The organism is Komagataeibacter rhaeticus (assembly GCF_003207855.1).
GTDB classification, from domain to species: Bacteria; Pseudomonadota; Alphaproteobacteria; order Acetobacterales; family Acetobacteraceae; genus Komagataeibacter; species Komagataeibacter rhaeticus.
In genome coordinates, this window is sequence record NZ_NKTZ01000001.1 from 1 (window position 1) to 57136 (window position 57136).

A 57136-nucleotide genomic window follows, 5' to 3' on the forward strand; every position below is an offset into this window, starting at 1 on the left:
CGACGCCATCTGGTCCGGGGTTAACCCCGGACCAGATGGCCAACAGCAACGCCGTCAGAAGGGCGGCATAACAACAACCGGGTATAGCTTATCAAGCCCGCAAAACTGTCCGAACGGACGGGACCACCTCTATGCATGCAACCGACCCCACCTTTCTCGAAGCGCGGCTGGGACAAGCGGATTCGGAAGGCTGCATCCGCATTCCCGCCCGCGTGAACAGCTTCATTGACCGCCACGGCCTGCTTGACCGCCAGCTGGACCTGATGGCACAGCAGAATGATCCGCAGAAATCCCGTTCCATCCGCGCACTGCTGGGCGCCAGCCATACCCCGACCCCCCTGGAAGGGGACCGGGTGGTTGTGGTGGATTCATCCGATACCCATGCCCCGCTGTCCGACCCGGCGCTGGCCCAGAAAATACAGGACAGCTTTGCCCAGTTCCTTGCCGCCTCGCAGAACCCGCCAGCCCCAGCAGGCGGCGCGCCCCCGGCACAGGTTGCAGGCCAGCCCCTGTCGCCGCTGCCCGTAACCGCGCCCCCTGCCACGGCGCAACCCCAGCCCACAGTGCCCGTGCCGACACCGGCCCCGACGTCGGCACCGGCCGCTACCGTACCGGCGCCTTCCCCCGCGCCCTCCACGCCTGCACCCGTGCCTGCTCCTGCTCCTGCTCCTGCTCCTGCTCCTGCTCCTGCTCCTGCTCCTGCTCCTGCTGACTGGGGCGATTGATGCGACGGGGCAAATAAAAAAGGATTTTACGGCATCGTTTTCAGGTCATGCCTACAGGTTTGCAGGCATCACACATCTGACAGTAAATAAAAAACGGCAAAAGCTTCTGGGTGCCGCTTTTTTTCAAAAAAACGGCGTTCTTCGAAGCTTTTTGAAAAAAGCTTCACCAAAAACTTCATTATCTCTTCCGGCCTGACGCCATGAAGGCAAGTGTGGTTTTACCATAAAAAAAGGGGGCATGACTGCCCCCTTTCCTGACCCGTCAGCGTGACCGGAGCCGGTTATGACCAGCGCCAGTTACGGATCTCGGGCAGGTCCTGACCATACTGCGCCACGTATTCCCTGTGTTCGACCAGCTTGTTGCTGATCGCCTCATTGGCATAGGCCGCCTTTGCCGCAAGGCCCGGCACGCGACGGATCACGTTCTGCACCAGGTGGAAGCGGTCCAGGCTGTTGCGCACCGTCATGTCGAAGGGCGTGGTGGTAGACCCTTCCTCACGGTAGCCATGCACATGGAAGTTGCGGCAGTTGGTCCGCTTGTAGATCAGCTTGTGGATCAGCGCCGGATAGCCATGGAACGCAAAGATCACCGGTTTGTCGGTGGTGAACAGGCTGTCGAACACGAAGTCATCCAGCCCGTCGGGGTGCTGGGTCTTCGATTCAAGCGTCAGCAGGTCCACCACGTTGATCACGCGGATCTTCAGGTCCGGCAGGTGTTTGTTCAGCAGTTGCACCGCCGCCAGCGTTTCCATGGTCGGCACGTCACCCGCGCAGGCCATGACCACATCCGGCTCACCCCCCCTGTCATTGCTGGCCCATTCCCAGATGCCGATGCCCTTGGCGCAGTGCGCCATGGCTGCTTCCATGTCCAGCCACTGCGGCTCGGGCTGCTTGCCCGCCACGATCACGTTCACCCGGTCACGGCTTTCAAGGCATTTATGGGCCGTGCACAGCAGGGTATTGGCATCAGGCGGCAGGTACACCCGCACCGTCTTGGCCTTCTTGTTCAGCACATGGTCAATGAAGCCGGGGTCCTGATGGCTGAAGCCGTTATGGTCCTGCCGCCAGACATGCGATGTCAGCAGGTAGTTCAGCGATGCGATCGGCGCGCGCCACGGCACCTCATCCGCCTGCTTGATCCATTTGGCATGCTGGTTGACCATCGAATCCACAATGTGGATGAAGGCTTCATAGCAGGACAGGAAACCGTGGCGGCCCGTCAGCAGGTAGCCTTCCAGCCAGCCCTGGCAGGTATGTTCGCTCAGGATTTCCATCACATGGCCATCAACCGCCAGATGGTCATCATAATCAAAAGTTTCGGCGTTCCAGGCCCGGTTGGTGACATCCAGCACGGCATTCAGGCGGTTGGAATTGTTCTCGTCGGGTGCCAGCACACGGAAGTTGCGCGCGGGCAGGTTGAGCTTCATCACATCACGCAGCCACGATCCCAGCACGCGCGTGGCCTCACCCAGTTCATGCCCCGGCGAGGACACGCTCACCGCGTAGTCACGCACATCCGGCAGGCGCAGGTCACGGCGCAGCAGGCCGCCATTGGCGTGCGGGTTGGCACTCATCCGGCTGTTGCCCTTGGGCGCAAGCGCCGCGATTTCGGGCAGCAGGGTACCGTTTTCGTCAAACAGTTCTTCCGGCCTGTAGCTGTGCATCCATTCATCGAGCAGCTTGAGGTGCTCGGGCTTGGTCATGTCGGTAATGGGCACCTGATGGGCGCGCCAGTAGCCTTCCGTGCGCAGGCCATCCACCGTCTTGGGGCAGGTCCAGCCCTTGGGCGTGCGCATGATGATCATGGGCCAGGCCGGGCGTGTGGTCTCGTTCTTCTCACGCGCGGCTTTCTGGATTTCGGCAATGCGGGCAAAGGCCGTATCCATCGCCACGGCCATCTTCTGGTGCATGATGTCCGGGTCATGGCCTTCCACCACGATCGGGTCATACCCATACCCCCTGAACAGGCTCAGCAGTTCCTCGGGCGCGATGCGGGCCAGAACGGTGGGATTGGCGATCTTGTAGCCATTGAGGTGCAGGATCGGCAGGACCGCGCCATCGGTTCTGGGGTCAAGGAACTTGTTGCTGTGCCATGACGTGGCCATGGGACCGGTCTCGGCCTCGCCATCACCCACCACGCAGGCAACAACCAGATCAGGGTTGTCAAACGCCGCGCCATAGGCGTGGGAGAGCGAATAGCCCAGTTCCCCGCCTTCATTGATCGAACCCGGCGTGGTGGGGGCCGCGTGGCTGGGAATGCCACCGGGGAAGGAGAACTGCTTGACCAGACGGGCCAGCCCGTCCGCATCCTGCGATACTTCGGGGAAATACTCGCTGTACGTCCCTTCCAGATAGGTGCTGGCAACAATGCCCGGCGCCCCGTGGCCCGGCCCCGCCACAAACAGGATGCTGCGATCCTGTTCACGGATGATGCGGTTGAGGTGCAGGTAGAGGAAGTTCAGCCCCGGCGTGGTGCCCCAGTGGCCCAGCAGGCGCGGCTTGGTGTGTTCCAGCTTGAGCGGCTCACGCAGCAGCGGATTGGCCAGCAGGTAGATCTGGGCAATCGACAGGTAGTTTGCTGCATGCCACCATTTGTTGAATAGCGCGACATCCGCTGCGGACAGCGGTGTTGCGGATGCAGTTTCACTCATTTGCGTTCCTTCCGAGATAGTCCGTCCCTGCCCGGCCTGCACTCAGCCCAGACACATCAGCACATGCCGACGGATTGTCGTTTCCTCGTCGGTGGGGATGACCCGCACCTCCACGGCGCTGTGTGGCGTACTGATGATTTCCCGATGCGCGGCATTGGCCTGCGCGTCGATGCGAATGCCCGCCCATTCCAGCCGTGCGCACACGGCGGCGCGGATGGTGGCATCATGTTCGCCAATACCGGCGGTGAACACCAGCCCGTCCAGCCCCTGCAGCGCCGCCATCATGCCGCCCGCCTGCTGGGCAAAACGGTAGACAAACAGGTCCAGCGCCTGTGTCACCGCGGGGCTTGTGCCCGCGTGGGCGTGCAGGTCGCGCATGTCCGCCGACAGGCCCGAGACGCCCAGCAGGCCGGAGCGGTGATAGAGGATGTTCTCGATCTCCGCGACACCCAGCCCTTCCTCACGCAGCATGTACAGGATCACGCCGGGGTCCAGATGCCCGCAGCGCGTGCCCATGACCAGCCCGTCCAGCACCGAGAAGCCCATGGTGGTATCCACGCTGCGCCCGGCCTGCAGGGCGCACAGGCTGCCGCCGCTGCCAATATGGGCGACAATGGTGCGCCCCTGCGCCAGATGCGGCGCGCGCGCGCGCAGGCAGGTGGCGATATATTCATACGACAGGCCATGGAAGCCGTAACGCCGCACCCCGCGCGCCGCGTAATCGCCCGGCAGCGCCTGCGCCTGCGCAACGGCGGGCAGCGTGTGGTGAAAGCCGGTATCGAAGCACGCGACCTGCGGCAGGTCGGGATACTGGGCCAGCAGGGCCCGCACGGGGGCAAGGCTGCCCGGCTGGTGCAGGGGGGCAAAGGGGGTCAGGGCGGCAAGGCGGGCCAGCACGCCGGGCGTGATGCGCACGGGAGCGATGAAATCCGGCCCCCCATGCACCACCCTGTGCCCCACGGCCATGAGGTCGACATCCCCAAGCTGCTTTCCCACCCACGCCATAAGGGTGGCCATGGGGCCATGCTGGGCCTGTTCGGCTGGCGTGCCGGGCGGGACGGGGGCCCATGTCTCATCCACCAGTACGCCGCCCGTGGCATCATGGGCGACAAAATGCGGGTGGGAACCAATGCCCTCCAGTTCCCCCGACGCGATACGGCGGGAAGGGGAAGAAGCCGTATCCCCTTTTTCAATGGCGAACAGGGCGAACTTCAGACTGGACGAACCTGCGTTGAGTGCCAGCACTGCACGGGTCATGCCTGTGTCCCCCTGTCCGTTTTCCGAAACCGGCAGCATGTCACGCTGATCTGACATGCCTGACATTGATGCGAATCAATTGCCTGCATCATGGCCGCCGTCAAGGAAGCGCCATAACCGGCCCATCAGCGCATCCTATAATCAGACACGGCCGCGCAAGCCAACGCCAGAAGTATAAAAAAGTTTTTTAAATCATATCATTAGATAAAAACATGTCTCCGCGTTCCGCCCGCTCTCCCGGTGCGGGCACCGGCCTGAACGGGCATGCATACCACATGCGCGTATCATATGTTTCCGCCTGCACGCGGGCAGGCGACTCAGCCAAAGCGGCGCGCCAGCACCGCGCGCGCGGCACCGCGCGCCTCCCCCGCATCACGCCCGACACGGATAAGGGCGGGAATCTGGAGCGGGTTGCACAGGATGCTGCGCGCCAGCGCCCCCACAGCCAGGCTGCCATCGGGGCGCAGGGCAACCACGGCGGCCGGTGGCAGGGTCCGGTCCGCCGGATCACAGACCACACGCATCACCGCAAAGGGCACCCTGCGCGCGGCAGCCATTTCCGCCACCACGCCGCTTTCCATATCCAGCGCCACGCAACCCGTCTGCCGGAACAGTTCCGCCTTGCGCGTGGCCTCCGTCACGATCACATCGCTATGCAGCAGGTCGCCCCCCAGCACATCCGCGCGGCCAGCCCCAAGCCAGTCCAGCAGCGCGGGCGATGCGGCAAGCCGCTCGCCATTGACCACGACATGGGCGGGCATGACCACGGCACCGGGCGCAAGCGCAGGGTCCAGCCCCGCCGCCAGCCCGAAGGAAAGCAGCGCATCCACGCCCCCTTCCAGCAGGTCCAGCACCGCCTGCCGCGCACCGGACAGGGTGGCCCCGCTCAGGCCGAAACGCGCCTGCGGCAGGAAGGGACGGATAAGGGCGGCTTCCGCCTCCATTCCCACCACAATACCCAGGCGTGAAAAGGGAGAGACGGATACAGGATCAGGCATGACGGCCCCTTTCGCGGCTTTCATGAACCGTAGCGGGCATGACCACGCACGCCACACGGCATGTTGCGCTACCCGGCCCACGCCAGAAACGGAAGGCGCTGACAGCGGTCAGGACAACGCGGGAAGTATATTGCGGCGTCACCGCCCGCGCCGCTTCATTGCGGCCGGCCGGCGGTACCGCGGCGGCCATGCACCGCACGGGCCGCCGCCGCACCGGAACGGATCGCGCCCTCGATCGTGGCAGGCAGCCCCGTTGCCGTCCAGTCCCCCGCCAGCAGCAGGTTGGCGGCCATGGTACGCGTACCCGGCCGCAGGCGGTCCTGCGCGGGGGTTGCGGCAAAGGTGGCGCGTTTTTCACGCACGATGCGCAAGGGCGGCACGGCCACCGGCAGGGGGGCGGTCGCCGCCGGGTCGATCGCGGCGCGCACCTCGTTCCAGATCAGCGCCGCCAGCCCGTCCAGGTCCCGCGTGGCGTAACGGTTGGCGGCGCTGACCGTGACCGAGAGAATCCGCTCTTTCACGAATACCCATTCACTGATCCCCCCCACCACACCGATGAAGCGGGCCTGCGCCAGCCCGCCGGTCAGCACCGGGGTGTGCGGCAGCAGGAAATGCACGTTCAGGATCGACTCGAACGCGTCCGGCGCGCTGAAACCGGGCAGGTCGGCCGCCAGCAGGCTGGCCGCAACGGGTGGGGGCACCGCCATGATCACGGTATCCTGACCACCAAGGGCGATCCGTTCCTCCCCCAGCCGCAGGGCCGTGACCTGGCCCGCTTCCATGTCCACCGCGCTGACACGGCTGCCGGTGCGCACATCGGCCTTCAGCACCGACAGATGGGCCAGGGCGGGATCGACAAAACTTTCGGACAGGCCCACGGCGGGGAAGCGCGGCAGGCAGTTGCGCCCCCCCTTCGCAAGGCTTTCCCTTACCACCGCCCCCAGCAGGGCGGCGCTGCCGGTATCGGGCATGGTGTTGAGCACGGATATGGCAAAGGGTTCGAGCAGGCGGCGCGCCAGACTGCCCGGCTGCAGGCAGTCGGAGACCACCATGTCCGGTGTCGCCTCCATCAGGGCCAGCAGGCCACGCAGTTCGGCCAGCCGCATGCCCGGCACCCGCCTGCGCTTCGAGAGCACCCATAGCGGCACCCGCCCGCGCGAGAGGTCAAGCGTCCAGCGCATCCGGTCCGCCAGATCCACGAACGGGAAAACCGGCCGCTTCGGCCCCACCAGCGTATCCTGCGCCCCGATCAGGCCAAGGTAGCGGTACACCGCCGGATTACCCGACAGCAGAAGATGGTTGCCATTATCGATCCGGCAGCCCAACTGGCGGTCAAGGTAGGAACGGGCGCGGCCACCACAGGCCGGTCCCGCCTCGTACACCGTGACCCGCTCGCTACCACCCGCCAGTTCAACCGCCGCCGACAGGCCCGCCAGCCCGCCGCCTACAATATGGACATGCCCCGTCATGCCGCCTCAGCCCGCCAGCGCGCGCAGCGCGATCAGCAGCTTGCGCGGGCGTGAGAGCGAGACCCGACGCTCCGGCGTGCCCCAGCCCTGGCGTTCCTGCGCCGCGAGGATGGCGGCATAGGTCGCCCCCATCAGGCGCGCGGGCCGCATGGCCGTGTGGTCACACCGGGCCATGGCCGCCGCCGCCGCGCGGAAATGGTCGTGCGCCCGGCCGGCCAGGATGCGCCCCACCTGCCCAAGACGGGGCGCGCGCATCACGGCTTCGGGTTCGGGGGGGATGCCAAAGCGTTCCAGCAGGTCACGCGGCAGGTACAGGCGGCCCAGCCGGGCGTCCTCGGCCACGTCACGCAGGATGTTGGTGATCTGCAGCGCCCGGCCCAGATGGTAGGCCACCTGATCGGCGCTGGGCGATGCATCGCCAAACACCCGCACCGACAGCCGCCCCACGGCGGAGGCCACGCGGTCACAATACAGGTCGAACGTTGCCTCATCGGGGGCGACAACGGGACCGCTTGCATCCATTTCCATGCCGTCGATCACATCATTGAAGTCCTGCTGGCGCAGGTCGAAACGGCGGATGGTGGCCATCAGCACGCGGTCGATGCCATCATGGGCCTCGCCCGCGTACAGCCGGGCAATGCGCGCGCGCCACGCTTCCAGCCTGCGGGACCTGTCGGCCGGGTCCCCCAGTTCGTCATCGGCCACGTCATCCACCAGGCGGCAGAAGGCATAGACCGCGTACATGCCATACCGCCGGTCGGGCGGCAGGATACGCATCCCCTTGCCAAAGGACGTACCCGACCGGACCACGATCTGCTCGACCTCGGCCAGATCGGCGGAATCGCAGCCCAGTACCGGGGCCTCATCATGGCGCGCGCGCAAAAAACCCATTCCCGCGTATTCCGTTCACTTCAACAGTTACAGTTCAGCCCGTTTCTTAGCGGCAATCGCACGCCAGGACAAAATCCCGCCCGCTCAGACCAGCGTGCGCATGGCCCCCGCAACCGCCCCCACCACATCCGCGCGGGAAAGCCTGACGCGGCCGGCCACCGGGTCCTCCTCGCGCAGGCGCGCCGCCAGCCGCCTGGAAAGGCCCACGATCACCGCCGCCTCCATGCGCATGCGCCGGTCACGGATCATGCGCGGCAGCAGGGCCGCGTGGCGGTTGAGTTCATCCACCCGGTCCAGCAGGGCCGCGAACACCCGGCGCAGCCCGGGCACGGCATAAAGCCGGCGCAGGTCATCCACGGTAACGCCCTCGCGCTCCAGCCACGGGCGCGGCAGGTAGCAGCGGTCCAGGTTACGCAGGTCATCGGCGCAGTCCTGCAGGTGGTTGAGTACCTGCAGCGCCGTGCACAGCGCGTCCGACGCGCCAAACGTCTTCGGGTCCTCACCATGCAGTTCCAGCAGGAACCGCCCCACGGGGTTGGCGGAATAGCGGCAGTATTCCTCCAGTTCCTCCCATGAATCATAACGGTTCTTCACCGCATCCTGCCGGAAGGCCACGATCAGGTCGGTGGCCGTGCTGACGGGCACACCGGTCCGGGCCAGCATGCGGCCCACGCGCACCGCCGTCTGCGCATCGCGCCGGTCGGGCGCGCCACGCGTGCCCAGCACCACGTCCTCCATGGCATCAAGGCGGGCGATCTTCTGCTGCGCATCCAGCCGGTCGGTATCGACGATATCATCGATCACACGGGCAAAATCATAATAGGCATGGACATAGGGGCGCAGCCTGCGGCTGATCAGCAGGGAGCCTACCGGAAAGTTCTCGTCCCCCGCATCCTTGCCCGACGAGACATCCTCGCTCCCCCACACGGCCTGCTCATCTGTGTTCACCCTACGTCATCTCCCATGGTGCGGTTCATTGCGGTCGCGGTGCCTTCACCACGCATATGTGTCGAGATCGCGCCGTCGGGTTCGGTATAGGCACGGCTTTTCCAGACCACGCCCCGCCCCCGATGGTGGTCCACTGCCGAACCGATCGTGGCCAGCGTATAGAACCCCGCGATGACCGGCAGCAAGAGCGCCCACGCCGATGACTGCCCGAAGCGGCGCAGCGTGGGGGTGTAGGATGCCATGGACAGTACCCACGCCACCGCCCCCAGCATGCAGGGCAGGCCATGGGCCAGCAGGGCAAGCTGCATGGGCACGATCCACACCAGCACCATGCCGATTATGGTACCCGCCAGCAGCAGGGGGGAATAGCCCAGCTGCACATAGGCCGTGCGCGCGACCATGCGCCAGATATCGGCCGGGTGCGGATAGGGGCGGATGGAACGGGCCAGACAGCTGTGGCCCAGGTAGATGCGGCCCCCGCTGTGCTTGACATGGGCGGCCAGCGTGCAGTCATCGATCAGCGCGCCGCGCAGGCTCTCGATCCCGCCGATGCGCGCCAGGGCGCTCCAGCGCACAAGCACCGTGCCGCCGGCCGCCCCCGCCACCCGGCTGCGCGGGTTGTTCACGCTGGCGAAGGGGTAGAGCAGGGCAAAAAAGAACACGAAGGCCGGGACCAGCATGCGCTCGGCCTGGCTTGCGCAGTTCAGCTCCACCATCTCCGATACCTGGTCAAGATGGTCCGCCTGCGCCTTGGCCACCAGGGTGGAGACATGACGCGGGTCGTGGGTGATATCGGCATCGGTCAGCAGCACGAAACCGCCCGAATCCGGTGCCAGTTCGCGCGCGCGCGCAACGCCCTGGGCCACCGCCCACAGCTTGCCACTCCAGCCCGGGGGCCGTGCCCTGCCGGCCACCACCGTCAGCCGCCCGCGCGGGTCCGGCACCGAGCGGGCCAGCCTGCCGGTGCCATCCGTGCTGTTGTCGTCCACCAGTATGACATGCAGCGCGCCGGGATAGTCCTGTGCCAGCAGGGAGCGGATACACTGCACGACCGAAGCCGCCTCGTCCCGCGCGGGCACCACCACGCACACTTCGGGGCAGTTCCCCGCCGCAAGCTGGCTGCCACGCACCGGGGCCAGCACCGGCCCGGCCTGCCAGAAACGGCCATGGCAGAAAATCAGTCCAAACCAGACGACACAGACCAGAGCGGAAAGCACAAGCACGAGCATGACCGAGGCCTCAGTCCAGCATGCCGTGCTGACGGAACCAGTCTATGGCGTCCTTCACCGCTTCCCGCGCGGGGCGGGGAGCGTAACCCAGTTCACGGATGGCCTTGTCTGACGAGAAGAACATCTTCTTGTGCGACATGGCCAGCATCTCCCGCGTGACGCGGGGCGCGATGCCGAACGCGCGCGACAGCCATTCACTGGCCACCGCCACGGGCCAGATCACGGCCTGCGGCAGGCTTATGCGCGGGGGGGCGACACCGGCCAGTTCGGCGGTCATGGCAAACAGGTCGCGCAGCAGGTAGTTCTGGCCGCCCAGGATGTATTTCTCACCAATACGCCCGCGCTCCAGCGCCAGGGCGTGGCCCTCGGCCACGTCATCCACATGCACGATGTTGACACCCGTATCGACGTAAGCGGGCATGCGGCCGGCCGCGCAGTCCAGGATCATCTGCCCCGTGGGGGTGGGCTTGATGTCACGCGGGCCGACGGGGGTGGAGGGATTCACGATCACGGCGGGCAGGGCGCGTTCATGCACCAGGCGCAGCACTTCCTGCTCGGCACGGTACTTGGAGCGCTTGTAGATACCGATCACGCCATGTTCATGCACCGGCGTTTCCTCATCGGAGACCGTGCCGTCACCAATCAGGCCCAGCGCCGCAACGGAGGAACAGTAGACAATCCGCTCCACCCCCGCCTTCTGCGCCGCCAGCATCAGCGCGCGGGTCCCTTCCACATTGGCCACCATCATCGGCACCGGGTCGGGCACCCACAGCCGGTAGTCCGCCGCGACATGGAACACATAGCGGCAGCCCTTTACCGCCGTATCGAAACTGCCGGGCGTTGACAGGTCCCCCTCCACCAGTTCGGCGGGAAGATCGCGCAGGTTGGTCAGGTCGCTTCCCTTGCGCACCATGAGCCGGAGCGTATGCCCGCGCTCGAGCAGGTTACGGGCAACGGCGGAGCCGACAAAACCGGTCGCACCGGTTACAAGGGTTGGGGCAGTCATGGTCTGAACGATCACTCCGTCAGGGACAGAATTCACGATTGCGATACGGACTCGCAACCGGCGGGCGTTCCATTTATCCCGACACCTCCCGGTGGCGCCAGACCTTCCTGTAGTGTAAGTGAGGCACGACTGGCCACCGTGGCGTGAATTTCACCCGGTGTTCCCCCGCCAACAGACCAAGACGGAATCTTTTTGAGAAAGCTCACCATCCTGCTGGCCATCCTTGGCCTGGCCCTGCTTACCGGCTGCACCGCGTGGTTCGGGGCGGGTTCGGTCATGAAGGCCATCGTCTCCATCGGGTTCGTCGGGTTCATGGCGACTGTCGTGGCACAGCTTGCAGTCGATGCAATACTGGGTCTTGCGTGGCACGCGGCTTGCCGGGACATTCCGCTGGTGCAGCTGACGGTCTCGCGCATGATCCGCGATGCCGCCGCGTCATGCCTGCCGTTCTCGCAGCTGGGTGGCATGGTGCTGGGCATCCGCGCCACATGCTCGAGCGACCTGTTCGCGGGCAGGAAGGGCCGGCATGTGGACGGAGGCGAGGCCGCCTGCGCCAACCTGGTGGACATCACCACCGAGGTGATGGGCCAGATCCTGTTCATCCTGACCGCCGTGCTGTGCCTGGTCGCCCACCAGCAGTCTAGTCCGTTCGCCCGGCCCGTCATTATCGGTCTGGTGCTGCTCAGCCTGGGAATCGGGGGGTTCATCTACACCCAGCGCCATGGCGGTGACCTGCTCAAGCGCGTGGGCCGCAAGCTGGGCCACAACATGGCCGCGCAGTGGCAGGATGCCATGCTCAGCAGCGCCGACAGCATACAGGAACGCTTCGACGCCATATGGTCGCATCCCGGCCGCATCATTCAGGGGGCGGTCCTGCATTATGTGGGCTGGCTGGGCAGTGCGGCCACCATCTGGGTGGCCTACTACTTCCTGGGCGCGCATCTGAGCTTCAGCGGTGCCGTTGCGATCGAGGGGGTGGCCTGCGGCATCATGTCCGTCTCCTTCCTGGTACCGGCGGGCCTGGGCGTGCAGGAAGCGGCCTATATCGCCCTTGGCTCGGCCTTCGGCATCGCGCCCTCGGTCTCGCTGGGGCTGTCACTGCTGCGGCGCGGACGGGAACTGGTCATCGGCATTCCCATGCTGCTGCTGTGGCAGGGGATGGAAATGCGTGCCCTGCGCCGCAAGGAAGGCGTTCCGCCGCCCGCCGGGGGCACGACGGCATCCGCCGCCGCCCCCGTCACGGTGCACGAACCCCACGACCCCACACGCAAGTAATACCCCCACAAACCCCAAAGCCGGACAGACCCCCGCGCCATGACGGACCAGCCCAGCCCCCTGTTTGAAACACTGGCGATTATCGGCCCCGGCCTGATCGGCTCCTCCATCCTGCGGCGCGCAATGGAAGACCGGCGCATCGCGCGCAGGCTGGTGGCATGCGACATCAGTCCCGCAGTGCGCGCCCGCGTGGCCGAACTGTGCATTGCCGATGCCGTCGAGGCCGATCCCGCCACGGCGGCGCGTGGGGCGGACTGCGTGATCATATGCGTGCCGGTGGGTGCCATAGCCATGGTGGCGGCGCAGGTCATGCCCGTCATGAAAAAGGGCGCGATCCTGAGCGAGGTGGGATCGGTCAAGATCACGGTCATGGAGGCCATGCAGCCGCTGCTGGCGCAGTATCCCGATATTGCCTTCGTGCCGGCGCACCCCATGGCGGGCACGGAATTCTCCGGCCCCGATGCCGGTTTCGCCACCCTGTTCGAGGACAGGTGGTGCCTGCTTACCCCCCCCGCCGGCACGCCAGACACCGCGATCGCGCGCATCACCACGCTGTGGGAGATGATGGGGGCCCGCGTGCGTGACATGACCGTGGAACACCACGACCGGGTCTGTGCGATTGTCAGCCACCTGCCGCACCTGCTGGCCTTCACCATATGCGGCACGGCCGATGACCTGGCGGATGAAACCCGGTCGGAAGTGCTGGACTTCGCGGCATCGGGCTTCCGGGACTTCACGCGCATCGCGGCGTCGGACCCCACCATGTGGCGCGACATCTTCCTCAACAACCGCGCGGCCCTGCTGGACATGCTTGACCGCTTCATTGCAGATGCGCAGGCCATGGGCGATGCCATCCGCACCGGTAATGAAGACGTGATCGTCAGCCGCATCCAGCGCGGCCGCGCCATCCGGCGCAGCCTGATCGAGAACCGTCAGGCATGAAAACAGAAAAGTTTCTGGTAAAGCTTTTTCCCAAAAAGCTTTGAAGAATGCCGCCTTTTTGAAAAAAGGCGGCACCCAGAAACTTTTATTCCTTACTGTCTGATTACTTTAGGTGATGGTTGCAATCCGTAGCGTGTTGGTACTGCCCGCCACCCCAAAGGGCAGGCCCGCCACAATCACCACCGCATCGCCCACGCCACCGTAGCCATCCGCCTTGATGATGGACAATGCCTGGTCCACGACACTTTCAATGGTATGCACCGGCGTTTCCTGCCCCACCGAGACCGCCTGCACCCCCCACGCCACCGCCAGCCTGCGGGCCACGTCATCGCTGGGCGCAAGGCCGATGATGGTGCAGGCCGGCCGCTCACGCGCAATGCGCAGCGCGGTGCGGCCCGACAGCGTGAAGGCGGCGACGGCGGCCACATCCACCGTGGCCACGATCTGGCGCGCGGCGGCGGCAATGGCACCGGCCACGTTGTGGTCCGCCTCGGGGCTGGACGCCTCAAGCTGGCAGCGCCAGACCTCGTCCTCCTCCACCCGGCGCACGATGCGGTCCATGATCGCCACCGCCTCACGCGGGTAGGCGCCCACCGCCGTCTCGGCCGAGAGCATGACCGCATCCGCGCCGTCGAACACCGCCGTCGCCACGTCCGATGCCTCGGCACGGGTGGGAGTGGGGGCGTGGACCATGCTTTCCAGCATCTGGGTCGCCACCACCACCGGGCGGCCCAGCCTGCGGGCCACGCGGATGATGCGCTTCTGCGCCAGCGGCACCAGTTCGGGCGGCAGTTCCACGCCCAGGTCGCCACGCGCCACCATGACCGCATCCGACAGGGCGACAATCTCTTCCAGATTGTCCATCGCCTGCGGTTTTTCCAGCTTGGTCATGATCCATGCCCGCCCGTCGGCCAGCCGGCGGGCCTCACGCACGTCCTCGGGGCGCTGGACGAAGGACAGGCCGACATATTCGATGCCCAGATCCAGCGCGAAGGCCATGTCCGCGCGGTCCTTGTCCGTCAGGGCGGGAATGGGCAGCACCACGTCGGGCACGTTCACGCCCTTGTGGTCCGACAGCACGCCACCCAGCGTCACCTCCGTCAGCAGGAAATCGGGGCCGCGTTCGCACACCTTCAGCGCCAGCCGGCCATCATCCAGCAGCAGGGTGCTGCCTTCCTCCGCTGCCGCAAGGATTTCACGATGCGGCAGGCAGACCCGTGTCTCGTTTCCCGGTGCGGGATCAAGGTCCAGACGGAAACGCGCGCCCGGTGTCAGCTGCACGCGCCCGTTGGCAAACGTGCCCACCCGCAGCTTGGGGCCCTGCACATCGGCCAGAATGCCCAGCGGGCGGCCCAGCTCGGCCTCCACATCGCGGATCACGCCATGACGGGCGGCATGGTCCCCATGCGTGCCATGGGAGAAGTTGAGCCGGAACACATCCACCCCCGCCACCGCCAGCGCGCGGATGGTCGCATGATCGGACGTGGCCGGGCCAAGCGTCGAGACGATCTTGGTCCGGCGCATGGCACGATAGGGTGTATCCGGCATGTCTTTCTCCCGTCTGTTCCTGTCCTGGTGCCTCAGGAAGGTGCGATCACCTCCTGCGGCAGTAATCCCCACATGGCGCTGCGTTCCAGCCAGCCGCTGTACTGCTTGACCGAAACCTTGCACCATGGCGTACCCGCCGCGCACTGGCGGATCGTCCCCACCACGCCCGGCCGCAGCACGGCCACGGGTGCGGATGTGGTGGCGGCATCCGCACGCAGCATGACCGCCCCCTTGACGCCCGCGGCCTCCGCCACATCGGCCACATGCCCGACAATCCGGGTATCGGCCCGGCCGATCACGTCGGTTTCCTTGGCACTTGGCTGGTCGGCCTGCTGGGCGTCACCCTGCGGCGGAAGTCCCGGTATGACAAACGTGCGGGTTCCCACCAGGGTTGCCTGATGGACCCAGCCCTTCTGCCCGTCCGAATCCTCCACCAGCCGCCAGACATCGAATTCACGCTCGATTTTTACCGGCAGGCCACGGCGGTGGTACACCCAGTCAATCGGGTAGCGCTGGCCCGGCCCGGTGCGCAGGTTGACCTCATCGGCGCGGAAGGCGGCAAAACGCGGCAGCGGCAGCCCGGTCACGCTTCCCTTGGTATTATCAACCGGGACGGGCGGCGGGGCCTCCACTGCGGGCGGGCGGGCGGATGCGGGCTGTGTGGCGGCTGTCGCGGCCACGCCCGCACCGGCCGCTACGCCCGCTGCTGCCGCCGCATGGTGGTGATGCGCCGCGGCGGCGGGCTTCGCCTTCTCCTTGCCTGCATGCACATGGGCATGGCCCAGGCTGCTTCTGGCCGTGGTGGCACCATGCGTGGCCTTGTCGTGCTCAGCCGCATGGCGGGCGTGATGATGCGTCGCCTGCGACGCCGCATGGGCCATGCCGCCGCCCGCCAGCAGTGCCATCGCACCGGCAGCCAGAAACAACGACCCGCGCCGGGCGGGAATGCGGGACGGCACACCGGCCGGTCGCGCAAGGGGTTCATGCCGCATGCACTGCGCCATCGTGTTCTTCAATCCTTACAGGGTTATGATCTGCCGCCCCCGGGCAGCTTCGAGAAAGGTGGGAATACCCGCCACCCGCACGCCATCCAGCAGCAGGTCGGGCGCAAGGTCGCACAGCCGGAGGGCCGCATCACAGACCATGAGGGTCGCGTCCAGTTCCATGACCGCCTCGCGCAGCGTATCCATGCCCGCGACACCGCGCGCGCGCACCAGTGCATCATCACCCGCATCATGCAGCCCACTCCAGTCACGCGCCAGCGCATGCACGCCCCGCCCGGCGGCAAACACGATGACCGGCCGCCCGATGGCCAGGGCCCCCGCCGCCACGACAAAGGCGTAATGCGCCCGCGCATAGGCCCCGTCATACAGCAGGATGGCCAGCGCGCCATCGGCAGGGTCCATGGTCATGACGCGACCCCCGCGGGCACCCGGCAGCCGGCCTGTGCCGGTGCCTGATGGGCTGACAGGTCGTGGATGGCGGGATGCGCGCCACACAGCGCGCAGTCGGGATCGGATGGCAGGGCAATGGTGTGAAAGCGCATGGCCAGCGCGTCCCATACCAGCAGGCGGCCGGCAAGACTTTCGCCAATGCCCAGGATTTCCTTCAGCGCCTCGGTCGCCTGCAGGGTGCCCATCACGCCGGTCACCGCACCGAATACCCCGGCTTCGGCGCAGGATGGCACGGTGCCCGCGGGCGGGGCCTCGGGATACAGGCAGCGATAGCACGGGCCGCCGGGACGGAAGGTGGAAAGCTGCCCCTCGAAGCGCAGCACGGCGGCGGAGACAAGGGTGCGCCGTTCCAGCGCGCAGGCATCGGCCACAAGATAGCGGGTGGCGAAATTGTCGGAGCCATCGCACACCAGGTCGTATCCGCGTACCAGCGCGCGGGCGTTTTCCGCCCCAAGCCGGGTGTTATGACAATCAACCCGCGTACCGGGGTTGAGCGCGCGCAGGGCGGTGGCCGCCGACTCGACCTTGGGCTGGCCGATCCGGTCGGTTGCATGCGCGATCTGGCGCTGCAGGTTGGACAGGTCCACCACGTCGTCATCCACCAGCCCGATCCGGCCCACCCCCGCCGCAGCCAGGTAAAGGGCGACGGGCGAGCCAAGCCCCCCCGCGCCAACAACAAGGATACTGGCGTCTTTCAGGGCCTGCTGCCCCGTGCCGCCCACTTCGGGCAGCAGGATGTGGCGCGCGTAGCGCTGGATCTCTTCTTCGGAAAAATTCACCCTGTCCTCCTGCCCGGACCCGGTTGCCCATACGGGGCGGATACACTGTGCCACCGCGGGGGTGCAGCGGGAAGCAACAGGCCCGTGATCACGATTACGTGATAATTTCCCACCTCAATCATGAAACCAATGCATGCCGGATATGTTTCCAGTATAGTCTGTCACAAGCATGAAGCCTGTTGGGGGGAGTATAAATCAATGTCTTATCTTTCCCGCATGGAAATTCCCGCCGGCCTTTCGGCACTGCGCCGCCAGCAGGCGCGCTGGGTCTGCGCGGGCACTCTGGCCGCCGCCAGCACGCTTTACATGGCCTCCCCCTTCTTCACGCTCTGGTCCATCACCTCCGCCATCCGCAGCCATGACATGGGCAGCCTGAACACCTGCCTGAAATGGGAATCGGTACGCAGCGGACTGAAGAACCAGGTGGTGGACAGCCTGATCGGCCCGCCCCACGCCGATGACGAACTGCCGGAATTCGGCGCGTCCTTTGCGTCATCCGCCGTCTCCAACGCCATTGATGAGGAAGTGCGCCCCGACCGGCTTGGCGTACTGGTGGACCACCTGATGCCACCCGCCGCACAGAGCGGCACGCATCAGGGCCTATATGGCATGCTGCGCGGCGTGCACATGCACTTCACCCATCCGGGTGTGTTCGAGGCGAGCATGCTCGTGCCCGGGCATGAAAATGAAACCCCGCTGCGGCTGCAGATGCGTATCCACGCCTTCCAGTGGAAAATCCATCATATCGACCTGCCCGCACCCCGCCCCCATCCCCTGATCGAGGCATCGGCGGGTCCCCTGCCGCAGCCGGTCACCCAGCCCTAGGGGCCGGGAAGGGTGGGCCTACCCGCCCCCGCGACTACGCGGCCGGTCATTTCGGGGCAGGCAGGTCTTCTTCAAGAACGGTCATGTGGACGGCGTAGGACACTTCGCCCTCATCCTCGTCACGATGGATGGTACCCACCACCTCACCATTGACGGCCAGCTCGACAGACAGCCCGGCCCGCGGGGGCGCATTGACCGTAAGCCCCGGCGAACCCAGCAGGCGACGCAGGCAGATCTGAAGGCGCGAAATTTCGGAAGAGGACATGGCACTCATGAAACGTCTGTTCTCCACAATGGCAGGACCCGCCAGAAATATGATCAGGGCCGGATATGGCCCCCTGGTCAACGCGCGTGGCCGGTCCGGTCAGGATCGCGCGGCTGCCCCGTCCGTTACCGGGCATCGCCGCAGGCTATAGGGACATGTCGGCACACCTGCAACCGCGTGCCCATCATTTTCCCCACCCGCGCCGTGGCAATGCCACGATTCCCCCCTCTGGTTGATCATACCGCAACACCAGCACGAAAGGAGAATTAAAGACCATGCGCCTCCAATCCTTTCCCCGGCTGATGCTGCTTGTCGCCCTGCTTGCACCCCCCGTCGGGCTGACAGCACTTGCAGCCAGCCTGCCCCCCGCCGGCGCCCCCACCGAAGCCAGCCTGGGGCTGAGCGCGCGCAACCTTGCCCGCCAGATCCATGAAGATGGCGCCGAGGCCACGGCCCGCGCGCTGGATGCCCACAGGTCCTGGCCCCAGCTGCGCCGGGCGGTGGCGGCGGGGTGGGACGGGTGGATCGCACTGGTGCCCGACCTGATCACCCATGTGGATGACCCGACCGCCAGCCGCCTGCGCACGGCCCTGCGTCAGGCCCTGCCACGCAACCCGCATGCCGTGCTGTCGGTCATTGATCCCGGTAACGGGCCGCTGCTGGGCGCGGGTGCCCTGTGCACGCCCCATGGCATGTCCGCGCGCTGGCGCACGAACAGCATCCGCGCCATCAGCGCGGTGCACGACATCCATCTGGCCCACCAGTCGGCCGACTGCCTGGCCGCCCTTGCCCCCGCCAGCGGAACTACTGGAAAGGCAGATAGCGGAACGTGACGTAAATGGTGTTGCCGCCCGTGGTGGGGGTTGCGCCATCGCCGCCCTTATAGGCAAATTTGCGCAGGTATGTGTACTGCACGCCGGTCATGACCGCGCCATATCCGCCCTGCAGCACATGCCACCAGCCACCCACGGTCAGGTCGGCTACGGTATGGGTCTGGGCATCGCAGCTGCCACCACTGATCTGTTCCACATCACAGCTGCTTAATGCCAGGTCGTTCACTCCGTAGCCGTATTCATAGCCATCCGTGCCGGTATAGGTCCGCCGCCCGGCACTTTCCACGCCCCCGTACAGATAGACCAGCAGGTTGGATGTGGGATGGCCGATCAGGCCCATGCTGCCAATGATCTCGGGAATGGGCGCGGGCGTGCCATTGGCCTTGAACGTGGCATCGGGCAACATCGCGGGCCCATAACGGCCGATACCCTGCCCCGCCAGCACATTGCCGGTAAACTGCAGGTAGCGTGGGATGACATGCACCGTCACGTCCCCCCCCACGCCGCCGGCAAAGGACACGCGCTCACGGATGGGGCTGCCTGCCGCGGATGCCTGCGACATGGCCTTGAACCAGCGCGCAAGGCCATAGATCTCGTAATGGGCGGGCCGGGTATCCAGCGCGCCCTTGAGCACGATGTCGGGCGCGACATCCATGCTGTATTTGGCATTGGGATTGAGCATGCCGGACCCTGCATTGTTGTAAAGCAGGGTCGTGCCGGACGAGGCCAGGGTGTCATCATCCGTACCGGTCAGCATGGCGTGGTCGCCCGCGCTGCCCGATGCGGCATAGGCCACCTGCGGTGCCTCCAGCGACAGGCCCAGCCACCACTTGCGCCCGAAATCCTTGATGAAGCGGATCTGCGGCACGCGGGTGAACACGATGCCGGGGATCTGGTTGTTATCGACCACCGGCGGCAGCTGTTCATGACGTGACAGCAGGCCCTGCGTATAGCCCGTCGTCAGGCTCCAGGCCTGCCCCGCGAGGATATGGAAGCCCCACTTGGTGTTGCTGTAGGTCATGTACGCCTGCCGGATGCGGGGCGTGTAGCTGTTGGTCTGGTAGCTGTTGGCGGTACCGGCGGCGCCGCCGAAATCGGTCTCGATATAACCCGACAGGGTCTCGTCCTTGGTGGGCGAGCCCTGCAGCAGCACGCTCAGGCGTGTCAGCTGCGCCGAGGGCCGGTACTCCCCGGTATGGGCATTGGGGCTGTTGGCATAGGGAAAGCTGCCCCAGCTGGTGGCGGGGCCGCTGGTCAGGTTCTTGCTGCGGTAGATGTTGGAAAAATCGATGAATCCCCCCAGCCTGACCGACACGCCGCCAATGCGGAATACGGGCGGCAGGCTGTCCACCCCGGTCTGGGTGATGGCCAGCGGGCTGGAGGAATCAAGGTCGAGCTTGGCCTGCGCCGGGATGATTGCCTCGGTCATGGTGTTCTCGGCCGCGGCGGCGGCCTGCGCATCATCCGACAGGGCCGGGCCGCCGATGGTCAGCCGTGAGAGATCGGGCATGACGCTGAGCTGGCCCGACGGGTTGCTGGCCGATGCACTGCCCCCCGTCCGCCCGCCCGAGCGCAGGGTGCGGCCCGCCACCACGTTCTGGCTGCCGCGCGCCATGCCGTGATGGGCTTCCAGCTGTTCGACCTTGGCTTCCAGCCGCCGCATTTCGGCATGGATGGCCCGGATTTCGGCCATGTCGTCCGCCCGGGCGGGCGATGCCGCCACCAGGCCACCCAGCATGGCCACCATCCCGCCCAGCATCATGCCTGCCCGGCCCGCCCTGTCCAGGCAGGTACCGGCATGGTGGCCGGGATGGCCCTTTTTCCAACAGCAATCCATCAGTCTGGCGTGTCCGCCCCTGCACATCCGGTTAACAAACAAGAATCCGTCCCGGCCTGCCGCCCGCATGCAACGCCAACCGGCGTGGACAGGACCGATTGCGCCTTGCGTGTATATGGCGGCCAGAACATAGGAACAGATTCCGGACCGATATAGAAAAAACGTTCAACTGCTATGCATTAGTCAGTCTCATGCACGGCATATATTCGCATGATTCCGTTTATTGCACACCATTTCTTCCTTTAACTCAAGGCCTCTACATGCGCCAGCAAGGGAGAGCACGCCATGACCGCAACCCGGCCACCGGGGGGATCAGCCATCACGGACCGGCCCCTTGCGGGTGCCCCCCATCCCGACCATCCACTACACTGGAAACTGTATGGCTGCGAGATGGTGGCCACCATGGTGCTCATGCTGTGCGGTATCGTGTCGGTCACGCTGCTGACCACGCCCCAGACCCCCGTCGGGCGCATGCTGGCCCCCCATCCCGTAATCCAGACCATGCTGTGCGGGCTGTTTTTCGGGCTGGCGGGGACGGTTGCGGCCTATACGCCGTTCGGGCGCGTCAGCGGGGCGCATGTCAGTCCCTCCGTCTCGCTGGCATTCAGCCTGGCCCGGCGGCTGGGATGGGTGGACCTGTGCGGATATGTGGCCGCCCAGATGCTGGGGGCCTGTCTTGCCGCCGTGCTGCTGGCGGGTGTGGGGCATGTGCTGCCGGTATGGGGAAAGATGGCGCAGGACGCGACCTTTGCCGCCACGGTGCCCTTTTCCGGTGTTGCGGTCGTCTGGCCGCTGGTGACGGAAATGGTGCTGACCTGCCTGCTGGTGATCATGCTGTGCGCGCTGGCCGCCCATCCGGTGCTGAAATGGTTCACGCCATGGGCGGGCGGCGTATTCTTCTGCCTGTGCAACCCGGTCTCGGCGTGGCTGTCGGGCAACAGTTCCAATCTGGCCCGCAGTTTTGGCCCCGCCGTCGTGACGGGGCAGTGGGACTCCTTCTGGATCTATGCGCTGGGACCGTTCACGGGGGCGGCGATGGCCATCTGGCTGCTGCGTTCGCGCCTGCTGGGCCGGATCGAGGTGGAGGAAGCGCGGCTGGTCAATTTCGGCCACCATGGCCGCATTCCCTCCCTTCTCCATCCCGGTCGCCGCATGGAAGGCGGGCCTGCGAAGTACGATTGAAGACTGTGGTTCAAAATACCCTACTTGCAATCGATGAAAATTATTCCCAATATCGCCTTACTGAAAGGCAGATCGGGTTCATGCCCGGTTTGCAGGCGTTCTCGGGGCGGGGTGCAATTCCCCACCGGCGGTATCTGCTTCCTGTAACGGGGGGCACAAGTCCGCGAGCGCCCGGCCACTTCTATGCTGGTCGGGGTCAAGCAGATCCGGTGTGATTCCGGAACCGACGGTTACAGTCCGGATGAGAGAGAACGGAAACTATGGCCAGCCTTCCCCATGGGGAGGCGGGAAGATGGTTTTACGCGCCCTGAGTCCGTCCAGATGGATGGAGAAGTGTGTTTTGGACGCGTTGCCGCAGGCCTGCAATGCCATAACTGGCCCCGACCTCCCCCCCGCCATCGCGCACGGGTTCCGCGCGGCGGTTGATGAGGCCGCCCGCCATGTGGGCGCCACCGCCCCCAATCCCCCCGTGGGCTGCGCCCTGCTGGATCGGGATGGTACCATCCTTGCCGTGGGTGGCCACCATCGCGCGGGCACGCCCCATGCCGAGATCCAGGCCATAAACCAGTGCCGCGCGCGCGGCCTGCTGGATCGTGCCCATACCGCCGTCGTAACGCTGGAGCCGTGCAACCATACCGGCCGCACCGGCCCGTGCTCGCACGCGCTGGCAGCCACCCCTGTGCGGGATGTGTGGATCGGGCTGCGTGACCCCAACCCCCATGTTGCAGGCGGCGGGGCGGATTACCTGCGCAGCCAGGGCCGGAGCGTGCATGTGCTCCAGCCCACCGGCCCGCAGGCCGCCCTGCGCGCCCTGTGCCGCAGCCTGCTGGCCCCCTTTGCCCATTTTGCCCGGACCGGCCAGCCATGGATCACGGTCAAACAGGCGGTGGATGCCACAGGCTCCATGCTGCCGCCGCCGGGACGCACCACATTTACCGCCGCCACCTCGCTTGACCTGGCGCACCGCCTGCGCCGCGCAACCGATGCGGTGATTACCACCGGCCGCACCATACGCGCGGACCGGCCGGGGCTGGACGTGCGCCGCGTGCCCGACCATGCCGGCCGCGCGCCGCGCGTACTCGCCATCTGCACCCGCACGGGGGAAGTGGATGACGCCTATCTGACGGCTGCGCGCAACCGGGGCTTTGACGTCCGCCTGTGCACCGACATCGCGGCCCTGCCGGACCTGCTGGGCCGGGCGGGCGTGACCTGGGCCATGGTGGAAGCCGGCCCAGCCCTGCTGGCCGAACTGCGCGCACATGGCCTGTGGCACGACTGGCTGACCATTACCGCGGGCGCGGACGGCACGGACCACTACGGCATCCGCGTGCGCGAGGGGGATGTGACACCGCTCCACCTGCTGCCCGAACTTTCCGCCGTGAAGGAGTAAGCATGTTTTCCGGCATCATCGAACACCAGGGACACGTCAGCGCCGCGCGGCGGCTTGACCGTGACCTGGACATCACCGTGGCCACCGGCATACCCGACCTGAGCCTGGGCGAGAGCATTGCCGTCAATGGCGTATGCCTGACGGTCACGTCGTTTGACGCGGCGGGCACCGCCACGTTCTTCATCAGTTCGGAAACGCTGGACCGCACGGCGCTGGGCCGGATCGAGGCCGGGCACCGGGTAAACCTTGAACGCGCGGTCACGCCCGCCACCCGCCTGTCAGGCCATATCGTGCAGGGGCATGTCGATGGCACCGGCCGGCTGCTGGCGGTGGAACAGGTGGGCGAGGCCCGTCACATCACCTTCAGCATTCCCGCCCGCCTGCGCCGCTACCTGGTGGAAAAGGGATCGATCACGATCGATGGCATCAGCCTGACGCTGAACGCGGTGGGGGAGCCGGGTGCCGACGGGTGTCCACCCGATGCGTTCCGCATCGCCCTCATGATCATTCCCCATACATGGGAACACACAACACTTGGCACCCTGAAGGCAGGGGATGCGGTGAACATCGAAGTCGATGTCATCGCCAAATATGTGGAGAGCGTATGTCAGTATCGTTGATGCCCCCGGCACTGGCGCAGGCCATAGAAACCATCCGCCGGGGCGGGATGATCATCCTTGTGGATGACGAGGACCGCGAGAACGAGGGTGACCTGGTCATGGCCGCCGAACTCATGACGCCGGACGCCATGAACTTCATGGTCACCCATGCCCGTGGGCTGGTGTGCATGCCCATGTCGCCCGGGCGGATCACGCAACTCAACCTGCCCATGATGACACAGGTGAACACCTGCCCGCGCGGCACGGCGTTTACCGTCTCCATCGAGGCGCGTGAGGGGGTGACCACCGGCATCTCGGCCGCCGACCGCGCCAGGACCGTGCTGGCGGCCGCCGCCCCCGATGCGGGGCCAGAAGACCTGGTCTCCCCCGGCCATATCTTCCCGCTGCGCGCGGTGCCGGGTGGCACGGTGGCACGCCCCGGCCACACCGAAGCCTCGGTCGACCTGGCCCGCATGGCGGGGCTGATCCCGGCCGCCGTGATCTGCGAGATCATGAACGCGGACGGCACCATGGCGCGCATGGACGACCTGCGCCCCTATGCCAGGCGCCACGGGCTTCAGATCCTTTCCATCGCCGAACTGGCGCGCTGGCTGAAGGACAACCCGATCACGGACGGCACGGATGCCCCGCCGGCGGTGGAGATGGTCGCGCGCACCCGCCTGCCCAGCCGCTTTGGCGGCACGGACATGATGATCCACGCCTTCCGCGCCCCGGACGGGACGGAACATGTGGCCATGGTCAAGGGCCAGCCGGGCACCCCCGGCACCGTACCGCTGGTGCGCCTGCATTCCGAATGCGTGACGGGCGATGCGCTGGGTTCGCTGCGCTGCGACTGCGGCGCGCAGCTGCAGGGCGCGCTGGAGCAGATCGGCCGGGCCAAGGCGGGCGTGCTGGTGTATGTGCGCGGGCATGAGGGGCGCGGCATCGGGCTGGCCAACAAGATCCGCGCCTATGCGCTGCAGGATGAAGGGCTGGATACGGTGGACGCCAACCACCGGCTGGGCTTCGAGACCGATGCACGTGACTGGCAGGCGGCCGCCGCCATCCTGCGCGCGCTGGGGGTGAACCGGCTCGACCTGCTGACCAACAACCCCGACAAGGTGCGCGCCCTGCACGAGCACGGCTTTGACGTGCGCGAGCGCATTGCGCTTGCGGTGGCACCCAACCCCTTCAACCGGGCCTATCTCGAAGCCAAGCGCACCCGGATGGGCCATGCCCTGTGCCAGCCGGAAACGGCGGATACGCACTGACTTCACACGGAACAATCACGACAATCACGGAAAATACGCCAGACATGAGCACCAACATCCCCTCTACCCCCGCCCGGCTTGACTTCGCCCACCCACCGCGCATCGCGATCGTGGTCAGCCGTTTCAACGAGAACGTGACCCACGGCCTGCGCGATGGCGCGGTGGCCTGGCTGGGCGAGCACGACATCGCCCTGCGCGCCGAAGACATCCTGTACGCCCCCGGCGCGTATGAACTGCCCCTGCTGGCCCAGACCCTGGCCCGCACCGGGCGGTATGATGGCGTGGTCTGCCTTGGCTGCGTGATCAAGGGCGATACCGCGCATTTCGAGTTCATCAGCCTGGGCGCCACGATCGGGCTGCAGCAGGCGGCCCTCAGTACCGAAGTGCCGATCGCCTTTGGCGTGCTGACCACCTATACCGATGAACAGGCGGTGGTCCGCTCGCGTGATGACGTGCACAACAAGGGCCGCGAAGCCGTTGCCGCCTGTGTTGAAAGTATCGCATTGCTTCATAAAATCAGAGGCTGTTAAGATACCGCAGGCCCATGCGAAACGGCTGAAAACAGTCCTCTCATGGTCCTGTAGGGACAAAAGCGGGGATGGCGAATGCGGCAGCTCACCTTCATCGCCGGGGCATTCGGTATCGGCCTTGCGATCTGGATGCTGGCGCGTTTCGGCCTGCATGACATCCTGGGCCTGGTGGCCGCGGGCGGGTGGAGCATCCCGGCCATCATCGCATTCCATGCGACACAGGTCTGTGCCTCCGCCCAGGCCTGGCGGCTTCTGGCACAGACCGGACGTGCCCCCCTGCCCTTTGCCGATTTTGTCGCCCTGCGCTGCGCGCGCGAAGGGATCAACAACCTGCTGCCCGTAGCCCAGGTGGGGGGGGAGGTGATCACCACCCGCCTGCTGGCCCGCCGCGAAGGGCTGGGCATAAGGCGGGCCGCCGCCTCCACCATCTGTGACCTGACCATTGAACTGCTCAGCCAGGTCACGTTCACGCTGCTGGGGCTGGGGCTGCTGTTCTGTCTGGTCAACCGTTCCCCCGTTACCGACGGACTTATGGAAAGCGCGGGTGCGGCGCTGCTGCTGGGGGCGGTGTTTTTTGGCAGCCAGTACCTGGGCGCGGTCTCGGTGGTGGAAAGGCTGCTGGTGCGCATCGCCGCGCATCTGGGATGGGACGGGGTGGATGACATCCGTGGGCTGCATGACGAGATCCTGGGCCTGTACCGCACGCGCGAGAATTCACTGCGCGCGGGGAGCATGCAGCTGCTGGGCTGGTCGCTGGGCACGATCGAGGTGTTCCTTGTCCTGCGCGCCATGGGGCACCCGCTTTCCCTTGCTGACAGCTTTGTGATCGAAAGCGTGGGGCAGGCCGCCAAATCGGCGGGGTTTGCCGTGCCCGGCGCGCTTGGCGTGTCGGAAGGGGGCTATATCATCATCGGCGGCCTGTTCGGCCTGTCGCCGCAGGCTGGCATCGCGCTCTCGCTGATCAAGCGCCTGCGCGAGATTGCATGGGGCCTGCCCTCGCTGGTGGCATGGCAGGTGATGGAAATGCGCTGGGTACGCCCGAACCCCGCCGCCACCAAGGAAATACACATGACCGGCCAGCCGTGACGTGATTACGCAGGGCCTGTTACGGCACGCAATAAAGAACCACCTTGCATCGGGACCACATCATGGGCCAAACCGGGCCTCTTCACCGGCTGCCGCGCCCCATGCGGCACGACGTGGGTTTCTGAAGGGCTGAATACTCGTCATGCTATCGGTACCGCTTGGGCGTCTTGTCGCTTTCTGTTCCCGTCATGCCATTGCGGTCGTGGCGGGTTTTGCCCTCCTGATCGCGGGTGCCACCTATGCCAGCTATGCGCTGCTGGGGGTCACGACCGATACGGACCAGATGTTCTCGGCCTCACTGGATTGGAAAAAGCGCTCTGACGAGATGGGCCGCCTGTTTCCGCAAAAGCAGGACCAGCTTGTTGCCGTGATCGACGCGGCCCTGCCCGAGGAAGCCCAGCAGACAGCACTTGGGCTTGCGGCAAGGCTGCGTGATGACCACACCCATTTCAATTACGTCACCACGCCACAGACCGACCCCTATCTGGTGCGCAACGGCCTGATGTTCCTGGACCCCAAGGCGCTGGAGCGCGTGCTCAACACCACCATCACCGCCCAGCCCTTCCTGAGCGAACTGGCCGCCGACCCCTCCGGGCGCGGCCTGTTTGATGCGCTGGACCTGATCGCGCTGGGCATAAACCAGGGCCAGGCCGATCTTGGCCCCTTCCGTAGCGCGCTGGGCGGCTTTGCCACCACCTTGGAACATGCCGTGTCCGGCACGCCCGAACCGCTTTCGTGGGAGCGGCTGCTGGCGGGAGACCTGGCCGACCTGGGGGGCAAGTTCCAGTTTGTCGTGACCCAGCCCAAGCTGGATTATGATTCCTTCCAGCCCGGGGGCGCCGCCGCCGATGCGATCCGCGCTGCTGCCGCCGAACTGCCCTTCGTCAAGAGCGGGCGGGCGCATGTCCATATCACGGGCGATACCCAGATTGCGGATGAGGAATTCGCCACCGTGGCCGAAGGCATGGTGGCGGGCCTGCTCGGCTCACTGGTGCTGGTCTCGCTGTGGCTGGTGCTGGCGGTGCATACGTGGCGGGTGATCGTGCCCATCATCATAACACTGGTGTCGGGGCTGCTGCTGACCACGGGCTTCGCGGCCCTTGTGGTGGGCAAGCTGAACCTGATCTCGGTGGCGTTCGCCATCCTGTTCGTGGGCATCGCGGTGGATTTCGCCATCCAGTTCTCCGTCCGCTTCCGCGCGCAGTCCCTGCCCGATGGCTCGGCACCCGGTATTGTCCAGGCGCTTGAGCAGACCGGGAACGAGACCGGCCACCAGATCCTTGTCGCCGCCATGGCCACATCGGCGGGCTTCCTGGCCTTCACCCCCACAGCCTTCGTGGGCGTGGCCCAGCTTGGGCTGATCGCGGGCTTTGGCATGGTCTTCGCCTTCGTGTGCACGCTGACGCTGCTGCCCGCCCTGCTGCGGCTGTTCCGTCCCACGGCGGGGCATGGCACCATCGGCTTTGGCTGGGCACGCCCGGTGGATACGGCCATCCGCCACCACCGCAAGCCCATACTGGCCGTGTTCGTGGCGATTGCCCTGGTGGGTGTGGCGCTGGTGCCGCGCCTGACCTTCGATGCCGACCCATTGCATACCAAGAACCCGAAATCCGAAGGCATGGTCACGCTGGGCATGCTGATGTCCGAGCCACAGTATTCGCCCTATACGGTGGATATCCTGATGCCCACCCTGGATCAGGCCGCCGCCATGTCGGACAGGATTTCCGCCCTGCCGCTGGTGCATGACGCGCTGTGGCTCGGCTCGCTCGTGCCGGCCGACCAGAAGACCAAGCTGCCGCTGATACAGGATGCCGCCAGCATCATGCTGCCCACCCTGATCGTGGCCAACCCCAAGCCCGCCCCCGATGCCGCGGAACTGAAGGCCGCCGCCGCCAAGACCGCGGCCGAACTGGGTGGCGTGCTGGACAAGCTGGCCGCCGATGACCCGCTGCGGCGCATCCAGTCGGCCCTGGCCCACCTGTCACAGACCGATGACCAGCGCATCCTGGCCACCAACGAGGCGCTGGTGCGCTTCCTGCCCATGCAGCTCGACATGCTGCGCGGCATGCTGCAGGCCAGGCCGGTCGGCATTGCCGATGTGCCGCCGCAGCTGGCGCGTGACTACCTTCTGCCCGATGGCCGCGCACTGGTGGAAATCCACCCCACGCGCGAGATGAAGGGCAACCGCGCGCTGCACACCTATGTCAGCGAGATCCAGAAGATCGCCCCGATGGCGGCAGGCTCCGCCATCGACATCGTGCAGAGTGCGGCAACCATGGTGCATGCCTTTGTCACGGCGGCGGCGGCGGCCATCGTCATGATCGCCATCATCCTGGCGGTTGCCCTGCGCAGGCTGCTCGATACGGCGCTGGTGCTGGCCCCCCTGCTGCTCTCGGCCCTGATGACGGTCATCCTGATCATCGTGGTGCCCGAACAGCTCAACTTCGCCAACATCATCGCACTCCCCCTGCTGCTGGGGGTGGGGGTGTCGTTCAACATCTACTTCGTCATGAACTGGCGGGCGGGCATCCGGTCGCCACTGTCCAGCCCCACGGCGCGCGCGGTACTGTTCTCGGCGCTGACCACGGGCACGGCGTTCGGCTCGCTGGCGGCATCGCACCATCCCGGCACGGCCAGCATGGGGCGGCTGCTGCTGCTCTCACTGGCCTGCACGCTGGTGGCGACGCTGATCTTTGTGCCCGCCCTGCTGCCCAAGCGCGCGATCGACAAGGAATAGCTGCTGGCAGGGAAGACAAAAAAAGGCCGCATCCCGATGGGGGCGGCCTTTTTTCATGGAAAAGTTTTTGGGCGCTGCCTTTTTTCAAAAAGACGGCATTCTTTCAAAGCTTTTTGAAAAAAGCTTCACCAAAAACTTTTATCCCTTTATTCGCTCCCGGTGCCGGACTTGAACCAGACCTCGACCGGGCCCGTGACCTTCATGGTCATCGGGTTGCCAAAGCGGTCCGTGGCACGCCCTACCGCCAGACGCACCCAGCCTTCGCTGATGCAGTATTCCTCGACATTGGTTTTCTCGACGCCCTTGAAGCGCACGCCAATGCCACGCTCAAGCAGGGCCTCGTTATAGAAGGGGCTGGCGGGATTGACGGACAGGCGGTCCGGCGGGGTATCGGTCATGGCTGGTCTTTTTTCCGTATGCTGAACGTGAAACGCTGTCTGACATAGCGGCAATGCCGTTAGTCTCCAACACCCTGACCTGCATCTTCCTCCACCACACGGATCACCGCCTGCCCCCGGGTGATGTCGGTGATGCGGGTGCGGACCTCCGCCTCCCGCGCCACGGGCAGGGCGATATGCATGCCAACACCTGCCGCGCCAAAATCCTCGCCCACAATCTGGCAGTCCATGCCCTCCAGCCGCGCGCGTAACAGGGCATGGTCGGAAAAACCGCAGGTGAAGGTCAGGGATACCCTCTCCACAATCGGCACACGCGCGGCCGTGCGCAGGCATTCCGCCGCCGTGCCGCCATAGGCGCGCACAAGACCGCCCGCGCCCAGCTTGGTGCCACCAAACCAGCGCGTGACCACCACCACGGTGCGGTCAAAGCCCTGTCCCTCGATCACCTGCAGGATGGGACGCCCCGCCGTGCCACCGGGCTCACCCGCATCATCGCTGCGATAGGTCTGGCCAATCAGATAGGCCCAGCAGTTATGCGTGGCATCGGGGTCACTGACGGTGGCGATGAATTCCATGGCCTCCGCCGGTGTTGCCACGGGCGCGGCCTGTGCCAGGAAAATGCTTTTCCTGACTTCCCGCTCCAGCATGGCGGGTTCACGCAGCATGAAGCGTTCGGGCGCGCTCACCCGGCCGCCTCCTCCATTGCCCCCGTAAACAGGCTGACCAGATCACCCAGATGGCCGATCTCCTGTATGCCCAGCCCATCCGGGGCGGTGGGCCTGCGGTTACCGCGCGCGATCCGGCGCGGCAGGAAGGCGTGTTCGAATCCCAGCTTGTGCGCTTCCTTCAGCCGTGTATCGGGCTGCGAGACCTGACGGATCTCGCCCGACAGGCCCACCTCGCCAAAATAGACCGAACCGGCACTGGTGGGCTGGCCGGTGGCGGCGGAGACAAGGGCGGCGGCCACCGCCATGTCGGCCGCGGGCTCCCCAACGCGCAGGCCACCTGCGATATTGAGGTGGACATCCATGGCGTTGAGCTTGATGCCGCAACGCGCTTCCAGCACGGCCAGCAGCATGTTCAGCCGCCCCGTATCCCAGCCCACCACCGCACGCCGCGCGCCGCCATCCCCCGCCTTGGGCGAAAGCAGAGCCTGCACTTCCAGCAGCACGGGGCGCGTGCCCTCCATGCCCGCGAACACGGCGGAGCCCGCAATGTGCCCCCGCCGTTCGGCCAGGAACAGGGCGGAGGGATTGGGTACTTCCTCCAGCCCCTGATCGGTCATGGCGAACACACCGATCTCGTCAGTTGCGCCAAAGCGGTTCTTGGCCGCGCGCAGGATACGGAACTGATGACCACGATCGCCTTCGAAATACATGACCGCATCGACCATGTGCTCCAGCACGCGGGGGCCAGCCAGCGCCCCTTCCTTGGTCACATGACCCACCAGGATCAGGCTGAAGCCACGCTGCTTGGCCAGGCGGATCAGTTCAAACGCGCAGGCGCGCACCTGGCTTACGGTGCCGGGCGCGCTTTCCACCGTTTCCATCCACATGGTCTGGATCGAGTCGATCACCACCAGCGCCAGATCCTTTTCCGCCTCCAGCGTTGCCACGATATCGGCCACGTTGATGGCGGCGGCCAGTTCCAGCGTGGGCGCTTCCAGCCCCAGCCTGCGTGCGCGCAGGCGGATCTGGTCCACGGCTTCCTCGCCCGAAATATACATCACCTTGCGCCCCGCGCGCGCCAGCGCGCAGGCACCCTGCAGCAGCAGCGTGGACTTGCCGATACCAGGGTCACCGCCCACCAGCACGACCGAAGCCGGGACAAGCCCGCCACCCAGCACGCGATCCAGTTCGCCAATCCGGGTTTCGATCCGTGGTGGCGGCGGCGTATCGCCCGCAAGGCCAACAAGGTTGATGCGGGCGCCACTGCGCCTGCGGGCATTGGTGCCGCCGCCGGCGGCCGGTTCGACCGTTTCCTCCACAATGCTGTTCCACGCGCCACAGGCATCGCACCGGCCCGACCACTTGGGAAAGACCGCCCCGCAGGACTGGCAGATAAAACGGTTAGCGGGCCGACGCGCCATGATGGCTCCCTGGACAAGAACAGATCGTGTATATCATATATGGAGCGACTGGCCGCAAAAGTCAGGGAAGCCCTTAGCCAAACAGGAAAAAGTTTTTGGTGAAGCTTTTTCCAAAAAGCTTCGAAAGACGCCGCCTTTTAAAAAAAGGCGGCACCCAAAAATTTTTATCTTTATTTATCAGTTAATTACGAACATCTACCTTGATCGGCCCCTCGCGGCGACCATGGGTAAACTGGTCCACGACCGGGTTGCCACTGTCAAACAGGGTAGAGGGCAGTCCCTGCCAGATCAGCCTGCCTTCGTACAGCATGCCTACCTGGTCCCCTATGCGCTGGGCGGAGGCCATGTCATGCGTGATGGCGATGGCGGTGGAACCCAGCTTTCGTACGCAGTCGGCAATCAGCCCGTCAATCACGGCGCCCATGATGGGATCAAGACCGGTCGTGGGTTCATCGAAGAACAGGATCTCGGGGCGGGCGGCGATGGCGCGCGCCAGTCCCACGCGCTTCTGCATGCCGCCCGACAGTTCGGCGGGCGAGAGCGCGCCCACGGCGGGGTCCATGCCCACCTGCTCCAGCAGTTCGGCCGCGCGCGCCTGCGCCTGCGTGCGGGTCAGCCGCGGGCCATGACCCATGCGGGCGGCCGCCGTCAGGCCGAAGGTCACGTTTTCCCACACGCTCAGGCTGTCAAACAGCGCGCCGTTCTGGAACAGCATGCCGATCCTGGCCATGTACGGCTCACGCTCGCGGGCGGACAGGGTGGTGACATCCACGCCGTCAATCTCGATGGAGCCGGCATCGGGCGTGATCAGCCCCAGTATGCAGCGCAGCAGCACCGACTTGCCGGTGCCCGAACCGCCAATGACCACGAATGACGTGCCACCCATCACATCAAGGTCCACCCCGTCCAGCACCACTTTTGGGCCGAACGCCTTTTTCAGGCCGCGAATGCGGATCTTGGGGGTTGCGTCACTCATTGGGAAAAGAACACATCCGTCAGAAGGTAATCGAAGGTCAGCAGCAGGATCGACGCCGCGACCACCGCCGCCGTGGTGGCCGCCCCCACCCCTTCGGCCCCGCCCCGGCTGTTATAGCCGTGATAGCAGCCCATGAGCGCGATCAGGAACCCGAAGATCGCGGCCTTCACCAGCCCCACCGTCACATCCATCACCTTGAGCGAGGCGATGGTGGCGGCAATGTAGGCGGAAGGCGAGAAGTCCAGCTTCATCACGCATACGGTAAAGCCGCCCAGCACACCCAGTATGTCCGCCACCAGCACCAGGAAGGGCAGCGCCAGCGTACCTGCCACCAGCCGGGGCGTGACCAGGTATTTCATGGGATTGGTGGACAGGGTGCTCAGCGCGTCGATCTGGTCGGTCACGCGCATGGTCCCGATCTCGGCCGACATGGCGGCCCCCACGCGGCCCGCCACCATCAGCCCCGCCAGCACCGGCCCCAGTTCGCGCGTGACCGCCAGGATGACAATCCCGGCAATGGCGTTCTGGGCATGGTACTGGGCAAAGCCGGTATAGGACTGCAGCGCGATCACGCCACCGGAGAACAGCGCGGTCAGTGCCACCACGGGCAGGGAAAAGAAACCGATCTCCACCAGCGTGCCCCACAGGATACGCCAGTAAAAGGGGGGACGGACCACATGCGACAGGGCGCGCGCGGCAAAAAGCGCCACCTTTCCCGCCATGCGGACAATGTCCAGAACCGCCCGGCCCAGTCCGGCAACAAAATCAAGAACGCCGTTCACAAGGCCTCCAGCGCTTGAGGGGCACGCCACAGCGGGCGCCATATCCTGCGGACATGCTCCCTGCCCTAGCGCGCGGCGTGCCCCACGTCAAAGCGAAAGCGCCTGAGGCACGCCACCATCCGTCACGATGCCCCCTGCCCGGCCGCGCGCCGTTCACAGGCCTGCCGCCACATGTTGCATGCCATCATGCACACGACACCCGCCATGATCACCATGGCCAGCGGCGCCGGGCTGTGAAAGGCCACATGACCCATGATGAAGCCGCTGGCCGCGGCAAGGGAGAACTGGATCGTCCCCATCAGGGCCGAGGCACTGCCCGCCTGGTGGCCGTGATGGGTCAGGGCCATGACCGTGGCATTCGGCCCGATAAAGCCAAGGCAGCCGGTAATGCACATGACCAGCACGCACACCAGCAGCGGATGCCCCACCCCCGCCACCCCTGCCAGCGACAGTACGAGGCACGCCACCGCCGCCACCGTGACGCACCCGATCCCGCCATCGACCAGGCGGGAAAGGTCGATCCGGTGGACCAGGCGTGCGTTGATCTGGGCCGAGACGATGAACATCGCGGCGTTCATGCCGAAGAAGGCCCCGAACTGCCCCGGCGTGAAACCCAGCAGATGCTCGAACACCATGGGAGCGGAGGTGATGTAGGCAAACATGACGAAGGAGGAAAAGCTGTTGAGCAGCGCGCTGGACATGAACACCGGCTCACGCACCAGCCCGCCATAGCGGCCGATCATGCCAGCCAGGGAAAAGGGAATGCGCCGGTCCATCGGCATGGTATCGCGCAGGGTGGCCAGCACCGTCACCAGCCCCACCATGCCGTAGCCGACCGCGATCCAGAATATCCACCGCCAGTGCCCGACCGACAGTACAAGACTGCCCAGCGAGGGCGCAAGGATGGGCATGACGCCAAAGACCAGCATGAGCTGCGACATGATGCGCGCGCCCGGCGCGCCGGTGGCCACATCGCGCACGATGGCGCGCGGCACGACCGCGCTGGCCGCCCCGCCCAGCGCCGAGACGAACCGGCACACACAGAACAGGTCGAACCCGTCCGCCAGCGCGCACCCCATGGACCCCGCAATGAACAGGACCAGCCCGCCCACCAGCGGAATCCTGCGCCCCAGCCGGTCGGAAATGGGGCCAAGGCTGAACTGCCCCACCGCCAGCCCCGCAAACCACGCCGCAAGCGTAACCTGACTGGCCCCCGCATACCCGCCCGCCAGGTCACTGTCCATAAAGGGGAAGGCAGGCAGATACATATCCGTGGACAGGGGACCGATGGCCGTAAGCAGGCCCAGCAGGGCGATCATCCAGTACGGCATGGCGGTGGCGGGCGTGGTACGGGCGGGCATGGGAATCCGGCGGGAAAGGACAGGAGGCGGGCACGGCCACGGGCCGCGCGTGATGCATATCCGCCTATTGCGGCGGCCTTGTCCACAACCATGTCACATGCAACCCATGCGCCATGTGCGCCCCCCGCCGCAGCCGGCGTGGCTCAGACCCCGAAACCGGCCACCAGCGCCGCAAGCCCCACCTGCCGGTGGCGTTCAAGGCGGGCTGCGACCAGCACGGCGCGGGCTTCCGCAATCGCCGTATCCAGATCGGAATTGATGATGACGTGATCGAATTCGTTCCAGTGCGAGATCTCGTCACGCGCGGCCTGCATGCGGCGTGCGATCTCATCGGCTTCGTCCGATGCGCGGCCGGTCAGGCGGCGCTCCAGTTCCTCGATGGAAGGCGGCAGCACGAACAGGCTGATCACGTCATCGGGCAGGGCCGCGCGGATCTGGCGGTGGCCCTGCCAGTCAATGTCGAACACCATGTCGCGCCCTTCCGCCAGGGCCTGCTCCACCGGGGCGCGCGGGGTGCCGTAGCCCCGGCCGAACACGGTCGCCCATTCCAGCATCTCGCCCGCCTGGGCCATGCGCTCGAATTCTTCCATGCTGCGGAAATGGTAATGGATGCCATCGCTTTCCCCCGGTCGGGGCTGGCGGGTCGTGACCGATACGGAATGCAGCAGCTGTGGCTCGGATGCCCGCAGCGCATTGGCGATGGTGGACTTGCCTGCGCCCGAGGGTGCAGAGATAACCAGACAGACCCCCCGGCGCCGGACCGGCGGGGCGGATGCTGTTCGGGGGGGGAGGGATGTCTGGCTCATGCGGCTCTCCTTGGTCGTGGCATCCCGACAAATGCAGGCCGGGGCGCGCAAACGGGGTAGCGCAGTTCTAACAGGGTGTATGTAATCTGCGAATATGAAACAGGATTCGATACTCATTACAGGTGCCTCGTCCGGGATCGGGCGCGGGCTGGCCCTAGCCCTTGCCCGGCCGGGCCGCACGCTCCATCTGGGTGGGCGCAACGGGAACAACCTGCGCGATGTCGCGGCGCGGTGCATCGCCCGGGGGGCGGACGCCCACATCCGCGTACAGGACGTGCGCGAACGCAGGGGAATGGAAGACTGGATCACCACGGCCGGGCCGCTTGACCTTGTATTCGCCTGCGCGGGCATCACCGCCTCCACGCGCGGGGGGGAAGAAGCCCCCTATGAACCCGATGACCAGATCCGCCGCATGTTCGCCACCAACATGGATGGCGTGCTGAACACGGTGCTGCCTGCCCTGCATGTCATGCGCCACCAGCCACGCGGGGCGGACGGGATGCGCGGGCGGATCTGTGCCATGGCATCGGTGGCGGGGCTGGTCTCGTTCCCCGGCACGCCGTCTTACTGCGCATCCAAGGCGGCGGTGGACCGCTTCATCGTGGCGACAGGTGGCAACATGGCGCGCGCGGGCATTGCCCTGTCCAGCGTGACCTGCGGCTTCGTGGCGACCCCCATGACCACGCAGAACCGCTTCCCCATGCCCGGCCTGACCCAGACGGGCGATGCCGTGCGCGCCATCCTGGACGGGGTTGCGCGCGGGCGGCGGCGCATCTCCTTTCCATGGTGGCTGGCGGCGGGGTCACGCTTCATGGACCTGCTGCCGGTCAGGATTGCGGAATCCTATTATTTCCGCCAGCCCGCCGGCCAGGCGGGCACCATGGCCGAAACGGGACTGGACGCGGCCACCGGGCCGGTGCCCGCGGCATGAAGCGGAACCCCGCGAAAGTCCGGACCGGAAACCGGGCGTGAATCTCTGTCGTGTCTTCATCCTGCGCCCGGTGGCCACCACCCTGCTGGCGGCGGCCATGCTGCTGGCGGGACTGCTGGCCTACCGCACGCTGCCGGTGGGTGACCTGCCCGATATCGCGGTGCCGGTCATCTATGTCATGGCCACCCAGCCCGGTGCGTCACCCCAGCAGATGGCCAGTTCCGTCACCACGCCCCTGGAGCGCAGGCTGGGCCAGGTGGCGGGACTGAGCGAGATCGAGTCCGATTCCAGCCAGGACAATGCCTTCATCCTGCTGACCTTTGATGAATCGACCAATATCGATTCCGCCGCCAATGATGTGGAGGCCGCCCTGCGCGCCGCCCGCGCGGACATGCCCGCGACACTGGAATCACAGCCGGAATACTGGAAGGCCAACCCTTCCGACAACCCGGTCATGATCCTGGCACTGACATCGGACACGCAGCCGGTATCCGAACTGTATGACATTGCCAAGACACGCCTGCAGCCGCTGCTGGCGCAGGTACAGGGCGTGGGATGGGTGGAGATTGCCGGCAGTTCCGCCCCCGCCGTGCGGGTGGAAATCAACCCGTGGCCCCTGTTCAAATACGGGCTGGGGTTCGAGGATATCCGCTCCGCCCTGGCATCGGCCAATGCCAACACGCCCAAGGGCATCATAGAGAACGACACAACCCGCTACACGCTTGCCACCAATGACCAGGCCCGCACCGCCGCCCAGTACCGTGACCTGGTGATCGGCTACCGCAGCGGCCACCCCGTGCGGCTGAGTGATGTGGCGAGCGTGCGCAACGGGGTGGAGAACGAACGGCTGGCGGGCTTCCTGAACGGGCACACGGCGGTCATGGCGATCATCCGTCCGCGCGCGGGGGCCAATGTCATCCATGTGATTGACGAGATCAAGGGCCGCCTGCCCGCCCTGCGCGCGGCCCTGCCCGGCGGCGTGGTGCTGACACCGGCCATGGACCGCTCGATCACCATCCGCGCCTCCCTGGCCGATACGCAGTGGACGCTGCTGGCCTCCGTCGTGCTGGTGGTGGCGGTGGTGCTGGTGTTCCTGCGCACGCCGCGCTCGACCCTGATCCCGGCCATTACCGTGCCCGTCTCGCTGGCGGGCACGCTGGCGCTCATGGCGCTGTTCCATTTCTCGCTCGACATCCTCTCGCTCATGGCACTGACCATCGCCACGGGCTTCGTGGTGGATGACGCCATCGTGGTGCTGGAAAACATCGCCCGTCACATGGAAGCGGGCATGAACCGTTTTGACGCCGCCCTGCAGGGTTCGCGCGAGATCGGGTTTACCGTGATGTCCATCACCATCTCGCTGGTGGCGGTATTCCTGCCGCTGCTGCTGCTGGGCGGCACGCCGGGAAAGGTGTTCTTCGAGTTTTCCATGACGCTGGCCATTACCGTCACCGTGTCGCTGGTGCTCGCACTCAGCCTGACACCGATGATGTGCAGCCTGTTCCTGGAGGTGGGGGAACCCGCGCCCCCACCGCCCACAGCACCCTGGTGGCGGCGGTGGCCACGCGCCGTGGGTGACTGGCTGGAGGCGGGCTACCGGCACCTGCTGCGGTTTTACGAGCGCACGCTGGACGTGGCGCTGCGCCACCATGTGCTGACGGCGCTCAGCCTGCCGCTCAGCCTGGTACTGATGGTGGGGGTGATCGTGCTCATGCCCAAGGGCATCCTGCCCAAGGAGGACGTGGCCATGGTGATGAGCTTCTTCCGCGCCGACCAGACCACCTCCTTCCCCGCCATGAAGGAAAAGATCCGCGCCATAAGCGATGCGATGATGGCCGACCCCGACACGCAGGAAGTCGTCGCCTTCTCCGGTGATACCAATATCGAGGGGCAGGCCTTCGCCCAGATGATCGACCGGACCCGGCGAAGCGACGGCCCGGACGAGATGATCGCGCGCATCCACAGTCGGCTGGAACATATTCCGGGGCTGGATGTCTCGATGTTCTCGGCAGGTGACATAAGCGGCGGTGGCGGCCGGCAGAAGGAAGGCGCCTACCGCTACCTGCTGACCAGCGACAGCGCGGAGGACATCTACACCTGGGCCCCGCGTCTGGTGGCGGCGCTGCGTGACGCCCCCGGCCTGCGCGACGTGACGACGGATGTCATGAACAATGGCGCCGCCATCCATGCCGACGTCATCCGCGACCTTGCCGCGCGTTACCTGATCACCCCGCAGCTGGTCAGCAACACGCTGTATGACGCCTTTGGCCAGCGCATCGCCTCGAACATTTCCACATCCCTTGCCACCTACCATGTGGTGATGGAGGTGGCCGAACCGTACCGTACGTCCCCCGATATCCTGCGCTCCTTCCGCATTTCCACTTCTGGCGGGACGGCGGGTGGCGGCACGGTGTCCAACACGGTGCGGGTGCAGGCCGATACCACCGCAAGCCGCAGCACGCAGCTCAGCCAGCAGTCCTTCCGCAACCAGATCGAGAACCGGCTGGCGGGCGGCGCGGGGGCGTCCAGCGGGTCGGCCGTGTCCTCATCGGCGGAGACGATGATCCCGCTCTCGGATGTGACAAGGCTGGTGCCGCGCCCCACATCCATTACCGTGTCGCACAAGGGGGGCTTCGTCTCGGCGGCCATTTCCTTCAACCTGGCCCCCGGCACGGCGCTGAGCGATGCCTCGGCCACGGTGGAGGAGACCATGATCCGCCTGCATGTGCCGCCCTCCATCCACGGTGGCTTTACCGGGCAGGCGGCCCAGTTCCAGTCCGCCATCATCAACGAGGTGCTGATCTTCATCGCGGCCCTCGTCACCATCTATGTGACGCTGGGCATCCTGTATGAGAGCTACATTCATCCGCTGACCATCATGTCCACCCTGCCCTCCGCCGGGGTGGGGGCGGTGCTGGGGCTGTGGGTGACGGGGCAGGAGTTCTCGCTCATCACCATGATCGGGATGATCCTGCTGGTGGGAATCGTGAAGAAGAACGCCATCCTGATCGTGGATTTCGCGCTGCATGCCGAACGTGACCGGGGGCTGGACCCGCGGGTGGCCATCCGTGATGCGTGCATCCAGCGCTTCCGCCCCATCCTCATGACCACGCTGGCGGCGGCCCTCGGGGCGGTTCCCCTCATCACCAATGGCGGCTATGGCGTGGAGATGCGCCGCCCGCTGGGCATTACGGTCGTAGGCGGGCTGGCAATGAGCCAGCTGCTGACGCTCTACACCACGCCGGTCATCTATCTTTACATGGAACAGCTGCGCGCATGGACGGTACGGCGTGCCGGAAGGCTGTTTGGAAAGCGGGCCTGAAAAAAATCTTTCACCCAATAAAAAAAGGGGGTTGCAGGGGCTGGAACCGTCGGCTAAAAGCCCCCTCACGACGCACCCGTAGCTCAACTGGATAGAGCACCAGACTACGAATCTGGGGGTTAGAGGTTCGAGTCCTTTCGGGTGCGCCACTTTCCTTGAAAATCCGGTTTTGTTTTTTAATGGCTTCCAAGAAGCCATTACGCAAAACGTGAAAAATTTCTGGTGAAGCTTTTTCCAGAAAGCTTCAGGAAACGTCGCCTTTTTGAAAAAAGGCGGCCCCAGTAAACTTTTATCCTTTTCCAGCGCCTTCCCTGCACACGGCATGAGAAAAAAGATCAGGTGCCTGCGGCCTGCGGGGCTGCTACACGGTAGCTGATATTTCTTTACGTCTGCATGCAGGAACCAGGAATGAGCGGGTCCAGCCTTCCCGAAAACATGCCCCCGCACGGGCAGCCGGAACCGTCTGGCGGCCTCCTTTCATGGATTGACCGCAGGCTGCCGGTCTTTACCGCGTTGCGGAAGGAATATGTCGATTTCCCCATGCCGCGTAACCTCAACGCGCTATGGAATTTCGGGGCGATCCTGACTGTTGTGCTGGTCATCATGCTGGCAAGCGGCATCTTCCTGGCCATGAACTACACGCCCACCGCCAGTGAGGCCTTCCTATCGGTCGAGATGATCGAGCGCCAGCTTCCCGCCGGCTGGATGCTGCGCGCGCTGCATGTAACGGGGGCAAGCCTGTTCATGGCGGCCCTTTATGTCCACCTGTTCCGCGGGCTGTATTATGGTTCCTACAAACAGCCGCGCGAGATTTTGTGGCTGACCGGGCTTGTGCTGCTGGTCATGGTCATGGTCACCGCCTTTGCGGGCTATGTGCTGCCATGGGGGCAGATGTCCTACTGGGGGGCGGATGTCGCGGGCAAGGCGGTGGGGGCGGTACCGGTCATCGGGCCTGCGCTTGAACACATCATGGAAGGCAGCGACCAGCTGGGGGATATCTTCATCCACCGCTTTTTCGTACTGCATTTCGTCATGGCGTTCGCCATCGTGGGCATCGTGGCGCTGCATGTGGCGGCCCTGCATGTCAGCGGGCCGAACAACCCCACCGGCCGCCCCGTGCCCGCGCGTGAGACGGTGCCCTTCCACCCCTATTACACTACCAAGGACGTGACGGGCCTTGTCCTGTTCGCGCTGGTGTTCGTGGCCCTGGCCTTCCTGTGGCCCGACCTGCTGGCCGAGCCGGAAAACTATCGCCCGGCCAACCCCATGCACACGCCTGCCGATATCGAGCCGGAATGGTATTTCCTGCCCTTCTACGGGCTGCTGCAGTCCGTGCCTTCCAAATTCGGGGGGCTGGTGGCGGCGGGAGCATCGATCGGGGTGCTGTTCATGGTGCCATGGCTGGACCCCTCGCCCGTGCGCTCGGCGCGTTCGCGTCCGCTGTGCCGGGCAGGCATGGCGGGGGTCGTGGTCTCGTTCGTGCTGATGGGTCTGGTCGGCCGCCACCATGCGGAGGGCGGATGGATGATCGTTGGCCGGGTCGCCGCCCTGTGCTATTTCGGCTACTTCCTTGTGCTGCTGCCACTCTGTGCGCGGCGTGAGATGCGCCGGGGCGGCTGACCCGCCATCCTTCAGCAGGCAATTGCTGGCAAACAGATAATCAATAACAGTTTTTGGGTGCCGCCTTTTTTCAAAAAGGCGGCGTTCTTCGAAGCTTTTTGAAAAAAGCTTCACCAAAAACTTCCTTATGATTTGCGTGCCGTCCTGAACGCTCCTTACCTGACGGGAGTGGGGCCGGCCCATACTCTTTTATCCGACCGGGGTGCCCATGATGTCGCGCGCGGGCCGTATGCGATGGACTCGTTCGCCCCCTGAAGAAGCGGGTGCCGGGTCAGTCCTGCGGCGTAATGGCGGTCAGCAGGTCGCGCTTGTGCGGCAGGAAGATGGTCACGCGCAGGCCATGCCACGCCACGATGCTGTCCCCCAGGAACATGCCCAGCGCGATGACGGTGCAGACCAGCGCATTGCCGAACATGAGCACCAGCCACCACGCCACGGCGGAATCACGCACGCTGCCAAGAAACAGCGCAAAGGCCGAACCACAGGCCGAAGCGCCCCCCACGCCACCAAACAGGATTGCGGCATCCAGCAGCAGGGTGCGGTAATGCAGCAGCGCCAGCCGCCTGAGCAGCGCACGGGCGTCCTTTCCGGTCTTGTCCTCCGTGCTTTCCAGCTTGTCCCGCACGCTCTCGATCCGGTCACTGACCCGCGCAAGCCGCGTGTTGAACATGTTCAGCAGCGTACCAATGCCCGACAGCATGAAAACCGGCGTGAGCGCGGTCTGGATCAGATGGGCGACACCATCGACTGATTCATCGGGAATAAGTCCGGGAAAGGCTGACACAGCAGGCATATCCTTGGCTGGCGGAAGGGGGATGCGTTTTTTTGGGCTTATCCGGACTTCCGTCAAGGGGCAGACTCAGGGCTCCAGCCAAGGAGCCCGCAATGTCCCATAATTACGCAACCCCCCAGACACCGGAGAAACGCCTGGCCCGCATCCTTGCGCGCCTGCCCGCCGACTGGCCGCTCACGATCGAACGCCAGCCTGACACCGGCTGGCGCGCGCGCCTGACCCTGCCCGTGCAGGGCATGCAGGAATGGACCGCGCCACACCCCACCCTGCTAGCGGCACTGGAGGATGCATGGCGCCATGCCCGTGACATCACGACAGCGGCCACGAGCACCGGAGATACAGTCAAGAAATAAGTTAAGGAAATATAAACACAGCTTTGTGATAATCTGTTTTACACTGTCACCTGCATGCACCATGGCAGCGGCCGCGTTTTATTGTCCAGATCACGCAAATCCATGCGCACACGATTGTTTGATACCACCCGCCGCCTGTCACCCGCAGCACGCGCGAAGCGGGAAAAGCAGGTCTGCGTACTGCGATATCGTACGCCCCCACACAGGAAACGTACATGTGTTCCCAAGTGACCATATTTTGAACATTGTATAAAAAAAAAGGGATAATTGCTAACGAATCCCGTGTGTTCGACCCGGCATTCCTGACCCGCAGGCACACACCGGGGGGAGATATCCCTCCGTCATGGCTGCCATTGCGCACTCCCCTGCCCCCCCTGCCACGACCATGGGGGGCCATTGACCCGCCGGGGTTTATACAACAGGAATGCCAACAGGGAGTTCAATACTATGTCGGCAGTAAGATTGGCGCGTATCGGCGCGGTGGTTGTCATGGCAACCGGCAGTGCATCCATGGCCTGCCCCGATGGGGCGCGGGCTGACGATTACAGTGAACTCCTTGACATCCTGAAGGCCAAGGGCAGCCTGACGCAGGGCGAGTACAGGGGGCTGCTGGCCCACCACATGCAGCATGTACGCGAAGCGGCATCCGCCAGCAGGCCGCAATACATGCCCGTACAGCGCCATATGGCCACCCCCACATCCGCCCATGCCCAGATGCGCACCGCCATGGGCAACACCGTGCAGCCCCCCGGCCAGATCGAGATTGGCGGCGGCGGCATGGACCCCGATTACGTGCTGGCGCAGGCCCAGCAGGCGGCGGCCAGCGCGCAGGCCAGCGCCGCATCGGCTGAATCCACATGGCTTGCCGCCCAGCATTCCATGGCCCTTGGCGGGGGTGATTCGTTCGTGCGCATGGCAAAATATGAACCCGGCAAGGGCCTGACCTTCAAGGCCGGCCCGATCAACATCAACCTCTCGGGCTTCATCAACGGATTCTATACCTATAACAGCCCGGCAGGCGGCATGCCGGTCGCCGGTGGCGTCTCGACCGGGTCCAGCGGGTTCGACTCGTCCGCCCTGCGCAACGGCCTGCTGCCCGCGGGCCTGATCCTCAAGCTCTCGACCACGCAGAACGGCATCGACCTTGCCGCCGTCATGGGCATGTATCCCGGCATCGACAATGCCAAGAACGGTGCCTTCAACGCCAATACCGGCGGCAGCCCGGTGGGCCTTGGCACCGCCGGCATCGATTTTCGTCAGGTTTACGTGACGGCGGGTAACAAGAAATGGGGCACGTTCAAGATCGGCCGCGACCTTGGCATCTTTGGCGGCGATGCCATCCTGGATGACGCAACGCTGCTCAGTGTCGGCTCCACCGGCAGCAATTCGGCGCCGGGCAATACCTCGCTGGGCCGCATCGGCGTCGGTTATGTCTATGCTGACTGGATTCCGCAGATTTCCTACCAGTCCCCCACGATCAAGGGCTTCCAGGGCACGATCGGCATCCTGCAGCCACTGGATGAATTCGATTTCTCCGGTGATGACGCCAATGGCAATGCCTATTCGGCCAGTTCCACCCAGCACAGTTCACCCATGATCCAGGGCAAGGTGACCTATGACTTCAAGATCGGCGGGCTGAGCGCGCGCATCTGGGCCAGCTTCCTGACCCAGCACCAGCAGAACCTGACGGTCAGCCGGACCACAACGGTCAGCACGGCCCTGCTTGAGGCAAGTGGCGGAATTTACAACATGGCCACCACCACAACGGCGGATGTAGCGGTCAATCCGGGGCAGACGCGTGGCGTTACCGCGGAAGCGGGTGAAATCGGCACCAAGCTGACCTATGGCCCGGCGCAGTTCGTGGGCTACTACTACCGTGGCAGTGGCCTGGGCACGACCGGCCTGTTCTTTGATGGCGTGGCCAGCAACGGCCACAAGCGCGCATCGGAAGGCTACTATGTCCAGATGATGTACAACTTCACCAAGAAGTTCAAACTGGTGGGAAGCTACGGTGTGAGCAACCTCTACCTTGCACCGGGTGAAAGCGACCCCGATCTGGTCCGCCGCAATGAATCGGAAGTGGGGGCCGCGTATTACAAGATGACCGACTGGCTGAACCTTGTGGCGGAATACGCCCATACCAGTTCGGCAGCACACGGCCCGTACAAGGAAAGCGACAACAGTGCCTCAGGCGGCATGATCCTGCTTTTCTAACCGCATCGGGGCCGGGACATGCCCCGATCCGTCCGTGTTCATGGCTTCTTCTCTTTTTCCTGTCAGGTTTCTGCCATACTTGACTCCTGAACACCGAAAAGAGAGGAAAACCGGATGTCCAACCCGTCCCGCTGGCCCCTGCGTGTCGGCCTTGTAGGGTACGGCTTTGCCGGACGTATCTTTCATGCCCCCCTTGTCCATGCCACGCCGGGGCTGGAACTGGCGGCCATCTGTTCCAGCCGGCGCGCCGACGTACTGGCGGACTGGCCCCATCTGGACGTGGTTGCCACACCCGAAGCCCTGTTCGCCCGGCCTGGACTGGACATGGTGGTCATAGCTACCCCCAACCGGACCCATGCCCCGCTTGCCATTGCCGCATTGCGGGCCGGGCTGCATGTGGTTGTGGACAAACCCTTTACCCTGAACGTGGCACAGGCCCGCGCGGCGGCCACGGTGGCAAAGGCGCATGACAGGGTACTGTCCGTTTTCCAGAACCGGCGGTGGGACAGTGATTTCCTGGGAATCCGCCAGCATGTCCGGGCCGGGACAATCGGTCGGGTAACCGAACTGGAAGCACGGATGGACCGCTTCCGCCCGCAGGTACGCGCGCGCTGGCGGGAAATGGATGCACCGGGCAGCGGGCTGTGGTTCGACCTTGGCCCCCACATGGCTGATCAGGCACTGCAGCTGTTTGGCCTGCCTGATACCGTGCAGGCCAGTCTGGCGCGGCAGCGCGACCATGCCAGCGGTACGGACTGGGCGCAGGTCATGCTGACATATGGATCCTTACGGGTCAGCCTGCACTGCAGCCTGCTGGCCGCATGGGCCGGCCCGCGCTTTGTCGTGCATGGCACCCATGGCTCCCTGCTCAAGCACCATGCCGACCAGCAGGAAAACCAGTTGCGCGCGGGCCTGCAGCCCGGCGCGCCGGGCTGGGGCCTGGACCAGGACGACATCATGCTGTTTGACGGCAGCGATACGACCCGCCACCTGCCCGTGCCACCGGGTGATTACCGCATCTATTACGCACTGCTGCGCGATGCGATCCTGGGCCGTGGCCCCAACCCGGTACCGCCAATACAGGCCATCGCCCTGATGGCCGTTCTGGAAACCGCCATGGCCGCCAGCACGGCCGGCAGGGCCCTTGCCCTGCCCCTGACCGGAGCGGAATGCCAGCAATGGACACAGGTATGGGAAAAATAGGCCCGGAAAGCTTCTGGATGCCACCTTTTGCCAAAAGGGTGGCATGGCATGGGGCGCTCTGAAAAAAGTGCCCTGATGGTTTACGGCATGGTCGGACTGACCACCGCATACAGTCCGATTGCCAGGTGCCTGCCGGTGGAATAATTCAGCCCCCGCTCCTGCCCCAGTTCATGCACATCCAGTCCGTCATGCAGGGCACGGGCACCAAAGGCCGCCAGATCCTGCGCGCCCACCAGCGCCATGCCGCATTTCTGGTTCTGCTGCAGGAAGTCAGCCGCCGCCGCCGCATTGATCAGCCGTGTATCCTGCCCCAGCAGGAACACGAGACTGGGTTCCGAATCCGAGGTGGATGCCACGATGGTCCGCGCACAGGGGCGATGCGCCGCCACAAGGGTCGCAAGCCGTGGGCTGAGCCATATTGTATGGAGTTGCGGAATAACCGTGATGAACAGGCCCACATGGATGATGACCGCCGCCGCCACCGCCGCCATGACCGCGCGCAGCATCTCGCGGTGCAGGATCATGTATCCCGACATGGCCAGAAGCGGCAGGGCCCCGGCGGGGATCAGCATCGCGGCCCATGGCACGATGCCTTCCATCCGCCACAGCAGCACCGGCCCCGCAAGGGACAGCACGGAGCCAACCGTAAACCATACCAGCCCGTATGCCGCCAGCAGCCCCCGTGCCCACGCGGCCCGTGGCCATTCCCAACTGGTGGGAAAAGAGACGACGGCAGCCGCCGTAAGGATGGCAATGGCCGGATAGGTCGGCAGCACATAATGCGGCAGCTTGGTTGCAATCGCCTCGAACACCAGCCAGTGCGGGACAATCCAGCACAGCAGGTAGCGCACATGCGGCTGGAAACGCCGCGCCCAGATGAAGGGCAGGCTCATCGCCGCGAAAATCGAACCCGGCCAGAACGCAATGGCAAAGACGCCCAGGTGATAGCCCGGCGGCAGGCCATGCGTTTCCTGCCCACTGGCCACCTTGCCCAGAAAATTATGTCCCACCGCACGGGTAAAGAAATCACCATGGCTGACCACGCCAATGGCAACGCACCAGGGCAGCACGATGGCCAGCATGACCAGCCACCCCCATGCCGGGCGCAGGCGCCGCCACCAGTCGATACGGCGCTCCACCAGCGCCAGCGCCAGCGGCGTGCCAAAGCCGGGCACAAGCACCACAGGCCCCTTGAGCATGAGGCCACAGCCAAGGGCCACCCAGTACAGCATGGCAGCGGCAAGTGGTGTGGCCAGGTTGCGCTCCCGGTCCAGATAGGCACGCAGCAGCCCGCATTGCGCCAGCAGAACGGACAGCAGGAGGGTTGTGTCAATGGTGGCCATCCGCCCTTCCGCCGTCATCAGCACGGATACGGCCAGCAGGGCTGCGGCCAGCAGGCCACAGGTCGGGCCGAACAGGGCGGCACCAATCCATGCCGTCAGCACGGCGGACGCAGTAACAGCAAGCAGGGAGGGAATACGGTAGGGCCAGGTGGCATGCCGGTCCTGCATGCCGGTCAGGCGGACGGCCGCCGCTTCCAGCCAGTATATCCCCGCAGGCTGGAGATAGCGGGGCTGATCCAGAAACCGGACATCGACATAGTTGCCACTGTGCAGCATCTGGGCCGTGGCTTCCATATAGCGCGGTTCATCACGGTCCAGCGGCGGCAGCGAAGCCCGACCCGGCAGGAACAGGACAAACACGCACAGCGCCACAAACAGGTAGTGGCGCAGTGTCAGGCGCGTCATGGCACGATCCCTTCAGCGTTCGGTAACGCGTTTCGGTATCCTGGCGCGGTTGTTGAGCCACATCACACCCAGTATGTCACGGATGCCGACGATGGCCCGGTTGAAATTGGTGTATTTGGAAGAACCATGCAGCCTGTTGCGATGATGAACCGGCACGCAGACAAGCGGCACACCCCGCCGCCCCATCAGGGCGGGCAGGAAGCGGTGCAGGCCCTCAAACTGCGGCAGGCCCAGGAAATCCTGCCGCCGGAACGCCTTGAGCGATGCGCCCGTATCCGGGCAGCCATCATCAAGCAGGCGGTTGCGCAGCCGGTTGGCAAAGCGTGAGGCAAGCCTGCGGGACAGGGTATCCTGCCGCTTTGTCCGCACGCCGACGACCAGCGGGGCACGCCCCGCAGCCGTACGGCACAGTTCCAGCATGGAAATGAAATCAGCAGGATCATCCTGCCCGTCGCCATCCAGCACGATGACCCATTCGCCCCGGGCCGCTTCAACACCGGTGCGCAGGCCCGCGGATTTACCACAGACCTCGCCATGCGAAAGGATGCGCAATTCAGGCAGGATGCCATCACGCCTTACGGCTTCCAGTTCCGCTACCGTGGCATCGGTACTGCCGTCATCTACAAAAATGACTTCCGCACCGGGTAGCTGGCCCAGTACAGCCGCAATTTCCTGACAGAGGGGGCGGATATTCTCCCCTTCATTCAGTACGGCTGCGATAATGGACACGACGGGACGGTTATCCGTCCCGCTTCCTGTCCCCTGCGTTGCGTCGTTCAGCAACGGCAATCAGGCGGCGCGCTGTGAAAGGGCAGCCGAAAGGTCACCGATCGACCTGTCAACGATCTTGCCATCGTCATCGGCCTGCAGCTTTGCCGCCAGTGTTTCACGGGTGGCCTGAATGGCAATATCCACCGCCGTCTCGCGCACCTCACGCAGCGCCGAACGCTCTGCCGAGGCAATGCGGTCCTTTGCCATCTGTTCACGCCGGGCGGCGGCGTCCTCGGCATCCTTGCGGGCCTGGGCCGCGATATTGGCGGCTTCGCGCAGCGAATGCTCGACCAGTTCCCTGGCTTCCGCCAGAGCCGCTTCGCGGTCGCGTGTCGCGTCCTCAAGCATCTGCTCCGCTTCACGACGCAGGCGGGCGGCTTCGTCCAGTTCGGCACGGATTCGCTCTGCCCGCCCGTCCAGCGCGCTCACCAGGGGTTTCCACAGTGAACGCCCGAACAGGACAAAAAACAGGACAAAGGCAACAGCCGACCAGAAACGGGGATCATGAAACATGATTATGACCTGTCTGTCTTGGGCAACCGGTCAGAGACCACGGGCCGCCGCAGCAGAACCGACCTTTGCCGTCACGAAATCGGCCGGGGCGGCAATGCCGGATAACTGATGGATCAGCGTTTCCGCCGTAGTTGTGGAAATCTCACGCACGGACGCAAGGGCCTGGCTCCGGGCCTGCTCAATGCGCGTTTCTGCATCGTGGATTTCCGCAGCCAGGCGGGCATTCATTTCCTCGGTCTGCCGGGCAGCGGCAAGACGCGCCTCCTCGACAACCTTGTCCACATTGGCCTGTGCCTCGGCCAGTGCCTTGCGGCGGGCCTCATGCAGTTCGGCCACGGCTTCGTCGGCACGGGTCTTGGCCTTGTGGGCGATGCCCAGATCCGTCTCGATCGTCTGGCGACGCAGCGAGAGAACCTTCTCCACCTTCGGCAGCGCCGAACGGCTCAGCAGAAGATAGAGTACCAGAAAGATGCCAGCACCCCATACCACCTGACCGATGACATAGGGATTGCCAAAATCAAGCTGTGGCATGCCCTCGGCGCGCGCGCCAGGGGCAACCATGGCCATCAGCGGCAGAGCCAGCGCGGACGCGGCCGCGACAGACCCCGCCCTTCGGATGTTGTCATACATCACGGCGCGCGCCATGTTCGCCTCCTGTATATCAGACGAACAGGATCAGGAACGCGATCAGCAGCGCATACAGGGCAACGGCTTCCGTCAGGGCGAAACCCAGCATGCCCAGGCCGAACACATGCGGGCGGGCAGACGGGTTGCGCGCAATGCTGCTGACCAGCGTGGAGAAGATGTTACCCAGGCCAATGCCAACGCCAGCGAGGGCGATAACGGCGATACCGGCACCAATTTCACGGGCTGCTGCGATATCCATGTCTTGTTTTCCTTGTTTCAGACGTTCTGGATTGAAATAGATGGAAGCGGAATTGCGACCCGGTTAGTGGGCCACCGCTTCCCTCAGATAGATGCAGGTAAGGATGGCAAACACATAGGCCTGCAATGCACCCACCAGCAATTCGAGTGCCATCAGCGCGATATTGATGACCACGGGACCAACGGCGATGATGTCACCGAAGAAGCCCAGACCGGCCAGCATGATCGTGAAGGCGGCAAACATGTCAAACATCACGTGACCGGCGACCATGTTGGCAAACAGACGGATCGACAGGCTTACGGGACGCGAAAGAAAGGAAAGGATCTCGATCGGGATCAGCAGCGGTGCCAGGGCCTTGGGCGCACCGGCGGGCATGAAGTGGGCAAAGAACTTTGCCCCCTGCACCTTGAGCGACACGATGATCGAGAGGCAGAACACCATCAGCGCCAGCGCCAGGGTCACGGCGATATGGCTGGTGAAGGCGAAGGAGAAAGGCAGCAGGCCAAGATAGTTGCCGGCCAGGATGAAGAAGAACAGCGTGAACACGAAGGGAAAGAAGGCCCGGCCTTCGACACCGATCGTATCGACCGCCATGTTGTAGATGAAATCGTAGCACATTTCCGCTGCCGACTGCAGCCGGCCCGGCACCACCGCCGCGGGGCGCATGCCCGCGTACAGGAACGCCAGAACCACAACGGCGGCGACAATCATCATCATGGGGGACTGGCTGAACCGCAGGGATTCGCCTAGTGCACCCAGAACTGGATGGAGCTCGAACTGACCGAGCGCGTCGATGGATGATCCGGCCGCCAACTTCGTTCTTCCCTATATCCGTCCAGAGCCGTCATCCGGCCCCTCTGCCTTAGTGTTTATGGCATCGGGCCTGACAAGACGCCAGACATTAAGCACACCTGCCACGCCCCCAAGAAGCGAAAACACGATAAGGAACCAGGGCCTTGCATGCAGCCAGTGGTCCAGCCCCCAGCCGATCGCAACCCCGACCACAAGCGCCGAGACAAGTTCCGTCCCCGATCTGACCACCAGGCCCAGATCGGACAGTGTTCCACCCGTTTCCTGTCTGGCGGCCATGCGCGGTTCAAGCCGCTCGCGCGCCGCTTCCAGTCGTCGGTTGAAGGACTCGCCGGAAGGGTCGTTATCCTTATCCAAATTCTCGCACATCCCAAGGGTGCAGGCGGTAGCTACCGATGCTGCAATAACCTGTCAAGCAAGCGGTGGCAAACAAAGACGCCACCACCGCATCTTTTTTGTGCGTCACGCGTTCTGGATGCCCCTATTCGGCCGAGGCCGCGCCGGGAATGACATCATAGCCCGCGCTGCCGGGAAAGGCGCCCGGCGGCGGTGCGTCGGCGGGTTCCACATGGATGGCCTGGTTCACGTCCGGCCCGATCTCACGCGCGTTGATGGCCGTGCCCCGCTCGCCCGATACACCCGTGCCGATGGCATGCAGCGTCGCCCCCGGTTTGAGCCAGCCGGCCAGGCGGGCGGCATTCGTCTCGCCCACGTACACGATGGAATGGTCGCGCATGATCACGCCCTGCACCTTGCCCTGCATGTCATAGAGCGGGGCAAGGATGATGCCGTCCACCGGCACGTCCGGCCCGATGCTGGGGGAATCATAGGGTATTGCTGCCCCTTCCACGCGCACATCGGCAATCCGCCGCCCGCGCGGGCCGGTCACGGCATAGGCGCGCACGATGGGGCGGGCCGCCCCCTTCAGGCCGCTTATGCTCACCTGTTCACCGGGGCGGACGATGGCGGGCAGGCTGTCGCCCAGTTCACGCGGGCAGAAGACCTGCGTGCCATCGGCCAGCAGCAGGCCCGAGACCTGCCCTGTCGAGGTCAGGATGAACTGCGCAAGCTGCCCCGTGGTGACGGGCAGCGGGGCCATGTCGAACACGGGGGCAACCTGTGCCGGGGCCGCTGCCGCCGCCGGGGTTGCACTCTTTGTGGCTGCATGGGCGCCGCCCGCCACCAGGCTGCCAGCCACAAGCACGCCCGCAAGCAGGCGGCAGGAGGAACGTCGATGAATGTCCATGCAGGTACCCGTCTTTCGTCTGTCTTGGTCCGGCTGTCCCGCCGGGGATGTCATCTCATGCCATCCCCGGCGTACAGGCAAGTGGCCAGTGCTGGGATCAGTGCCGGAAATGGCGCATACCTGTGAAGACCATGGCGATGCCTGCCTTATCAGCGGCGGCGATCACCTCGTCATCACGGATCGAGCCACCGGGCTGGATCACGGCGGTGGCCCCTGCGGCAATGGCGGCCTCCAGCCCGTCGGCAAAGGGGAAGAACGCGTCCGACGCCACGACACTGCCCTGTGTCAACGGGTGGTCAACGCCCGCGGCCTTCGCGGCATCGGCACTTTTGGTGGCGGCGATGCGCGCGGAATCCACGCGGCTCATCTGCCCCGCGCCAATCCCGACCGTGCTCTGGTCCCTGGCATAGACAATGGCGTTGGACTTGACGTGCTTGGCCACGCGGAAGGCGAAGATCAGGTCCGCCATCTCGGCCGGAGTCGGCGCGCGTTTCGTCACCACCTTCAGCGCATCGGGCGCAATCCGCCCGTTATCGCGCGTCTGGGCCAGGAAGCCGCCGGCGACCGAACTTACCACGACCCCGCCCTGTGCCGGGTCGGGCAGGGCACCGGTCAGCAGCAGGCGCAGGTTCTTCTTGCGTGCCAGGATCTGGCGCGCTTCCTCCGTTGCATCGGGGGCCACGATCACTTCGGTGAACAGGGTGGCGATGCGGGCTGCCGCTGCCGCCTCCAGCGTGCGGTTGAGTGCGACAATGCCCCCAAAGGCGGAAACCGGGTCACAGCGCAGCGCCCGGTCCCACGCTTCCGCCTGTGTCGCGGCGGTGGCCACACCACAGGGGTTGGCGTGTTTTACGATCACCACGGCGGGTTCATCGAATTCGGCCACGGCCTCGAACGCCGCATCCGTGTCGTTGATGTTGTTGTAGGACAGTGCCTTGCCCTGAATCTGCCGGGCGGTAGCCACACCGGGGCGGGTCGTGCCATCGGTATAGAAGGCGGCCTTCTGGTGCGGGTTTTCGCCATAACGCAGGCTTTCGCGCTTTTCGCCCGCCACGATCATGCGCGGGGGCAGGTCCTCGCCTTCCTGGCCTGCGAACCATTTTGCAATGGCGGCATCATAGGCGGCGGTGCGGGCATAGGCGGCACCGGCCAGCTTCGTGCGCTGGGCCAGCGTGGTGCCACCCTTTTCCAGCGCGGTGATGATGTCCGCATACTGGGCCGGGTCGGTCACGATCGCCACATGGGCATGGTTCTTGGCGGCGGCCCGGATCAGCGCGGGGCCACCGATATCGATATTCTCGATGCAGTCCTCCGCCCCCGCGCCGGATGCCACCGTGGCCTCGAACGGATAGAGGTTGACGGCCACTAGGTCGATCGGTGCGATTGCGTGTTCTTCCATCTGGCGCACATGCGCGGGCAGGTCACGCCGCCCCAGAATTCCGCCATGCACCTGCGGCACCAGCGTCTTGACGCGGCCATCCAGGATTTCGGGAAAGCCGGTATGGTCCGACACGTCGCGCACCGGGATGCCCGCCTCGCGCAGGGTGCGGGCGGAACCGCCCGTGGAAAGGATTTCCGCACCATGGCCGACAAGGGCCCGGGCAAGGTCAAGCAGGCCGTTCTTGTCGGATACGGAAATCAGGGCACGCCGGACGGGCACGGTGGTGGGGGGGGTCATCAGCGGTGACCTTTCACGCAAGCTGGAAATGGGCCAATCCGGGTTGGATTAGTCCAACCCCGTCACGATGGGCAATAAGTGAAATGCCATAACTGGCCTGTCCGGGGCGGAAATCAGCGCCAGGCACAGGCCCGGAGCGCCGCCAGCAGGTCGGGCCGGCGCCCGAGCGCATGCCCGTCAAGCGCCACCACTTCACGCACGCCAAGGCTGTTCAGGACAAAAAGGGCCTGCGCTTCATGCAGCCCGGTGGCTTCGATGCGCCCGACCCTGACCATGCCCGCATCCACCAGCACGCCCCGCACCGTACCGGGCAGCGCGCCATCGCTGACCGGGGGGGTGACAAGCTGCCCCCCCATGCAGGCGACCAGCGTGCTGGCACTGGTTTCGGCCACATGGCCTGCATGATTGAGCAGCAGCGCATCATCCGCACCCTGTGCCGCCGCCTCCATGCGCGCAAGGATGGAGGGCAGGTAGTTCAGGCTCTTGATGCGCGAAAGCACACCTGCCGCATCCCGCCGGTGGGTGGAGGTAATCAGCCTGACCGGGGTGGAAGGCGGCATGCCGGCGGTGACTGTGATAAGGCAGGTCGGCACGACAGGGGCGGGCGGCAACAGGCCGCGCGGGCCGGTACCGCGCGTCAGGGTCAGCCGCAGGGAGCCGGATACCAGCGCACAGGCGCCCAGCAGGGCATCTACCCCGGCGCTCAGGACGGCCATGTCGGGCGGGGGCATGTGCAGCACGGCCGCCCCCCGGGCCAGCCGGTCCATGTGGCGGGCAAAGTGGCAGACCCGCCCCCCCGCCACGCGCATGGTCTCGAACACGCCATCGCCCAGCAGGAAACCCCGGTCGGCCGGGTCTATGCGTGCCTGAGACGCAGCCAGCACCCGGCCATCAAGCCATACGGGCAGGGGGGAAGGGGTCATGGCCTCTCGCTGTCCATATCACCGAAAACCGCCCGCAGGGCCGCGATCTTCAGCTTCATTTCACGATATTCCCGCATGGGGTCGGAATCATGGGTAATGCCGCCCCCCGCCGCCGCCGTGATCCGGTGCGCCGTCATGACCAGCGTGCGGATGATGACGGAACTGTCCATGGCGCCATCATGGCCAATACGGACCACCGTGCCGCAATAGGCACCGCGCGGAGATGCTTCCAGTTCATCGATGATCTGCATGGCGCGGTGTTTGGGCGCGCCCGTGACCGATCCCGGCGGCAGGGTGGCGGCCAGCAGGTCGAATGCATCGCGGTCAGGGCGCAGCCGCCCCGTCACTTCCGAGACCAGATGATGGACATGCGTGAAGCGTTCCACCCCGAACAGCTCGCTCACCCCCATGCTGCCCAGCGCCGCGACGCGTCCGATATCATTGCGCATGAGATCGACGATCATCAGGTTTTCCGCCCGCTCCTTGGCGTCATGGCGCAGGGCCTGCGCCAGATGGTCGTCCTCGGCCACGGTCCGGCCACGCGGGGCCGTGCCCTTTATGGGCCGGGTCTGCACCCCGCCGTCCACGGCAAGGGAGAGAAAACGCTCAGGAGAGGCACTGAGCAGCGCAAAACCACCCGCCCCCGCCAGAAAGGCCCCAAACGGCGCGGGCGAATGCGCCCGCAATACCCGGTAGACATCCACCGCCGCCAGGCCCGCCGGCCGCCGGGCATCCATGCGCCCGGTCACGTTGACCTGAAAGACCTCGCCCGCCGCAATCCGCTCCACCGCCCGTGCCACGCCGGCCCGATAGGCCGGGCCGGTCTGGTCCGGCGCAAAGCGCAGGCGGGGCAATGCCGGCAGGCGGCCTGCGGGTGCAATGGCTTTCCATTGCGCCGTCAGCGCCGCCATCCGTGCCGTATCCAGCACGGTGGTGGCGGCAAGCCACGCCTGTCCGGTCACGCGGTCCAGCACGAAGGCGTGGTCATACAGGCCAAACGCCGCTTCCGGCTCATCCGGGTCGGCCGCATGGCGCGTGGCAATCCCTTCTACCCGCAGGCCCGCGCCATACCCGATAAACCCGACAGCGCCCCCGGCAAACGGCACCCCGGCCGGACAGTTCCGGCGCGGCAGATGCTGGCGCAGCAGTTCGGGCAGGGACTGCGCCACCGGCAGGCCATCGCGCCAGCATGCCCCCCCACGCTGCACGATCACATGCACCGGATCGCGGCAGACAATGACCCAGCGCGCACGGGGGCCGATTTCCCCCCCGCTGTCCAGGCACGCCAGCCCGGGCAGGTGGCCCCACGCGGCCAGAATGTCATCCCCCTCGCGCCAGGGCAGGGACACAAGCATGCCGGTATCAGCCATCCCCGTCCTGGCGCAGGCTGTCGGCACAGGCGGTGAGCATGGCGCTGACTTCCTGCCCGTCGGCGGCTTCCAGCGCGCGATGCGCCATGCGGCGGCAGTCATCCATGCCCACCGCCCGGATCGCCTGCTTGACCCGTGGCACGGCGGAAGCATGCATGGAAAACGACCGTACCCCCAGCCCCACCAGCAGCGGCACGCACCGTGGGTCGGACGCCATTTCCCCACACAGGGAAACCGGCCGGCGCTGGCGCAGCCCCGCATCCGCCGCCATGCGCACAAGCCGCAGCACGGCGGGATGCAGCGGATCGTACAGACCCGCCACATCGCGTGCCGCGCGGTCGGCGGCCAAGGCGTACATGGTCAGGTCATTGGTACCGATGGCCAGGAATTCCGCATCCTGCGCCAGCACATCCGCCATAAGGGCCGCAGCCGGGGTCTCGATCATGATGCCCAGCGGGGGCAGCGGATCGGGGATGTCCACGCCCCTGCGCCGCAGCCTGCGCCCGATGCGGGAATAGATCTCACGCGCGGCACGCATTTCCCCCATCGAGGACACCATGGGCAGCAGTACGCGCACCGGACCGGCCATGGCTGCGCGCAGGATGGCGGCGAACTG

The 57136-nt window shown here is 65.4% G+C and carries 52 protein-coding genes, 1 tRNA gene and 1 riboswitch (1 of these 54 cut by a window edge); of the genes, 19 read left to right on the top strand and 34 right to left on the bottom strand.

Translation table 11 applies throughout. From position 1 onward, the window contains the following. Nucleotides 1–131: 131 nt before the first annotated feature. Nucleotides 132–725: a hypothetical protein gene (locus CFR78_RS15970; RefSeq protein ID WP_258365796.1), complete on the top strand. Its 594-nt coding sequence runs from the start codon at nucleotides 132–134 to the stop codon at nucleotides 723–725. A gap of 281 nt (nucleotides 726–1006) precedes the next feature. Here the strand turns inward: CFR78_RS15970 and CFR78_RS00010 are convergent, their stop codons facing one another. From CFR78_RS00010 to hpnA, 8 genes are all read right to left on the bottom strand, one after another. Beyond that, nucleotides 1007–3376 carry a phosphoketolase family protein gene (locus CFR78_RS00010; RefSeq protein ID WP_034930360.1) on the bottom strand — a complete coding sequence of 790 codons (2370 nt, stop codon included), beginning with the start codon at nucleotides 3374–3376 and terminating at the stop codon, nucleotides 1007–1009. 42 nt (nucleotides 3377–3418) lie between these two features. Next, complete coding sequence (locus CFR78_RS00015; protein WP_034930415.1) at nucleotides 3419–4633, bottom strand: acetate/propionate family kinase; 1215 nt, start codon at nucleotides 4631–4633, stop codon at nucleotides 3419–3421. A gap of 317 nt (nucleotides 4634–4950) precedes the next feature. Then, on the bottom strand, nucleotides 4951–5631 hold the full coding sequence (locus tag CFR78_RS00020) for a phosphorylase family protein (RefSeq protein WP_034930357.1): 681 nt from the start codon (nucleotides 5629–5631) through the stop codon (nucleotides 4951–4953). 155 nt (nucleotides 5632–5786) lie between these two features. Then, a complete protein-coding gene (hpnE, locus tag CFR78_RS00030; protein ID WP_034930352.1) occupies nucleotides 5787–7100 on the bottom strand; it encodes a hydroxysqualene dehydroxylase HpnE in 1314 nt (437 codons plus the stop codon). 6 nt (nucleotides 7101–7106) lie between these two features. Further along, on the bottom strand, nucleotides 7107–7991 hold the full coding sequence (gene hpnD / locus CFR78_RS00035; RefSeq protein ID WP_034930348.1) for a presqualene diphosphate synthase HpnD: 885 nt from the start codon (nucleotides 7989–7991) through the stop codon (nucleotides 7107–7109). 84 nt (nucleotides 7992–8075) lie between these two features. Continuing rightward, the gene (hpnC, locus tag CFR78_RS00040) at nucleotides 8076–8939 is read right to left on the bottom strand and encodes a squalene synthase HpnC (protein ID WP_007397318.1); all 864 of its coding nucleotides are present in this window, start codon (nucleotides 8937–8939) and stop codon (nucleotides 8076–8078) included. Next, nucleotides 8936–10168 (bottom strand): glycosyltransferase, encoded by a 1233-nt coding sequence (locus CFR78_RS00045; protein WP_034930345.1) that lies wholly within the window; start codon nucleotides 10166–10168, stop codon nucleotides 8936–8938. Before CFR78_RS00045 ends, hpnC begins: the two co-directional genes overlap by 4 nt. Before the next feature lie 10 nt (nucleotides 10169–10178). Continuing rightward, a complete protein-coding gene (gene hpnA / locus CFR78_RS00050) occupies nucleotides 10179–11174 on the bottom strand; it encodes a hopanoid-associated sugar epimerase (RefSeq protein ID WP_034930343.1) in 996 nt (331 codons plus the stop codon). Nucleotides 11175–11366: 192 nt separating this feature from the next. Between hpnA and CFR78_RS00055 the strand changes: the two genes are divergently transcribed. Together CFR78_RS00055 and CFR78_RS00060 are read left to right on the top strand one after the other, a co-directional pair. Then, a complete protein-coding gene (locus CFR78_RS00055) occupies nucleotides 11367–12449 on the top strand; it encodes a lysylphosphatidylglycerol synthase domain-containing protein (RefSeq protein WP_034930340.1) in 1083 nt (360 codons plus the stop codon). A gap of 39 nt (nucleotides 12450–12488) precedes the next feature. Next, the gene (locus CFR78_RS00060) at nucleotides 12489–13391 is read left to right on the top strand and encodes a prephenate dehydrogenase/arogenate dehydrogenase family protein (protein ID WP_007397314.1); all 903 of its coding nucleotides are present in this window, start codon (nucleotides 12489–12491) and stop codon (nucleotides 13389–13391) included. 108 nt (nucleotides 13392–13499) lie between these two features. Here the strand turns inward: CFR78_RS00060 and pyk are convergent, their stop codons facing one another. From pyk to CFR78_RS00080, 4 genes are read right to left on the bottom strand one after another with little or no spacing between them, the layout of a single operon-like run. Continuing rightward, nucleotides 13500–14939, bottom strand: coding sequence for a pyruvate kinase (gene pyk, locus CFR78_RS00065; RefSeq protein ID WP_034930337.1), 1440 nt, complete (start codon nucleotides 14937–14939; stop codon nucleotides 13500–13502). A 32-nt stretch (nucleotides 14940–14971) separates the two neighbouring features. Then, complete coding sequence (locus tag CFR78_RS00070; protein ID WP_034930335.1) at nucleotides 14972–15943, bottom strand: SH3 domain-containing protein; 972 nt, start codon at nucleotides 15941–15943, stop codon at nucleotides 14972–14974. 15 nt (nucleotides 15944–15958) lie between these two features. Next, nucleotides 15959–16351 carry a hypothetical protein gene (locus CFR78_RS00075; RefSeq protein WP_371440432.1) on the bottom strand — a complete coding sequence of 131 codons (393 nt, stop codon included), beginning with the start codon at nucleotides 16349–16351 and terminating at the stop codon, nucleotides 15959–15961. Further along, nucleotides 16348–17172, bottom strand: coding sequence for a HesA/MoeB/ThiF family protein (locus tag CFR78_RS00080; RefSeq protein WP_034930329.1), 825 nt, complete (start codon nucleotides 17170–17172; stop codon nucleotides 16348–16350). The genes CFR78_RS00075 and CFR78_RS00080 overlap by 4 nt, the downstream gene beginning before the upstream one ends. A gap of 198 nt (nucleotides 17173–17370) precedes the next feature. On the opposite strand from CFR78_RS00080, the gene CFR78_RS00085 reads away from it, so the two are divergent. Beyond that, nucleotides 17371–17997, top strand: coding sequence for a DUF2939 domain-containing protein (locus CFR78_RS00085; RefSeq protein ID WP_034930326.1), 627 nt, complete (start codon nucleotides 17371–17373; stop codon nucleotides 17995–17997). Between the two features lie 46 nt (nucleotides 17998–18043). Here the strand turns inward: CFR78_RS00085 and CFR78_RS00090 are convergent, their stop codons facing one another. Then, complete coding sequence (locus CFR78_RS00090) at nucleotides 18044–18271, bottom strand: DUF3126 family protein (RefSeq protein ID WP_034930412.1); 228 nt, start codon at nucleotides 18269–18271, stop codon at nucleotides 18044–18046. A 266-nt stretch (nucleotides 18272–18537) separates the two neighbouring features. On the opposite strand from CFR78_RS00090, the gene CFR78_RS00095 reads away from it, so the two are divergent. Further along, nucleotides 18538–19095 (top strand): hypothetical protein, encoded by a 558-nt coding sequence (locus tag CFR78_RS00095; RefSeq protein WP_240471389.1) that lies wholly within the window; start codon nucleotides 18538–18540, stop codon nucleotides 19093–19095. Here the strand turns inward: CFR78_RS00095 and CFR78_RS00100 are convergent. After that, complete coding sequence (locus tag CFR78_RS00100; protein ID WP_007397305.1) at nucleotides 19067–20857, bottom strand: hypothetical protein; 1791 nt, start codon at nucleotides 20855–20857, stop codon at nucleotides 19067–19069. The genes CFR78_RS00095 and CFR78_RS00100 overlap by 29 nt on opposite strands. A gap of 360 nt (nucleotides 20858–21217) precedes the next feature. On the opposite strand from CFR78_RS00100, the gene CFR78_RS00105 reads away from it, so the two are divergent. From CFR78_RS00105 to CFR78_RS00135, 7 genes are all read left to right on the top strand, one after another. Beyond that, complete coding sequence (locus tag CFR78_RS00105; protein WP_034930323.1) at nucleotides 21218–22114, top strand: MIP/aquaporin family protein; 897 nt, start codon at nucleotides 21218–21220, stop codon at nucleotides 22112–22114. 93 nt (nucleotides 22115–22207) lie between these two features. Next, nucleotides 22208–22371, top strand: a riboswitch (FMN riboswitch). 92 nt (nucleotides 22372–22463) lie between these two features. Further along, on the top strand, nucleotides 22464–23504 hold the full coding sequence (gene ribD, locus CFR78_RS00110) for a bifunctional diaminohydroxyphosphoribosylaminopyrimidine deaminase/5-amino-6-(5-phosphoribosylamino)uracil reductase RibD (protein WP_371440433.1): 1041 nt from the start codon (nucleotides 22464–22466) through the stop codon (nucleotides 23502–23504). 2 nt (nucleotides 23505–23506) lie between these two features. After that, nucleotides 23507–24124 (top strand): riboflavin synthase, encoded by a 618-nt coding sequence (locus CFR78_RS00115; RefSeq protein WP_034930320.1) that lies wholly within the window; start codon nucleotides 23507–23509, stop codon nucleotides 24122–24124. Next, on the top strand, nucleotides 24124–25374 hold the full coding sequence (locus tag CFR78_RS00120) for a bifunctional 3,4-dihydroxy-2-butanone-4-phosphate synthase/GTP cyclohydrolase II (protein WP_034930318.1): 1251 nt from the start codon (nucleotides 24124–24126) through the stop codon (nucleotides 25372–25374). Before CFR78_RS00115 ends, CFR78_RS00120 begins: the two co-directional genes overlap by 1 nt. A gap of 44 nt (nucleotides 25375–25418) precedes the next feature. Beyond that, entirely contained in the window at nucleotides 25419–25904 is a 486-nt protein-coding gene (gene ribH / locus CFR78_RS00125; RefSeq protein WP_034930315.1) for a 6,7-dimethyl-8-ribityllumazine synthase, read from the top strand. A gap of 75 nt (nucleotides 25905–25979) precedes the next feature. Next, nucleotides 25980–26990: a lysylphosphatidylglycerol synthase domain-containing protein gene (locus tag CFR78_RS00130; RefSeq protein ID WP_034930313.1), complete on the top strand. Its 1011-nt coding sequence runs from the start codon at nucleotides 25980–25982 to the stop codon at nucleotides 26988–26990. 142 nt (nucleotides 26991–27132) lie between these two features. After that, nucleotides 27133–29727 (top strand): MMPL family transporter, encoded by a 2595-nt coding sequence (locus tag CFR78_RS00135; protein ID WP_034930310.1) that lies wholly within the window; start codon nucleotides 27133–27135, stop codon nucleotides 29725–29727. 146 nt (nucleotides 29728–29873) lie between these two features. Here CFR78_RS00135 and CFR78_RS00140 read toward each other — a convergent pair whose 3' ends face one another. The 7 genes from CFR78_RS00140 to gmk all read right to left on the bottom strand — a co-directional run bounded on the left by CFR78_RS00140 (nucleotide 29874) and on the right by gmk (nucleotide 36139). After that, nucleotides 29874–30125: a DUF3297 family protein gene (locus CFR78_RS00140; RefSeq protein ID WP_007397293.1), complete on the bottom strand. Its 252-nt coding sequence runs from the start codon at nucleotides 30123–30125 to the stop codon at nucleotides 29874–29876. 59 nt (nucleotides 30126–30184) lie between these two features. Continuing rightward, a complete protein-coding gene (locus tag CFR78_RS00145; RefSeq protein WP_007397292.1) occupies nucleotides 30185–30811 on the bottom strand; it encodes an IMPACT family protein in 627 nt (208 codons plus the stop codon). Further along, nucleotides 30808–32214, bottom strand: coding sequence for a DNA repair protein RadA (gene radA, locus CFR78_RS00150; protein ID WP_034930308.1), 1407 nt, complete (start codon nucleotides 32212–32214; stop codon nucleotides 30808–30810). Before radA ends, CFR78_RS00145 begins: the two co-directional genes overlap by 4 nt. Before the next feature lie 181 nt (nucleotides 32215–32395). Beyond that, nucleotides 32396–33190: an ABC transporter ATP-binding protein gene (locus tag CFR78_RS00155; protein WP_007397290.1), complete on the bottom strand. Its 795-nt coding sequence runs from the start codon at nucleotides 33188–33190 to the stop codon at nucleotides 32396–32398. Then, nucleotides 33187–33972, bottom strand: coding sequence for an MlaE family ABC transporter permease (locus CFR78_RS00160; RefSeq protein ID WP_007397289.1), 786 nt, complete (start codon nucleotides 33970–33972; stop codon nucleotides 33187–33189). Before CFR78_RS00160 ends, CFR78_RS00155 begins: the two co-directional genes overlap by 4 nt. A gap of 122 nt (nucleotides 33973–34094) precedes the next feature. Beyond that, on the bottom strand, nucleotides 34095–35333 hold the full coding sequence (locus CFR78_RS00165; protein WP_034930305.1) for a multidrug effflux MFS transporter: 1239 nt from the start codon (nucleotides 35331–35333) through the stop codon (nucleotides 34095–34097). Nucleotides 35334–35476: 143 nt separating this feature from the next. Beyond that, nucleotides 35477–36139, bottom strand: coding sequence for a guanylate kinase (gene gmk / locus CFR78_RS00170; protein WP_034930302.1), 663 nt, complete (start codon nucleotides 36137–36139; stop codon nucleotides 35477–35479). A gap of 94 nt (nucleotides 36140–36233) precedes the next feature. On the opposite strand from gmk, the gene CFR78_RS00175 reads away from it, so the two are divergent. The 4 genes from CFR78_RS00175 (at nucleotide 36234) to CFR78_RS00190 (ending at nucleotide 42012) form a co-directional block, all read left to right on the top strand. After that, nucleotides 36234–37070, top strand: coding sequence for an SDR family NAD(P)-dependent oxidoreductase (locus tag CFR78_RS00175; protein ID WP_034930300.1), 837 nt, complete (start codon nucleotides 36234–36236; stop codon nucleotides 37068–37070). A gap of 37 nt (nucleotides 37071–37107) precedes the next feature. Beyond that, a complete protein-coding gene (locus CFR78_RS00180; RefSeq protein ID WP_110580937.1) occupies nucleotides 37108–40392 on the top strand; it encodes an efflux RND transporter permease subunit in 3285 nt (1094 codons plus the stop codon). 72 nt (nucleotides 40393–40464) lie between these two features. Next, nucleotides 40465–40541: transfer RNA gene (locus CFR78_RS00185), tRNA-Arg, on the top strand. 259 nt (nucleotides 40542–40800) lie between these two features. Then, entirely contained in the window at nucleotides 40801–42012 is a 1212-nt protein-coding gene (locus CFR78_RS00190; protein ID WP_034930295.1) for a cytochrome b, read from the top strand. A 271-nt stretch (nucleotides 42013–42283) separates the two neighbouring features. Here the strand turns inward: CFR78_RS00190 and CFR78_RS00195 are convergent, their stop codons facing one another. Next, nucleotides 42284–42805, bottom strand: coding sequence for a DUF2721 domain-containing protein (locus CFR78_RS00195; RefSeq protein ID WP_034930292.1), 522 nt, complete (start codon nucleotides 42803–42805; stop codon nucleotides 42284–42286). 92 nt (nucleotides 42806–42897) lie between these two features. Between CFR78_RS00195 and CFR78_RS00200 the strand changes: the two genes are divergently transcribed. The 3 genes from CFR78_RS00200 (at nucleotide 42898) to CFR78_RS00210 (ending at nucleotide 46575) form a co-directional block, all read left to right on the top strand. Then, entirely contained in the window at nucleotides 42898–43158 is a 261-nt protein-coding gene (locus CFR78_RS00200; RefSeq protein WP_007397279.1) for a hypothetical protein, read from the top strand. Between the two features lie 447 nt (nucleotides 43159–43605). Continuing rightward, entirely contained in the window at nucleotides 43606–45372 is a 1767-nt protein-coding gene (locus CFR78_RS00205; protein ID WP_371440431.1) for a porin family protein, read from the top strand. Between the two features lie 114 nt (nucleotides 45373–45486). After that, complete coding sequence (locus CFR78_RS00210; protein WP_007397276.1) at nucleotides 45487–46575, top strand: oxidoreductase; 1089 nt, start codon at nucleotides 45487–45489, stop codon at nucleotides 46573–46575. Nucleotides 46576–46655: 80 nt separating this feature from the next. Here the strand turns inward: CFR78_RS00210 and CFR78_RS00215 are convergent, their stop codons facing one another. The 12 genes from CFR78_RS00215 to ptsP form a co-directional block, all read right to left on the bottom strand. Further along, nucleotides 46656–48323 (bottom strand): ArnT family glycosyltransferase, encoded by a 1668-nt coding sequence (locus CFR78_RS00215; RefSeq protein WP_034930288.1) that lies wholly within the window; start codon nucleotides 48321–48323, stop codon nucleotides 46656–46658. A 12-nt stretch (nucleotides 48324–48335) separates the two neighbouring features. Further along, nucleotides 48336–49052 carry a glycosyltransferase family 2 protein gene (locus tag CFR78_RS00220; RefSeq protein WP_034930286.1) on the bottom strand — a complete coding sequence of 239 codons (717 nt, stop codon included), beginning with the start codon at nucleotides 49050–49052 and terminating at the stop codon, nucleotides 48336–48338. A gap of 60 nt (nucleotides 49053–49112) precedes the next feature. Next, nucleotides 49113–49607: a F0F1 ATP synthase subunit B family protein gene (locus CFR78_RS00225; protein ID WP_007397272.1), complete on the bottom strand. Its 495-nt coding sequence runs from the start codon at nucleotides 49605–49607 to the stop codon at nucleotides 49113–49115. A 30-nt stretch (nucleotides 49608–49637) separates the two neighbouring features. Continuing rightward, a complete protein-coding gene (locus CFR78_RS00230) occupies nucleotides 49638–50252 on the bottom strand; it encodes a F0F1 ATP synthase subunit B family protein (RefSeq protein WP_034930282.1) in 615 nt (204 codons plus the stop codon). Between the two features lie 16 nt (nucleotides 50253–50268). Then, nucleotides 50269–50493, bottom strand: a complete 225-nt coding sequence (locus CFR78_RS00235; RefSeq protein ID WP_003616715.1) for an ATP synthase subunit C family protein — start codon at nucleotides 50491–50493, stop codon at nucleotides 50269–50271. Between the two features lie 63 nt (nucleotides 50494–50556). Beyond that, complete coding sequence (locus CFR78_RS00240) at nucleotides 50557–51306, bottom strand: F0F1 ATP synthase subunit A (protein WP_007397270.1); 750 nt, start codon at nucleotides 51304–51306, stop codon at nucleotides 50557–50559. 12 nt (nucleotides 51307–51318) lie between these two features. Then, nucleotides 51319–51660, bottom strand: a complete 342-nt coding sequence (locus tag CFR78_RS00245) for an AtpZ/AtpI family protein (protein WP_007397269.1) — start codon at nucleotides 51658–51660, stop codon at nucleotides 51319–51321. A gap of 124 nt (nucleotides 51661–51784) precedes the next feature. Further along, nucleotides 51785–52549 carry a hypothetical protein gene (locus CFR78_RS00250; protein WP_007397268.1) on the bottom strand — a complete coding sequence of 255 codons (765 nt, stop codon included), beginning with the start codon at nucleotides 52547–52549 and terminating at the stop codon, nucleotides 51785–51787. Between the two features lie 97 nt (nucleotides 52550–52646). Next, on the bottom strand, nucleotides 52647–54227 hold the full coding sequence (gene purH, locus CFR78_RS00255) for a bifunctional phosphoribosylaminoimidazolecarboxamide formyltransferase/IMP cyclohydrolase (protein ID WP_034930277.1): 1581 nt from the start codon (nucleotides 54225–54227) through the stop codon (nucleotides 52647–52649). Between the two features lie 113 nt (nucleotides 54228–54340). Further along, nucleotides 54341–55150: an aminotransferase class IV gene (locus CFR78_RS00260; protein ID WP_034930275.1), complete on the bottom strand. Its 810-nt coding sequence runs from the start codon at nucleotides 55148–55150 to the stop codon at nucleotides 54341–54343. Beyond that, nucleotides 55147–56520 (bottom strand): anthranilate synthase component I family protein, encoded by a 1374-nt coding sequence (locus tag CFR78_RS00265; protein ID WP_034930272.1) that lies wholly within the window; start codon nucleotides 56518–56520, stop codon nucleotides 55147–55149. Before CFR78_RS00265 ends, CFR78_RS00260 begins: the two co-directional genes overlap by 4 nt. After that, nucleotides 56513–57136: the end of a phosphoenolpyruvate--protein phosphotransferase gene (ptsP, locus tag CFR78_RS00270; RefSeq protein WP_034930269.1), read on the bottom strand. It continues 1215 nt past the right edge of the window; 624 of the gene's 1839 nt are visible here — the last part of the coding sequence; its start codon lies off the right edge, out of view; the stop codon is at nucleotides 56513–56515. The genes CFR78_RS00265 and ptsP overlap by 8 nt, the downstream gene beginning before the upstream one ends.

What these genes read in the sequence shown, in the direction of transcription:
- CFR78_RS15970 (WP_258365796.1), top strand. Translation starts at nt 132, where the DNA reads ATGCATGCAACCGACCCCACCTTTCTCGAAGCGCGGCTGGGACAAGCG.
- CFR78_RS00010 (WP_034930360.1), bottom strand. Translation starts at nt 3,376, where the DNA reads ATGAGTGAAACTGCATCCGCAACACCGCTGTCCGCAGCGGATGTCGCG.
- CFR78_RS00015 (WP_034930415.1), bottom strand. Translation starts at nt 4,633, where the DNA reads ATGACCCGTGCAGTGCTGGCACTCAACGCAGGTTCGTCCAGTCTGAAG.
- CFR78_RS00020 (WP_034930357.1), bottom strand. Translation starts at nt 5,631, where the DNA reads ATGCCTGATCCTGTATCCGTCTCTCCCTTTTCACGCCTGGGTATTGTG.
- hpnE (WP_034930352.1), bottom strand. Translation starts at nt 7,100, where the DNA reads ATGACGGGGCATGTCCATATTGTAGGCGGCGGGCTGGCGGGCCTGTCG.
- hpnD (WP_034930348.1), bottom strand. Translation starts at nt 7,991, where the DNA reads ATGGGTTTTTTGCGCGCGCGCCATGATGAGGCCCCGGTACTGGGCTGC.
- CFR78_RS00045 (WP_034930345.1), bottom strand. Translation starts at nt 10,168, where the DNA reads ATGCTCGTGCTTGTGCTTTCCGCTCTGGTCTGTGTCGTCTGGTTTGGA.
- hpnA (WP_034930343.1), bottom strand. Translation starts at nt 11,174, where the DNA reads ATGACTGCCCCAACCCTTGTAACCGGTGCGACCGGTTTTGTCGGCTCC.
- CFR78_RS00060 (WP_007397314.1), top strand. Translation starts at nt 12,489, where the DNA reads ATGACGGACCAGCCCAGCCCCCTGTTTGAAACACTGGCGATTATCGGC.
- pyk (WP_034930337.1), bottom strand. Translation starts at nt 14,939, where the DNA reads ATGCCGGATACACCCTATCGTGCCATGCGCCGGACCAAGATCGTCTCG.
- CFR78_RS00070 (WP_034930335.1), bottom strand. Translation starts at nt 15,943, where the DNA reads ATGGCGCAGTGCATGCGGCATGAACCCCTTGCGCGACCGGCCGGTGTG.
- CFR78_RS00075 (WP_371440432.1), bottom strand. Translation starts at nt 16,351, where the DNA reads ATGACCATGGACCCTGCCGATGGCGCGCTGGCCATCCTGCTGTATGAC.
- CFR78_RS00085 (WP_034930326.1), top strand. Translation starts at nt 17,371, where the DNA reads ATGTCTTATCTTTCCCGCATGGAAATTCCCGCCGGCCTTTCGGCACTG.
- CFR78_RS00090 (WP_034930412.1), bottom strand. Translation starts at nt 18,271, where the DNA reads ATGAGTGCCATGTCCTCTTCCGAAATTTCGCGCCTTCAGATCTGCCTG.
- CFR78_RS00095 (WP_240471389.1), top strand. Translation starts at nt 18,538, where the DNA reads ATGCGCCTCCAATCCTTTCCCCGGCTGATGCTGCTTGTCGCCCTGCTT.
- CFR78_RS00100 (WP_007397305.1), bottom strand. Translation starts at nt 20,857, where the DNA reads ATGATGCTGGGCGGGATGGTGGCCATGCTGGGTGGCCTGGTGGCGGCA.
- CFR78_RS00105 (WP_034930323.1), top strand. Translation starts at nt 21,218, where the DNA reads ATGACCGCAACCCGGCCACCGGGGGGATCAGCCATCACGGACCGGCCC.
- CFR78_RS00115 (WP_034930320.1), top strand. Translation starts at nt 23,507, where the DNA reads ATGTTTTCCGGCATCATCGAACACCAGGGACACGTCAGCGCCGCGCGG.
- CFR78_RS00120 (WP_034930318.1), top strand. Translation starts at nt 24,124, where the DNA reads ATGCCCCCGGCACTGGCGCAGGCCATAGAAACCATCCGCCGGGGCGGG.
- ribH (WP_034930315.1), top strand. Translation starts at nt 25,419, where the DNA reads ATGAGCACCAACATCCCCTCTACCCCCGCCCGGCTTGACTTCGCCCAC.
- CFR78_RS00130 (WP_034930313.1), top strand. Translation starts at nt 25,980, where the DNA reads ATGCGGCAGCTCACCTTCATCGCCGGGGCATTCGGTATCGGCCTTGCG.
- CFR78_RS00135 (WP_034930310.1), top strand. Translation starts at nt 27,133, where the DNA reads ATGCTATCGGTACCGCTTGGGCGTCTTGTCGCTTTCTGTTCCCGTCAT.
- CFR78_RS00140 (WP_007397293.1), bottom strand. Translation starts at nt 30,125, where the DNA reads ATGACCGATACCCCGCCGGACCGCCTGTCCGTCAATCCCGCCAGCCCC.
- radA (WP_034930308.1), bottom strand. Translation starts at nt 32,214, where the DNA reads ATGGCGCGTCGGCCCGCTAACCGTTTTATCTGCCAGTCCTGCGGGGCG.
- CFR78_RS00155 (WP_007397290.1), bottom strand. Translation starts at nt 33,190, where the DNA reads ATGAGTGACGCAACCCCCAAGATCCGCATTCGCGGCCTGAAAAAGGCG.
- CFR78_RS00165 (WP_034930305.1), bottom strand. Translation starts at nt 35,333, where the DNA reads ATGCCCGCCCGTACCACGCCCGCCACCGCCATGCCGTACTGGATGATC.
- gmk (WP_034930302.1), bottom strand. Translation starts at nt 36,139, where the DNA reads ATGAGCCAGACATCCCTCCCCCCCCGAACAGCATCCGCCCCGCCGGTC.
- CFR78_RS00175 (WP_034930300.1), top strand. Translation starts at nt 36,234, where the DNA reads ATGAAACAGGATTCGATACTCATTACAGGTGCCTCGTCCGGGATCGGG.
- CFR78_RS00190 (WP_034930295.1), top strand. Translation starts at nt 40,801, where the DNA reads ATGAGCGGGTCCAGCCTTCCCGAAAACATGCCCCCGCACGGGCAGCCG.
- CFR78_RS00195 (WP_034930292.1), bottom strand. Translation starts at nt 42,805, where the DNA reads ATGCCTGCTGTGTCAGCCTTTCCCGGACTTATTCCCGATGAATCAGTC.
- CFR78_RS00200 (WP_007397279.1), top strand. Translation starts at nt 42,898, where the DNA reads ATGTCCCATAATTACGCAACCCCCCAGACACCGGAGAAACGCCTGGCC.
- CFR78_RS00205 (WP_371440431.1), top strand. Translation starts at nt 43,606, where the DNA reads ATGTCGGCAGTAAGATTGGCGCGTATCGGCGCGGTGGTTGTCATGGCA.
- CFR78_RS00210 (WP_007397276.1), top strand. Translation starts at nt 45,487, where the DNA reads ATGTCCAACCCGTCCCGCTGGCCCCTGCGTGTCGGCCTTGTAGGGTAC.
- CFR78_RS00215 (WP_034930288.1), bottom strand. Translation starts at nt 48,323, where the DNA reads ATGACGCGCCTGACACTGCGCCACTACCTGTTTGTGGCGCTGTGCGTG.
- CFR78_RS00225 (WP_007397272.1), bottom strand. Translation starts at nt 49,607, where the DNA reads ATGTTTCATGATCCCCGTTTCTGGTCGGCTGTTGCCTTTGTCCTGTTT.
- CFR78_RS00230 (WP_034930282.1), bottom strand. Translation starts at nt 50,252, where the DNA reads ATGGCGCGCGCCGTGATGTATGACAACATCCGAAGGGCGGGGTCTGTC.
- CFR78_RS00235 (WP_003616715.1), bottom strand. Translation starts at nt 50,493, where the DNA reads ATGGATATCGCAGCAGCCCGTGAAATTGGTGCCGGTATCGCCGTTATC.
- CFR78_RS00250 (WP_007397268.1), bottom strand. Translation starts at nt 52,549, where the DNA reads ATGGACATTCATCGACGTTCCTCCTGCCGCCTGCTTGCGGGCGTGCTT.
- purH (WP_034930277.1), bottom strand. Translation starts at nt 54,227, where the DNA reads ATGACCCCCCCCACCACCGTGCCCGTCCGGCGTGCCCTGATTTCCGTA.
- CFR78_RS00260 (WP_034930275.1), bottom strand. Translation starts at nt 55,150, where the DNA reads ATGACCCCTTCCCCCCTGCCCGTATGGCTTGATGGCCGGGTGCTGGCT.
- CFR78_RS00265 (WP_034930272.1), bottom strand. Translation starts at nt 56,520, where the DNA reads ATGGCTGATACCGGCATGCTTGTGTCCCTGCCCTGGCGCGAGGGGGAT.